Origin of the sequence: Pseudomonas sp. P116, from assembly GCF_020149425.1 — a bacterium.
GTDB classification, from domain to species: Bacteria; Pseudomonadota; Gammaproteobacteria; order Pseudomonadales; family Pseudomonadaceae; genus Aquipseudomonas; species Aquipseudomonas anatoliensis.
The window spans coordinates 115,343-173,013 of sequence record NZ_JACVHB010000007.1; the positions used below are offsets into that span (position 1 = coordinate 115,343).

39 protein-coding genes and 2 pseudogenes (2 of these 41 running past the window's edge) are annotated in these 57,671 nt (G+C 59.2%); 9 read left to right on the plus strand and 32 right to left on the minus strand.

The window, feature by feature from the left end; all coding sequences use genetic code 11:
- From ICA15_RS22470 to ICA15_RS22480, 3 genes are all read left to right on the plus strand, one after another.
- On the plus strand, window positions 1–657 hold the 3' end of the coding sequence (locus ICA15_RS22470; protein WP_210554672.1) for an efflux transporter outer membrane subunit. It extends 804 nt beyond the left edge of the window; the window shows 657 of its 1,461 coding nt (coding positions 805–1,461); its start codon lies off the left edge, out of view; it ends in the stop codon at window positions 655–657.
- A 637-nt stretch (window positions 658–1,294) separates the two neighbouring features.
- A complete protein-coding gene (locus ICA15_RS22475; RefSeq protein ID WP_150615758.1) occupies window positions 1,295–3,376 on the plus strand; it encodes a putative bifunctional diguanylate cyclase/phosphodiesterase in 2,082 nt (693 codons plus the stop codon).
- Between the two features lie 180 nt (window positions 3,377–3,556).
- Window positions 3,557–4,303 (plus strand): SDR family oxidoreductase, encoded by a 747-nt coding sequence (locus ICA15_RS22480; RefSeq protein WP_210554673.1) that lies wholly within the window; start codon window positions 3,557–3,559, stop codon window positions 4,301–4,303.
- 227 nt (window positions 4,304–4,530) lie between these two features.
- Here ICA15_RS22480 and mapR read toward each other — a convergent pair whose 3' ends face one another.
- The 3 genes from mapR to ICA15_RS22495 all read right to left on the minus strand — a co-directional run bounded on the left by mapR (window position 4,531) and on the right by ICA15_RS22495 (window position 8,024).
- Window positions 4,531–5,940, minus strand: a complete 1,410-nt coding sequence (gene mapR, locus ICA15_RS22485) for a GntR family transcriptional regulator MpaR (protein ID WP_210554674.1) — start codon at window positions 5,938–5,940, stop codon at window positions 4,531–4,533.
- Window positions 5,941–6,149: 209 nt separating this feature from the next.
- Window positions 6,150–7,580 (minus strand): cytochrome c oxidase accessory protein CcoG, encoded by a 1,431-nt coding sequence (gene ccoG, locus ICA15_RS22490; RefSeq protein ID WP_210554675.1) that lies wholly within the window; start codon window positions 7,578–7,580, stop codon window positions 6,150–6,152.
- 195 nt (window positions 7,581–7,775) lie between these two features.
- Window positions 7,776–8,024, minus strand: a complete 249-nt coding sequence (locus ICA15_RS22495; protein WP_150615756.1) for a DUF3203 family protein — start codon at window positions 8,022–8,024, stop codon at window positions 7,776–7,778.
- Between the two features lie 123 nt (window positions 8,025–8,147).
- On the opposite strand from ICA15_RS22495, the gene ICA15_RS22500 reads away from it, so the two are divergent.
- Window positions 8,148–8,681 (plus strand): MgtC/SapB family protein, encoded by a 534-nt coding sequence (locus tag ICA15_RS22500; RefSeq protein WP_150603166.1) that lies wholly within the window; start codon window positions 8,148–8,150, stop codon window positions 8,679–8,681.
- A 117-nt stretch (window positions 8,682–8,798) separates the two neighbouring features.
- On the opposite strand, the gene ICA15_RS22505 is transcribed toward ICA15_RS22500, so the two are convergent.
- The gene (locus ICA15_RS22505) at window positions 8,799–8,957 is read right to left on the minus strand and encodes a hypothetical protein (protein ID WP_191626437.1); all 159 of its coding nucleotides are present in this window, start codon (window positions 8,955–8,957) and stop codon (window positions 8,799–8,801) included.
- Window positions 8,958–9,175: 218 nt separating this feature from the next.
- Here ICA15_RS22505 and ICA15_RS22510 point away from each other — a divergent pair, with 218 nt between their 5' ends.
- The 3 genes from ICA15_RS22510 (at window position 9,176) to glgB (ending at window position 16,891) form a co-directional block, all read left to right on the plus strand.
- On the plus strand, window positions 9,176–11,173 hold the full coding sequence (locus ICA15_RS22510; RefSeq protein ID WP_210554676.1) for an alpha-1,4-glucan--maltose-1-phosphate maltosyltransferase: 1,998 nt from the start codon (window positions 9,176–9,178) through the stop codon (window positions 11,171–11,173).
- A 142-nt stretch (window positions 11,174–11,315) separates the two neighbouring features.
- Complete coding sequence (treS, locus tag ICA15_RS22515; protein ID WP_210554677.1) at window positions 11,316–14,657, plus strand: maltose alpha-D-glucosyltransferase; 3,342 nt, start codon at window positions 11,316–11,318, stop codon at window positions 14,655–14,657.
- A gap of 2 nt (window positions 14,658–14,659) precedes the next feature.
- Complete coding sequence (glgB, locus tag ICA15_RS22520; RefSeq protein WP_210554678.1) at window positions 14,660–16,891, plus strand: 1,4-alpha-glucan branching protein GlgB; 2,232 nt, start codon at window positions 14,660–14,662, stop codon at window positions 16,889–16,891.
- 130 nt (window positions 16,892–17,021) lie between these two features.
- On the opposite strand, the gene ICA15_RS22525 is transcribed toward glgB, so the two are convergent.
- The 12 genes and pseudogenes from ICA15_RS22525 to ICA15_RS22580 all read right to left on the minus strand — a co-directional run bounded on the left by ICA15_RS22525 (window position 17,022) and on the right by ICA15_RS22580 (window position 30,785).
- Window positions 17,022–18,092: an autotransporter domain-containing protein gene (locus tag ICA15_RS22525; RefSeq protein WP_210554679.1), complete on the minus strand. Its 1,071-nt coding sequence runs from the start codon at window positions 18,090–18,092 to the stop codon at window positions 17,022–17,024.
- Window positions 18,093–18,412: 320 nt separating this feature from the next.
- On the minus strand, window positions 18,413–21,025 hold the full coding sequence (locus ICA15_RS22530; protein WP_210554680.1) for an autotransporter outer membrane beta-barrel domain-containing protein: 2,613 nt from the start codon (window positions 21,023–21,025) through the stop codon (window positions 18,413–18,415).
- A gap of 199 nt (window positions 21,026–21,224) precedes the next feature.
- Window positions 21,225–22,007 (minus strand): endonuclease/exonuclease/phosphatase family protein, encoded by a 783-nt coding sequence (locus tag ICA15_RS22535; protein WP_210554681.1) that lies wholly within the window; start codon window positions 22,005–22,007, stop codon window positions 21,225–21,227.
- A gap of 264 nt (window positions 22,008–22,271) precedes the next feature.
- The gene (locus ICA15_RS22540; protein WP_210554682.1) at window positions 22,272–22,685 is read right to left on the minus strand and encodes a hypothetical protein; all 414 of its coding nucleotides are present in this window, start codon (window positions 22,683–22,685) and stop codon (window positions 22,272–22,274) included.
- Window positions 22,686–23,067: 382 nt separating this feature from the next.
- On the minus strand, window positions 23,068–23,550 hold the full coding sequence (locus ICA15_RS22545) for a YncE family protein (protein ID WP_210554683.1): 483 nt from the start codon (window positions 23,548–23,550) through the stop codon (window positions 23,068–23,070).
- Window positions 23,551–23,649: 99 nt separating this feature from the next.
- Window positions 23,650–26,829, minus strand: coding sequence for a YncE family protein (locus ICA15_RS22550; protein WP_210554684.1), 3,180 nt, complete (start codon window positions 26,827–26,829; stop codon window positions 23,650–23,652).
- A gap of 155 nt (window positions 26,830–26,984) precedes the next feature.
- Complete coding sequence (locus tag ICA15_RS22555; RefSeq protein ID WP_150615747.1) at window positions 26,985–27,743, minus strand: PIG-L deacetylase family protein; 759 nt, start codon at window positions 27,741–27,743, stop codon at window positions 26,985–26,987.
- 155 nt (window positions 27,744–27,898) lie between these two features.
- Entirely contained in the window at window positions 27,899–28,585 is a 687-nt protein-coding gene (locus tag ICA15_RS22560) for a glycosyltransferase (RefSeq protein WP_210554685.1), read from the minus strand.
- The gene (locus ICA15_RS22565; protein WP_210554686.1) at window positions 28,582–29,181 is read right to left on the minus strand and encodes an SAM-dependent methyltransferase; all 600 of its coding nucleotides are present in this window, start codon (window positions 29,179–29,181) and stop codon (window positions 28,582–28,584) included. Before ICA15_RS22565 ends, ICA15_RS22560 begins: the two co-directional genes overlap by 4 nt.
- Complete coding sequence (locus ICA15_RS22570; protein WP_210554687.1) at window positions 29,178–29,948, minus strand: PIG-L deacetylase family protein; 771 nt, start codon at window positions 29,946–29,948, stop codon at window positions 29,178–29,180. The genes ICA15_RS22565 and ICA15_RS22570 overlap by 4 nt, the downstream gene beginning before the upstream one ends.
- Window positions 29,949–29,968: 20 nt before the next feature.
- Window positions 29,969–30,112: pseudogene (locus ICA15_RS22575) on the minus strand (EEP domain-containing protein); the annotation flags it as partial.
- 298 nt (window positions 30,113–30,410) lie between these two features.
- Entirely contained in the window at window positions 30,411–30,785 is a 375-nt protein-coding gene (locus ICA15_RS22580; RefSeq protein WP_210554688.1) for a DUF6124 family protein, read from the minus strand.
- 383 nt (window positions 30,786–31,168) lie between these two features.
- Here ICA15_RS22580 and ICA15_RS22585 point away from each other — a divergent pair.
- Window positions 31,169–31,392: pseudogene (locus ICA15_RS22585) on the plus strand (transposase); the annotation flags it as partial.
- 129 nt (window positions 31,393–31,521) lie between these two features.
- Here the strand turns inward: ICA15_RS22585 and ICA15_RS22590 are convergent.
- The 13 genes from ICA15_RS22590 to ICA15_RS22650 all read right to left on the minus strand — a co-directional run bounded on the left by ICA15_RS22590 (window position 31,522) and on the right by ICA15_RS22650 (window position 53,512).
- A complete protein-coding gene (locus ICA15_RS22590; protein ID WP_210554689.1) occupies window positions 31,522–35,271 on the minus strand; it encodes a hypothetical protein in 3,750 nt (1,249 codons plus the stop codon).
- A gap of 187 nt (window positions 35,272–35,458) precedes the next feature.
- Window positions 35,459–36,457, minus strand: a complete 999-nt coding sequence (locus ICA15_RS22595) for an acyl-CoA dehydrogenase family protein (protein WP_210554690.1) — start codon at window positions 36,455–36,457, stop codon at window positions 35,459–35,461.
- Window position 36,458: 1 nt separating this feature from the next.
- Window positions 36,459–38,618 carry a glycogen debranching protein GlgX gene (glgX, locus tag ICA15_RS22600; protein ID WP_150615740.1) on the minus strand — a complete coding sequence of 720 codons (2,160 nt, stop codon included), beginning with the start codon at window positions 38,616–38,618 and terminating at the stop codon, window positions 36,459–36,461.
- A gap of 469 nt (window positions 38,619–39,087) precedes the next feature.
- Window positions 39,088–39,402, minus strand: coding sequence for a DUF2934 domain-containing protein (locus tag ICA15_RS22605; RefSeq protein WP_210554691.1), 315 nt, complete (start codon window positions 39,400–39,402; stop codon window positions 39,088–39,090).
- 27 nt (window positions 39,403–39,429) lie between these two features.
- Window positions 39,430–42,198, minus strand: coding sequence for a malto-oligosyltrehalose synthase (locus tag ICA15_RS22610; protein ID WP_210554692.1), 2,769 nt, complete (start codon window positions 42,196–42,198; stop codon window positions 39,430–39,432).
- Window positions 42,195–44,273 carry a 4-alpha-glucanotransferase gene (gene malQ / locus ICA15_RS22615; protein WP_150603150.1) on the minus strand — a complete coding sequence of 693 codons (2,079 nt, stop codon included), beginning with the start codon at window positions 44,271–44,273 and terminating at the stop codon, window positions 42,195–42,197. The genes ICA15_RS22610 and malQ overlap by 4 nt, the downstream gene beginning before the upstream one ends.
- Complete coding sequence (gene treZ, locus ICA15_RS22620; protein WP_210554693.1) at window positions 44,270–46,072, minus strand: malto-oligosyltrehalose trehalohydrolase; 1,803 nt, start codon at window positions 46,070–46,072, stop codon at window positions 44,270–44,272. Before treZ ends, malQ begins: the two co-directional genes overlap by 4 nt.
- Before the next feature lie 18 nt (window positions 46,073–46,090).
- Window positions 46,091–47,677, minus strand: a complete 1,587-nt coding sequence (gene glgA / locus ICA15_RS22625) for a glycogen synthase GlgA (RefSeq protein WP_042559011.1) — start codon at window positions 47,675–47,677, stop codon at window positions 46,091–46,093.
- A gap of 584 nt (window positions 47,678–48,261) precedes the next feature.
- Entirely contained in the window at window positions 48,262–49,215 is a 954-nt protein-coding gene (locus tag ICA15_RS22630; protein WP_210554694.1) for a D-2-hydroxyacid dehydrogenase family protein, read from the minus strand.
- Window positions 49,216–49,228: 13 nt separating this feature from the next.
- Window positions 49,229–50,281, minus strand: a complete 1,053-nt coding sequence (locus tag ICA15_RS22635; RefSeq protein WP_210554695.1) for an alpha/beta fold hydrolase — start codon at window positions 50,279–50,281, stop codon at window positions 49,229–49,231.
- 86 nt (window positions 50,282–50,367) lie between these two features.
- Entirely contained in the window at window positions 50,368–50,802 is a 435-nt protein-coding gene (locus tag ICA15_RS22640; RefSeq protein ID WP_210554696.1) for a YqaA family protein, read from the minus strand.
- A complete protein-coding gene (locus ICA15_RS22645; protein WP_210554697.1) occupies window positions 50,802–51,248 on the minus strand; it encodes a DUF411 domain-containing protein in 447 nt (148 codons plus the stop codon). The genes ICA15_RS22640 and ICA15_RS22645 overlap by 1 nt, the downstream gene beginning before the upstream one ends.
- A gap of 272 nt (window positions 51,249–51,520) precedes the next feature.
- The gene (locus tag ICA15_RS22650) at window positions 51,521–53,512 is read right to left on the minus strand and encodes a methyl-accepting chemotaxis protein (protein WP_210554698.1); all 1,992 of its coding nucleotides are present in this window, start codon (window positions 53,510–53,512) and stop codon (window positions 51,521–51,523) included.
- A 381-nt stretch (window positions 53,513–53,893) separates the two neighbouring features.
- Between ICA15_RS22650 and ICA15_RS22655 the strand changes: the two genes are divergently transcribed.
- The gene (locus tag ICA15_RS22655; protein WP_150615732.1) at window positions 53,894–54,421 is read left to right on the plus strand and encodes a hypothetical protein; all 528 of its coding nucleotides are present in this window, start codon (window positions 53,894–53,896) and stop codon (window positions 54,419–54,421) included.
- Window positions 54,422–54,483: 62 nt separating this feature from the next.
- Here ICA15_RS22655 and ICA15_RS22660 read toward each other — a convergent pair whose 3' ends face one another.
- The 3 genes in view from ICA15_RS22660 to ICA15_RS22670 are tightly spaced (at most 44 nt apart) and all read right to left on the minus strand, a layout consistent with a single transcriptional unit that may run on beyond the window.
- Window positions 54,484–55,419: a GNAT family N-acetyltransferase gene (locus tag ICA15_RS22660; protein WP_210554699.1), complete on the minus strand. Its 936-nt coding sequence runs from the start codon at window positions 55,417–55,419 to the stop codon at window positions 54,484–54,486.
- Window positions 55,397–56,707, minus strand: a complete 1,311-nt coding sequence (locus ICA15_RS22665) for a phenylacetate--CoA ligase family protein (RefSeq protein WP_210554700.1) — start codon at window positions 56,705–56,707, stop codon at window positions 55,397–55,399. Before ICA15_RS22665 ends, ICA15_RS22660 begins: the two co-directional genes overlap by 23 nt.
- A 44-nt stretch (window positions 56,708–56,751) precedes the next feature.
- A protein-coding gene (locus tag ICA15_RS22670) for an aldehyde dehydrogenase family protein (RefSeq protein WP_210554701.1) crosses the window boundary here: on the minus strand, window positions 56,752–57,671 show its final stretch. It continues 1,483 nt past the right edge of the window; only the last 920 of its 2,403 coding nucleotides appear in the window; the start codon falls outside the window, past its right edge; it ends in the stop codon at window positions 56,752–56,754.

The window sequence follows — 57,671 nt, forward strand, 5'->3', positions numbered from 1 at the left end:
GGGCAAGCGCCGGCAAACTTCAACATCGCCGAAACCCAGACCATTCCGAATCTGCCGCAAGTGCCGTTGAACCTGCCTTCGCAACTGCTTGAGCGCCGCCCGGACATCGCCTCGGCCGAGCGCTCGGTGATAGCCGCCAACGCCAACATTGGCGTAGCCAAAGCCGCGTATTACCCGGATCTGTCGCTGAGCCTGAGTGGTGGCTACAGCAGCAGTACGTCAAATGACCTGATCAGCCTGCCGAACCGTTTCTGGTCGGTGGGGCCGAAACTGAACCTGCCGCTGTTCGACGGCGGCATACGTTCGGCAGAGGTCGACCGTACTGAAGCGGCGTACGACCAGACGGTGGCCAAGTACCGGCAGACGGTGCTCGATGGTTTCCGCGAGGTGGAAAACTATCTGGTGCAACTCAAGGTGTATGAAGACGAAGCAGCGGTGCGTCAGGAAGCGCTGGATGCTGCCCGTGATTCCCTGCGCCTGACGGAAAACCAGTACAAGGCCGGGCTGATTGCCTATATCGACGTGGTGGTGGTGCAGGCCACGGCGCTGAGCAACGAGCGTAATGTGCTGAATATCCTGCAGAGCCGCTTGATTGCCAGCGTGCAATTGATTGCCGCGCTGGGCGGTGGTTGGGATGGGGAACTGCCCGCCCAATGACTGTGCAGGAGCTGCGGAATGCTGCGATCTTTTGATCCTGGTCTTTAGAAGCAAGATCAAAAGATCGTCCGATCGCGGCCCGAGCCTTCGGCAGCTCCTACAGTTAACGCAATGACTACAGATTAACGAATGACCTGTAGGAGCTGCGGCACGCTGCGATCTTTTGATCTTGTTTTTAGAATCAGGATCAAAAGATCGCAGCCTTCGGCAGCTCCTACAGTTAACGCAATGACTACAGGTTAACGAATGACCTGTAGGAGCTGCGGTACGCTGCGATCTTTTGATCTTGTTTTTAGAGTCAGGATCAAAAGATCGCAGCCTTCGGCAGCTCCTACAGTTAACGCAATGACTACAGATTAACGAATGACCTGTAGGAGCTGCGGCACGCTGCGATCTTTTGATCTTGTTTTTAGAATCAGGATCAAAAGATCGCAGCCTTCGGCCAGCTCCTACAAGGGTTTTTTGGGGGCTGTGATTACCGCGCCAGAGCCTTGTAGGACGATCAAACAAGCGTTTCATCGGGTTGATGGCAAAATGGTTACTTTGTCAGTGCGTTCTTCTGTGCAATCAGTACAATCGCCGCATTTTCCCGGCCGAGAATGGACGCAGTACGGTATGGGTCGCCACGAGAATCCGCATGCTCATCGGTAGTTATTCCTCCACTCTGGTTTTCATTTCGCTGTGTGTCGCGATTCTCGCCTCGTACACCGCGCTCGACCTCACCGGACGTATTGCCACGGCCAGAGGCCGTGCCGTGCATTTCTGGACTGCCGGTGGTGGTTTTGCCATGGGCATTGGCGTCTGGTCGATGCACTTCATCGGCATGCTCGCCTTCAAACTGCCGATCGAACTTGGTTACGATATCGCCCTCACGGCACTGTCGCTGCTGATCGCGGTGCTGTCCTGTGGTTTTGCCTTGTGGCTGGTGAGTCAGCCGAAACTGCCCATTCTGCAATTGGCGTTTGGCGCGCTGATCATGGGCGCCGGCATCAGTGCCATGCATTACACCGGCATGGCGGCGATGCGCATGACCCCGGGAATCGACTACGACCCGACGCTGTTCAGTGCGTCCTTGTTGATCGCAGTCGGCGCTTCTGCGGCGGCGCTGTGGATCGCTTTTCGCCTGCGCCAGCATTCGCCCTATGTCCGTTTGATCCGTGCGGGCGCTGCGGTGATCATGGGCATCGCCATTGTCGGCATGCATTACACCGGCATGGCCGCCGCGCAATTTCCGGACGGCAGTTTCTGCGGCGCGACGATCAATGGCCTGAAAGGCAATGGCCTCGACAGCCTGGTACTGATTACCACGCTGGCCGTGCTGTCGATTGCCTTGCTCACCTCGATACTCGATGCGCGCCTTGAAGCACGTACTGCCGATCTGGCGCACTCGTTGACCGTGGCCAACCGCGAGCTCACGCAACTGGCGCTGCACGACACCCTGACCGGCCTGCCTAATCGCATGCTGCTCGACGACCGCATCAATCAGGCGATGAAAAAGGTCAATGAGCAGGGTGGCTGTTTTGCGCTGATGTTTATTGATCTGGACGGCTTCAAACCGGTCAATGACGCATTCGGCCATCACATGGGCGATCAGCTGTTGCGCGAAGTCGGCGTGCGTCTGCGCGAAGACTTGCGCAGCCTCGACACGCTGGCGCGGATCGGCGGCGATGAATTCGTTTTGTTGGTGCGCCTGACCGAGCCTGACGATGCCTTGGGCCTTGCTGCACGCCAGGTCGGGCTGATCGCGCAACCATTTCACGTGGCTGAACATGATTTGCAGATTTCCGCCAGCGTCGGCATCGCCCTGTATCCGGGCAACGGCCAGAATGCGCAGGAATTGCTGATGAACGCCGACGCAGCGATGTACCACGCCAAGGGCGGCGGCAAAAACGGCTACAGCTTCTTCGACGTATCGATGAATACCAATGCGCGCAAACAGCTGCAATTGCTGCAGGATTTGCGCGCAGCGCTGGAGCATGGCCAGTTCAGCCTGTATTACCAGCCCAAATTCGACGCCGCCAACGGTCGACCGGTCGGCGCCGAAGCGCTGCTGCGCTGGCAGCACCCGATCCACGGCATGCTGATGCCAGACAAATTCATCGATCTGGCGGAGAAAACCGGGCTGATTATCCCGATCGGCGAATGGGTGCTCAACGAAGCCTGCCGACAGATGCGCGAGTGGTACGTGCTCGGCTATACCGACTGGCGCATCGCGGTGAACCTGTCGGCGTTGCAGTTCTGCCACGCGGGGCTGGTGCGCGGCGTTGCCAAGGCGCTCGCGACCCACCATTTGCCGGCCAACAGCCTGACCCTGGAAATCACCGAAACCACGGCGATGAGCGACGCTGACGCGAGCATGACGGTGTTGCAGGAGTTGTCGGACATGGGCGTCGATTTGTCCATTGATGACTTTGGCACCGGCTATTCGAGCCTGATGTACCTCAAACGCCTGCCGGCCAACGAGTTGAAGATCGACCGTGGATTTGTCCGCGACCTGGAGCATGACAGCGACGATGCGGCGATTGTATCGGCGATTGTCGCGTTGGGCCAGGCGCTGGGTTTGCGCATTGTTGCTGAAGGTGTTGAAACAGGGTCGCAGCAGGATTTCCTGACGCAACTGGGTTGCGATTCGTTGCAAGGGTATCTGCTGGGGCATCCGCTGCCGGCGGAGCAGTTCATGCGCGACATTGCCCGCGGCGAGAGCCTGGCGACAGTTTGATAGAGCGCGTCATCGTTCATCGCGAGCAGGCTCACTCCTACATTTGGAACGCATTCCCCCTGTAGGAGTGAGCCTGCTCGCGATGGCGTACTGCCAGACACCACACACACCATGCAAAACCCAACAATGGCGGTTATTCTTCCCCCGACGGTTACGTGTGCATTTGGGGGAAAGGCCAGCATGGATAAAGTCATTGTGATCACCGGTGGCGGGCGCGGGATTGGCGCCGCCACGGCATTGTTGGCTGCTGAACAGGGCTATCGGATCTGCATCAATTACCAGTCGGACGAACAGGCCGCGCACAGCGTGCTGGAGCAAGTCCGTGCGCTGGGCGCACACGCCATCGCGGTGCGCGCCGACGTCAGCATTGAAGACGAAGTGATCGGACTGTTTCAGCGGGTCGACACCGAACTGGGCCGAGTGACTGCGCTGGTGAACAATGCCGGCACCGTCGGACAAAAGTCGCGTGTCGATGAGATGTCCGAATTCCGCATCCTCAAAATCATGAAAACCAACGTCCTGGCGCCGATCCTCTGTGCCAAGCACGCCATTCTGCGCATGTCGCCCAAACACGGCGGGCAGGGCGGCAGCATCGTCAATGTGTCGTCGGTGGCGTCGCGTCTCGGTTCACCCAATGAATACGTTGACTACGCGGCCTCCAAAGGCGCGCTCGATACCTTCACCATTGGTTTGTCCAAGGAAGTGGCGGGCGAGGGGATTCGAGTGAACGCGGTGCGTCCGGGTTACATCTACACCGATTTCCACGCGCTGAGCGGCGATCCGGATCGGGTCAGCAAACTTGAATCGGCAATCCCGATGGCCCGTGGCGGGCGGCCGGATGAAGTGGCGGAGGCGATTATCTGGTTGCTGTCGGACAAGGCTTCGTATGCGACGGGGACGTTTGTTGATTTGGGTGGTGGGCGTTAAACAGCAAGATCAAAAGATCGCAGCCTGCGGCAGCTCCTACAGAGGAATTTGTGTTTCCCTGTAGGAGCTGCCGCAGGCTGCGATCTTTTGTTTTTTCAGGTCTGGCCTCATCGCTGGCAAGCCAGCTCCCACAGTGATTTGTGTTGAACACACAATTTGTGAACGACATCGAAACCTGTGGGAGCTGGCTTGCCAGCGATAAGGCCGGTGCCATCAACACCAAACTGTCAGAACGACCGCACAATCCGCCCCAGCGTCTCCATCGCCTTCTCCGAATCCTCGGTCCACGGGCTGCCGTAATTCAAGCGAATACAGTTCCTGAAGCGCTGCGTCGGCGAGAAAATCGGCCCCGGCGCGATGCTGATGCCTTGCGCCAGCGCCATCTGAAACAACTTCAACGAATCCATCTGCGGTGGCAATTCCAGCCATAGAAAGTAGCCGCCCGCCGGCTGACTGACCCGCGTCTGCGCCGGGAAGTACCGGGCAATCGCCGCGAGCATCGCGCTCTGCTGTTCTTCCAGCGCATAGCGCAATTTACGCAGATGCCGATCGTAGCCACCGTGTTGCAGGTAGTCGGCAATCGCCGCCTGCGCCGGCATCGAGGCGCACAGCGAGGTCATCAGTTTCAGCCGTTCGATCTTCTGCGCGTAGCGTCCGGCCGCGACCCAGCCGATGCGATAGCCGGGGGCCAGGCTCTTGGCGAACGATCCGCAATGCATCACCAGCCCTTCGGTGTCGAAGGCCTTGGCCGGTTTCGGCGCCTGTTGGCCGTAATAGAGTTCGGCGTAAACGTCATCTTCGATCAGCGGTACCTGATGAAGGCGCAGCAGTTCGACCAGTTCCTGTTTCTTGGCCTCGGGCATGGTCGCGCCCATCGGGTTCTGGAAACTGGTCATGCACCAGCAGGCCTTGATCGGATGGCGTTCCAGCGTCTGCGCGAGCACGCCGAGGTCGATACCGTCGCGCGGGTGCACGGGGATTTCCACGGCTTTGAGTTTCAGTCGTTCCAGCACTTGCAGGCTGGCGTAGAACGCCGGGGCTTCGATGGCCACCAGATCGCCCGGTTCGGTGACCGCTTGCAGGCACAGGTTCAGCGCTTCGAGGGCGCCGTTGGTGATCAGCAGTTCTTCCATCGGCAACATCAAGCCGCCGACCATGTAACGCAGGGCGATCTGTCGACGCAGTTGCGGGTTGCCCGGCGACATGTCGGTGACCACCATGCGCGGGTCCATCTCCCGCGCGGCACTGGCCAGTGACCGCGACAGCCGTTGCAACGGGAACAGTGTCGGGCTGGGGAATGCCGAGCCGAATGGCACGGTGCTTGGGTCCTTGATCGATTCCAGTACCGAGAACACCAGTTCGCTGACGTCGACTTCGGTGGAATCGTTGACGTGGCTGCTGATCACCGGCTCCGAGAACGGGCTCGGTGCATGGGTGTTGACGAAGTAACCGGAACGCGGACGGGCACGGATCAGGCCTCGACGTTCGAGGAGGTAATAGGCCTGGAACACCGTGGACGGGCTGACGCCGTAAGTCTGGCTGGCATAGCGCACCGATGGAACGCGCTGGCCGGGGCCCAGGACGCCGGAGCGGATCAGTTCTGCGATGTCTTCGGCGAATTTTTCGTAACGTTTCATCGGCTGCCCGGTTGGTGATTGATTCGAGTGTAGGAAATTGTGGCGAGGGGATTTATCCCCGCTGGGCTGCGGAGCAGTCCTGAAACCATCCAACGCGGTGTTTCAGGAATAATCGGGTTGCAGGGTTTGGGGCTGCTTCGCAGCCCAGCGGGGATAAATCCCCTCGCCACAGGGATCGCAGCGCTACTGAAAGGGCTGCATCTTAAGGCTCAGCGATTCATCGGCGCCACAAACCTGCTCTTCGCCACGCTGTGAATCTCAGGCTCATCGCTGTCGGCAATCTTGAAGCTCAAGGTCTGCGAGCTGCTACTCGGCCGCTCCGTGGTCATCGCCACCGACACCGGCACATCGACAATCTCACCCGGCGCCAGGCTCAGTTCGGTTTTGCCTTGCAGCTGGAAACCATCGCCGTCGACCAGGCTCAGGTGGTAATCCTGGCGCTGCTGGGTCTTGTTGATGACTTTGAGGCTGTAGATGTTTTCGATCTGGCCCTGACCGTTTTCGCGGAACAGTCCGCGATCCTTGGTCACGTCCAGTGACACCATCGGCCGCTCGACCAAGGCCAATGCCAGTGCGCCGATCATCACCAGCAGTACCGCCACGTAACCGATCAGCCGTGGCCGCAGCAGATGCGTTTTGCCTCCCTGCAATTCGCGCTCGGAACTGTAGCGGATCAAGCCGCGCGGGTAGTTCATTTTGTCCATGATCGAATCACAAGCGTCGATGCACGCCGCGCAACCGATGCACTCCATCTGCAAACCGTCGCGAATGTCGATACCGGTCGGGCACACCTGCACGCACAACTGGCAGTCGATGCAATCGCCCAGCCCTGCTTCCAGCGGTTTCACATCACGTTTGCGCGGGCCACGGTTTTCGCCGCGGGCCACGTCGTAGGAAATTGCCAGGGTGTCCTTGTCGAACATCACGCTCTGGAATCGCGCATACGGGCACATGTGCATGCACACGGCTTCGCGCAGCCAGCCGGCATTGATGTAAGTCGCGGCGGTGAAAAACAGCACCCAGAACAGGCTGACTCCGCCGATTTGCAGGGTCAGCAGTTCTTCGGCCAGCGGCCGGATCGGCGTGAAGTAACCAACGAAAGTCAGGCCGGTGAGCACGCTGATCGCCAGCCACAAGGTGTGCTTGGCCGCGCGGCGCGCCAGTTTGTTCAAGCCCCATGGCGCGGCTTGCAGTTTGATCCGTTGGTTGCGCTCGCCCTCGGTGATCTTCTCGCACCACATGAAGATCCACGTCCACGAACTCTGCGGGCAGGTGTAACCGCACCAGACCCGCCCGGCGAACACGGTGATGGCGAAGAGGCCAAACGCGGCGATGATCAGCAGGGCCGAGAGCAGAATGAAATCCTGTGGCCAGAAGGTCGCGCCGAAAATGTGAAATTTGCTTTCCGCCAGGTCCCACAACACAGCCTGACGACCACCCCAGTTCAACCACACCGTGCCAAAGAACAGCAAAAACAGAAACCCCGCGCCGCTCATGCGCAAGGTGCGGAACAGGCCGGTGAAACTGCGGGTGTGAATCTGGTTGTCGCTGGATTTGGCCGTCGCCTTCATTGGGCGTGCGGGCACACTCTTTATAGTGGGGGATGCTTCAACGGTTCGGACGGGGATTTGTTCGCTCATGGTCGTTCGCTCATCAGCCTCCATCAGGCCGATGAACTATGAGCGTCGATCTGTTTGCATAACAGACTCAGCTAACTCAATAAAAACCATATCAGATGGGTTTTTATGCGCAGCCTGCGACAACTTGAAGCAGCCCGCAGGCCAGGGCGCAAACGCCTGAACCAGACGTTCGCGCGGGGTGTTGACCAAGGTCAATCAAATCACCGAATCACTCGTATCGGCCTTCAAATGCTTACGCCCATCCTTGACGCCTGCAACGGTCAAGGCGTCGGCCTCTGCTTCGGTGATGTAGACGCGCCGCGCTTCGATTTCTACAAATGACATGGCTTTATCGCTATCTGTCTTGACCTCAAGGGTGTCGCAGATGCGAATTTCCTCACCATTTTCAACGGTGAAAAAACACACTTTTGACTCGGGATTGGTTTCATCGATTCGAACGGTCATGAGGCGGTCCTTTTTTTCACGGGTATCTGAAAGGTTAGGGCACAGGACTCGCAGATCGTTCTGCGCAACTGATTAATGGTCGCTGCTGTCCATCGTTTATCAAGCCATAACAAGGACTGCACGATGAACGCGTGGTGGGAAGAGGTGCTGGAAACGCTGCAAGCGGAATTCGCCGACATCGGCGATGCGTCGCAACTGACGCGCATTACCGTGCGCCTGCTGGTCGCGGCGATCCTTGGCGGGATTCTCGGTTTCGAGCGTGAGCAAAAGGGCAAGGCTGCCGGCGTGCGAACGCACATGCTGGTGGCGCTGGGGGCGGCGATGTTTGTGCTGGTGCCGCAGACCTCGGGCGCAGAGTCCGACGCGATGAGCCGGGTGTTGCAGGGGGTGATTGCCGGGATCGGCTTCCTGTGCGCCGGCACCATTTTGAAAAATCAGGAGGGCGATGAGGGGCACGTCAAAGGCCTGACCACCGCTGCGGGCTTGTGGATGACAGCAGCCATCGGCGTGGCGGCCGGGTTGGGCAAAGAGGCGACCGCGCTGCTCAGTACCCTGCTGACCCTGGGGATTTTCAGCCTGATGCCGAGGATCGTGCGCATTTTCGACAAGGACGATCAGCCTTTTGACAAGGATGAGCAAAAGAATGATCGCCTGTAACGACAACTCTCACCTGTAGGAGCTGCGGCACGCTGCGATCTGTTGATCTTGCTTCACAAAAAAGTCAAAAGATCGCAGCGTGCCGCAGCTCCTACAGGGGCGGTTGTGTTCAGGAGATTAGAGGATCACCGGCGGCATTGTCGTCGGGGGCTCTTCCTTGGGCGGTGGCGTGGTGCCTGGCGGTTCCTGCTCGGGGATCGGTTGCGGCTCGGTGTCGGGAATGGTCGGGTTGTCGATGTTCGGATCGGGCGTTTCCGCCGGGAACGGGTTGTTCATCAGGTAGACCTCCGTGTGGCACATGGCGTGAGAAGTGCTTAAGTGGATTGACCGCCTCGTGGCGAATTCGATCCACCGGGTTGAACAGACAAATCCCTGTGAACTTTTCCCGGCACCGGTCGCTCGGAACCTAAGTGAGTTCATTCCGGGGCAGGTGCTTTGTTGTGAAGACTGAACCGGCACAAGAGCGTCCTTGGGGCGTTAAGGAGAGATGCTCGATGACTGCTGAAAAACCCTCAGAGCTGAGCTACAACCCGCACATGCCGCTGTCGCAGGCATTGCTGCTGCCGCGCATTGTTATTGAAGACACCATGCCGACCCTCGATGGCGGGCAGTTTGCCGTGAAGTCGATTGCCGGGCGCGACGTGATCGTGACCAGCAAGGTGTTTGCCGACGGTCACGACAAGCTTGCGGTGCGCATCCGCTGGCGTCAGGAAGGTCAGGAAACCTGGCAAAGCGAAGTCATGTCCGAGCTGGGCAACAACGGCTGGCGTGGCACTTTCCGCCCGGAACACCAAGGGCGATTCCTGTATTGCGTCGAAGCGTGGATCGACCATTTCGCCAGTTTCCAGTACGAACTGGAGAAGAAGCACAACGCCGCCGTCCCGGTTTCACTGGAGCTGCAAGAAGGTCGAAGCATGGTGCAACACGCCGCCGAGCGCAGCGAAGGTCAGCTCAGCGAACAACTGGCCGCGCTGCACCATGAATTGTCCGGTCTGCTCGAAACCGAGCAGGTTGCGTTGTTTCTGCACTCGCGCAGTGCGCAACTGATGGCGCTGGCAGATCACCGCGCCTACCTGAGCGTCAGCGCGGAATTCCCGATGGATGTCGAGCGTGAACTGGCCGAGTTCGCCAGTTGGTATGAATTGTTTCCACGCTCGATCACCGACGATCCCAACCGCCACGGCACTTTCAATGACGTGCACTCGCGGTTGCCGATGATTCAGGACATGGGCTTCGACGTGCTGTACTTCACGCCGATCCACCCGATTGGCCGCGCCCACCGCAAGGGGCGCAACAATTCCCTGACCGCTGGGCCTGATGATCCGGGTAGCCCGTATGCCATCGGCAGCGAGGAGGGTGGCCACGAGGCGATTCACTCGCAGCTCGGCACGCGCGAGGATTTCCGTCGGCTGGTGGCTGCGGCTGCCGATCATGGTCTGGAAATCGCCCTCGATTTCGCCATCCAGTGTTCCCAGGATCACCCGTGGCTCAAACAGCATCCGGGCTGGTTCAACTGGCGGCCGGACGGCACGATCAAATATGCGGAAAACCCGCCGAAGAAATATCAGGACATCGTCAACGTCGACTTTTATGCCCCGGACGCGATCCCGAGCCTGTGGGTTGAGTTGCGTGACATCGTCATTGGCTGGGTCGAGGAGGGCGTGAAGATCTTTCGCGTCGACAATCCGCACACCAAGCCGCTGCCGTTCTGGCAATGGCTGATTGCCGATGTGCGGGCGCTGCACCCGGAAGTGATCTTCCTCGCCGAAGCCTTCACCACACCGGCGATGATGGCGCGCCTGGGCAAGGTCGGTTACACCCAGAGCTACACCTATTTCACCTGGCGCAACACCAAGGCCGAGTTGGCCGCGTACTTCACCGAGCTGAACGAGTCGCCGTGGCGCGAATGCTACCGACCGAACTTCTTCGTCAATACGCCTGACATCAACCCGGCGTTCCTGCATGAGTCCGGGCGCGCGGGTTTTCTCATTCGTGCGGCGCTGGCGACCATGGGGTCGGGTCTGTGGGGCATGTATTCGGGGTTTGAACTGTGTGAAGCGGCGCCAGTGCCGGGCAAGGAGGAGTACCTCGATTCCGAGAAATACGAAATCCGCGTCCGCGACTTCAATGCGCCGGGCAACATCATTGCCGAAATTGCCCAGCTCAACCGCATCCGCCGCCAAAACCCGGCGCTGCACACGCATCTGGGCTTGCAGGTCTACAACGCGTGGAACGACAACATTCTGTATTTCGGTAAACGCAGCGCCGATGGCAGCAATTTCATTCTGGTAGCGGTGAGCCTTGATCCGCATAACGCGCAAGAAGCGAATTTCGAGTTGCCGTTGTGGGAAATGGGCCTGCCGGACGATGCGACTACGCACGGCGAAGATTTGATGAGCGGGCACCGCTGGGACTGGCACGGCAAATACCAGTTCATGCGCCTTGATCCGGCGTATCAACCGTTCGGCATCTGGCGAATCACTGCCACATAAAGCATTGCACAACCCCCTGTAGGAGCTGCCGAAGGCTGCGATCTGTTGATCTTGCTTCAAAAAAGATCGCAGCCTTCGGCAGCTCCTACAGGTACTCGCACGATCAATTCATGTGCAGAAACGAATTTTTCAGGAGTTTCACATGGCGAAGAAACCCAAGGCAGCCACCTTTATCAAAGACCCGCTCTGGTACAAGGATGCGGTGATCTATCAAGTACACGTCAAATCGTTTTTCGACTCTAACAACGACGGGATCGGCGACTTTCCCGGCCTGATCGCCAAACTCGATTACATTGCCGAACTCGGCGTAAACACCATCTGGCTGCTGCCGTTCTATCCCTCGCCACGTCGTGACGACGGCTACGACATCGCCGAATATCGCGGCGTGCACAGCGATTACGGGACCATGGCCGATGCCAAGCGTTTCATCGCTGAGGCGCATAAGCGCGGTTTGCGAGTGATTACCGAGCTGGTCATCAACCACACCTCTGACCAGCATCCGTGGTTTCAGCGGGCGCGCAAGGCCAAGCCCGGTTCGGCGGCGCGAGACTTCTACGTGTGGTCGGACGACGACCAGAAATACGACGGCACGCGGATCATTTTCCTCGACACCGAAAAGTCCAACTGGACCTGGGATCCGGTTGCTGGCCAGTACTTCTGGCACCGTTTCTATTCGCACCAGCCGGACCTGAATTTCGACAACCCGCAAGTGATGAAAGCTGTGCTGTCGGTGATGCGCTACTGGCTGGACATGGGCATCGACGGTCTGCGTCTGGACGCGATTCCGTACCTGATCGAACGCGATGGCACCAACAACGAAAACCTCCCGGAAACCCACGACGTCCTCAAGCAGATTCGTGCTGAAATCGACGCCAATTACCCGGACCGCATGCTGCTGGCCGAGGCCAACCAATGGCCGGAAGACACTCAACTGTACTTCGGTGATACCGACGCCGAAGGCCTGAATGGCGATGAATGCCACATGGCTTTCCACTTTCCGCTGATGCCGCGCATGTACATGGCGCTGGCTCAGGAGGATCGCTTTCCAATCACCGACATTCTGCGCCAGACCCCGGAAATTCCCGCCAACTGTCAGTGGGCAATTTTCCTGCGTAACCACGATGAACTGACGTTGGAAATGGTGACCGACAAGGAACGCGATTACCTGTGGAATTACTATGCCGCTGACCGTCGCGCGCGGATCAACCTCGGTATTCGCCGGCGTCTGGCACCATTGATGGAGCGCGACCGCCGTCGCGTCGAGTTGCTCAACAGCCTGCTGCTGTCGATGCCGGGCACGCCGACCTTGTATTACGGCGATGAAATCGGCATGGGCGACAACATCTACCTCGGTGACCGCGACGGTGTGCGTACGCCGATGCAGTGGTCCATCGACCGCAACGGCGGCTTCTCCCGCGCCGATCCGGCCAGCCTGGTGCTGCCACCGATCATGGACCCGCAATACGGTTATCTGTCGGTCAACGTCGAGACCCAGGCCGGCGATCCGCACTCGCTGCTGAACTGGACGCGGCGCATGCTCGCGGTACGTAAACAGTCCAAGGCGTTCGGGCGCGGCACACTGAAAATGCTTTCGCCGAGCAACCGACGGATTCTGGCGTACACCCGCGAATTCACCGATGCCGATGGCAAGCACGAGATTATTCTTTGCGTGGCCAACGTGTCGCGCAGTGCTCAGGCAGCGGAGCTCGACCTGTCTGCCTATACCGGCATGGTGCCGGTGGAAATGTTGGGCGGTAATGCTTTCCCGCCGATTGGCCAGTTGAATTTCCTTCTGACCCTGGCGCCTTACGGCTTCTACTGGTTCGCCCTGGCGACCGAAAATCAGATGCCGAGTTGGCACGTCGAACCGGTGCAAAGCCTGCCGGACTTCACCACGTTAGTGCTGAAAAAGCGCATGGAAGAACTGCTCGAAGCGCCGTCCCGCACGACGCTGGAGCAGAGCATTCTGCCGAGCTGGCTGCAAAACCGTCGCTGGTTCGCCGGCAAGGATGCGGCCATCGAGAAGGTCAATCTGGCTTATGGCGTGCGCTTCGGCGATGCGCAGCAACCCGTGCTGCTCAGCGAAATCGAAGTCACCAGCGGTGGCCAGACCAGCCGCTATCAACTGCCGTTCGGCTTTATCGCCGAAGATTACGTCGGGCCACCGTTGCCGCAGCAATTGGCACTGGCCCGCGTGCGTCGGGTTCGTCAGGTCGGCTTGATCACTGATGCCTTCAGCCTTGAAGGGTTTGTTCGTGCGGTGTTGCAAGGCATGCAGAACAACACGGTGCTGGAATCTGCCGACGGCGAAATCCGTTTCGCACCGACGGCGCATCTGGAAAAGCTCAATCTGGGTGCCGACTCTGAAGTGCGTTATCTGTCGGCCGAGCAATCCAACAGTTCGGTTGTGATCGGCAACAGCCTGGTGCTCAAGCTGATTCGTAAAGTAGCGTCCGGCGTTCACCCGGAACTGGAGATGAGCGCTTACCTGACCGCTGCCGGATTTGCCAATATCTCACCGCTGCTAGGCTCGGTGATCCGCCGCGATGCCAAGGGCGAAGACAATCTGCTGATGATCGCCCAAGGCTATCTGAGCAATCAGGGCGATGCGTGGGAATGGACGCAGAACAACCTCGAACGGGCGTTGCGCGATGAGTTGGCCGATTCCATGTCCGAGCAGGATCAACACTACAACGCCTTGGGCGAGCTGAAGGATTTTGCCAGCATGCTGGGCCAGCGCCTCGGTGAGATGCACCAGATGCTGGCGGCGTCGACCGACAACGCCGATTTTGCACCTCAGGTGAGTTCGGCCAAGGACATGCAGGCGACCGGCAAGGATGTCGCTGCACAGGTCGAGCATGCGTTGAAACTGCTCAAGCAACATCAGGGCGAACTCAGCGCTGCCGATCAGAAACTGGTCGCACGGCTGCTCGACGAGAAGAAAACCATCCTTGCCCATGTGCAGGATCTGGCGAAAAAAGCCGTCGGTGGTTTGCGTATTCGTGTCCACGGTGACTTGCACCTGGGCCAGGTGCTGGTGATCAAGGGCGATGCCTATCTGATCGATTTCGAGGGCGAACCCGCGCGACCATTGAGCGAACGCCGTGGCAAACACAGTCCGTACAAGGATGTCAGCGGTGTGCTGCGATCTTTCGATTACGCCGCAGCGATGACCATCAACGTGCACAACGTTGATCACAGCGCTGAGTCCGAAGACGCCCGCCGTCGCGTGGCGCAACGCTATCTTGTTGAAGCGCGCTCAGCATTTGTCGAGGCATATCGCCAAGCGGCAGCTAGTCTTGATCATGCCTGGCAGGATCCTGAAGGTGCCGACGCCGCGCTCGCGCTGTTCGGTCTGGAGAAGGCGGCCTATGAAGTGGCCTATGAAGCCGAAAATCGCCCCACGTGGCTGCCCGTGCCGTTGCACGGTTTGTATGGGTTATTGACGGGGCTTAAACCCTTTTCCGATCTTGGTGGAGAGTAGTCATGAGTTTCTCGAACAAGGAACAGGGTCACGCTAAAGAAGCGTTACTGCCGTCGGCGAAAGACATCGACGCGCTGGTACGTGCGGAACACCCGGATCCGTTTTCCATTCTTGGCCCACACGGCGATGGCGCTGGCGGGCAGTTCATTCGAGCGTACTTGCCGGGCGCGTTAAGCGTGGTGGTGCTGGATAAAGATTCTGATGAAGAGCTCGGTGTCCTGGAGCAAACCGAGACGCCGGGGCTGTTTGTTGGCCACTTCAACGGGGAGCGGCGCTATCGCTTGCGCACCCGTTGGGCCGGTGGTGAGCAGGTTGCCGAGGATCCCTACAGCTTTGGTCAGTTGCTCGGTGAAATGGATCTGTATCTGTTCGCCGAAGGCAATCACCGCGACCTCAGTGCGTGCCTTGGCGCGCAACTGAAAACGGTTGATGGCGTCGACGGTGTGCGTTTCGCCGTGTGGGCGCCGAATGCCCGGCGGGTCTCGGTTGTCGGTGATTTCAACGTCTGGGACGGGCGCCGGCATCCGATGCGTCTGCGTCATCCCTCCGGGGTCTGGGAGTTGTTCATCCCGCGCCTGCAAGCGGGGGAGTTGTACAAATACGAAATTCTTGGCGCCCACGGGATTCTGCCGCTCAAGGCCGACCCGATGGCGCTGGCCACCAGCCTGCCGCCGGACACCGCATCGAAAGTCGCCGCGCCATTGCAGGTCAATTGGCAGGATCAGGACTGGATGAACAGCCGCCGCGAGCGGCAGAAACATTCGGCACCGCTGTCGATCTACGAGCTGCATGCCGGATCGTGGCAATGCGAGCTGGATGATCTCGGTGAAGTGGCGCGCCAGTACAGCTGGCCGGAGCTGGCCGAGCGCTTGATTCCGTATGTCAAGGAACTGGGTTTCACCCACATCGAGCTGATGCCGATCATGGAGCATCCTTTCGGTGGCTCCTGGGGTTATCAATTGCTTTCGCAATTCGCCCCGAGTGCGCGTTACGGCACGCCGGAACAGTTCGGCGAGTTTATCGATGCCTGCCACCGCGCCGAAATCGGCGTGATCCTCGATTGGGTGCCGGCGCATTTCCCTACCGATACCCACGGTCTGGCGCAGTTCGACGGCACGGCGCTGTACGAATACGCCAATCCGCTGGAGGGTTTCCATCAGGATTGGGACACGCTGATCTACAACCTCGGCCGCACCGAAGTACACGGCTACATGCTCGCGTCGGCGTTGCATTGGTTGAAGCATTTTCACATCGACGGTCTGCGCGTTGATGCGGTGGCCTCGATGCTGTATCGCGACTATTCGCGCAAGGCTGGCGAATGGGTGCCGAACCGCCATGGCGGGCGCGAGAATCTGGAAGCCATCGACTTCCTGCGTCACTTGAACGACGTGGTTGAGCTGGAAGCACCGGGTGCCTTGGTGATCGCCGAGGAATCCACGGCATGGCCGGGCGTCAGTCAGAGCACGCAGCAGGGTGGTCTGGGTTTTGCCTACAAGTGGAACATGGGCTGGATGCACGATTCGCTGCATTACATTCAGCAGGACCCGGTGTACCGCGCCCATCATCACAACGAACTGAGTTTTGGTCTGGTTTACGCGTGGTCCGAGCGCTTCATCCTGCCGATTTCCCATGATGAAGTGGTACATGGCAAGCATTCGCTGATCGACAAGATGCCCGGCGATCGCTGGCAGAAGTTTGCCAACCTGCGCGCCTACCTGAGTTTCATGTGGACTCACCCGGGCAAGAAGCTGCTGTTCATGGGTTGCGAGTTTGGCCAGTGGCGCGAGTGGAATCATGATCAGCAGCTCGACTGGTATCTGCTGCAGTATTCCGAGCACCAAGGCGTGCAGAAACTGGTCGGCGACCTCAATCGCTTGTATCGCGAAGTGCCGGCGCTGCACGATCAGGATGACGCGCCGCAGGGTTTCCAGTGGCTGATCGGTGACGATGCGATCAACAGCGTTTACGCCTGGTTGCGTTGGAGCAAGGACGGTGAGCCGGTGCTGGTGGTGGCTAACTTCACGCCGGTGCCGCGTCAGGCCTATCGGGTCGGCGTGCCGTTTGCCGGGCGCTGGACTGAACTGCTCAACAGCGACGCCGACACCTACGCCGGCTCCAACTATGGCAACGGCGGCGGGGCGTTTACCGAAGAAGTGCCGAGCCACGGCCAGGCGTTGTCGCTGGAACTGAATCTGCCACCGTTGGCGGTGTTGATATTGCGACCTGGGGGTTAGACCAGACACCGCATAACCTGTGGGAGCGGGCTTGCCCGCGATGAGGGCGGAACATTCAACATTACTGTTGCATGATCCACCGCCATCGCTGGCAAGCCAGCTCCCACAGGGATCTTCGGTGACCCGAAGATCACCACCGCATCCGCACACCCAAACTGCCAATTAGCCCGTTCAGATCATTGTCATCAACATCACTGCTGTAATCGGCGCTGACGTACAGGCTCACCACCGGTGTCACCCGCGCCACCAAACCCAATCCCAATTCTACAGTTGATGATTTGCGACTGCTGCTGATCTTGTCGACCTGATCCAGGGTCACTGTGCTGCCGGTATACACCGTGTGCCACAGGTTGGTCCGCACATAGGGTTCGACCGGTAAACCGTTCAAGTCATAACTGCCTTTCAACCGTGCGCCGACGCGGCCGCTCCATGAGTTCAGGTCGCTTGAAGACGCGTTGCCCGAACCCGCGTAAGGGGTGTCGAGGGTGATGCGCTGATTGATCAATTGTGCCTGCGGTTCGACCACCCAGTTTTCGCTCAAGCCAATCGGATAGCCGCCCTCGACCGAGAAGGTTATCGCGCTGCCTTCGGTAACTTGCCGCGCACCTTGTTGATTGCGACTGAAACCACTGACGCGGCCGCCGCTGGCCGACAGGTCGACGTGCCAGCCCTGGGCGCCCGTCAGGCTGTAATAGGCGCCGAGGCTTTGGCCTTGCAGATTCAGGGTCGCGGTGGACGGGTCGGCGAGGGCACGACTGGTGAGCGGGCCGTTGCCGTTGGCCTGAATCTGGTGCGCGCCGCCAATCAAACCGATGGTCTGGGTGGCGCCGTTACCGCTTTGCAGGGTCAGGACAGCAGGGCCTTTTGAATGGCCACCGCCGGGTATTGCGAAACCTGACGACAGCACGTCGGTTTGCGCTTGTCGGGAACTGGCGCCGTAAAACCGCTCCCAGGCGCCGGGCGCGAGGTCTTCGGTGATCAGGCGGGAGTCTTGCAAGTCAGGGCGTTGACTGAAGCGTTGCGGGCCGGGCGTGATCACCGTCGCAGGCAAGGTCATCACCGGGACGTTCTCTCGATACCAAGGGGAAGTTTCATCCGCCGCAGAACCGGCCTGCGCCTCCATGGATGAGCACAGCAAGATAGAACTCGACACTGTGCAAAAAGTGATTTTGATCTCGTGTGGGGTGATGGAAATTTTCATGGAGGTCTACCTTGCAGGCGCATGCGGCATCTCGATGTGGCGCCTCTCCTACCCCGAACGAGGGGCGACCGAATGGAGCGAGGCAAACCGTGGGCGCTCGATTTCGCGAGAGTCCGAAGGCTCGCCCCGGTTAGGATTCCGGGGGTAGTAAGGTAGAGATAAGAAGAGTCAGGGGCGCGCGTCAAGAAATTGAACGATGAGCGGTAGTGGCAAATTGTCCGGCGCAAGCGTTTGTTTTTCTGCACATAACTAAGTGGTTGTTTGCATAGAAAAACGCAACGAAAGCGCCGGTCCAGAGCTTTTTATTGCCGACGGAAGGTCTACCAGCTGATGCGGATCCCGATATTACCCGACACGCCGCGCAGGTCATTGCTGTCAATATTGCGGCTGTAATCGGTGCTGGCGTAGACACTCACTGCGCGGTCGAGGGTCAGCACCACACCGAGGCCGACATCCGCCGTGGAGGATTTTTGCTCGGTGCTGATCACATCACTGTCGTCGAAAGTCACCGAATCGGTGCCGGAAAACGTATGCCACAGGTTGGCACGCAGATACGGTTCCAGCGGCATGCCGCTGACCTGATAGCGACCCTTGAGTCGCGTGCCGAGGCGACTGGTCCAGGCGTCGTCGGAGTCGAACGACACCCGTGAAATGCCATCGTCCTGGCTGTCGAGGGAGATTTTCTGGTGGATGACTTGCACCTGCGGCTCGACGACCCAGGTGTCGTTGAGCGCAAAGGGATAACCCGCTTCTGCCGAGAGCGTCAGCGCATGCCCGCGATTGTCCAGCTCTACACCACGGTCGGAATGACTGTCGCCATCGAAACGGGTGCCCATCACAACCGTGTCGATGTACCAGCCGTACGGATCGGTCAGCGTCCAGTACAAGCCATAACTGTCGCCTTCGAGTTTGATCTTGCCGGCGCTGTTGTCCTGAAAGCCTTCGTTGAAGCCGTCGACATCACCTTGCAAACGACTATGGCCAACGAAGAAACCGAGACGCTGAGTCTGGCCACCCGAGGTAAGCGAACTGAACAGATCGTTGCCAACCTGAAAACCATTGAGTGAGCCGTCCAGGCGCGGAGTGACGGTGCCGGCCCAGGTCTGATCGATGTTTTTGCCATAGACCCGACCCCAACCTGCACCGAACGCGCCGGTCTCGCTGAGCAAGCGTTGCTCGCCCTGGCGATCATGGAAGGTGCCCAGTGCGTTGAGCGTCAACTGCGCCGCAGCGGGTGGCAGTACCGACCAGGTCGGGACTTCCGGACGATAGAGGGGAATCGGCTCGGCGCCCGCCACAGCCGCCGGCAGGACAGGCAATACAGCCAGTGCCGGCGGCGCCGGGCTAGGCGTAGGTTCTCCAGGTTCTCCAGGTTCTCCAGGTTCTCCAGGTTCGCCGGGTACGACAGGCGGGTTGGCAATGGGAGTGATAGCTGCCGCGACGGGGGTGGGCACGACCGGAACCAGAATCGGTGGCAACGCTGGATCGGGATTCGGCACGCTGATCACTTGGGGCGCAACCACGGCTGAGCGCAAGTACCAACTGTTCTCCGTACCGGCAGTCACGCCGCCCTTGAACAAGTAGTAATCGTAGGCGCCGGCAGACACCGGGCCGCTGAGGGTAAACGCGTTATCGGTACTGACCGTGCTGCCCTGCGCCTGCACCAGCTGGATGCCGTTTACCTGGGTCAGTGCGCCGAGTCCGCCGACGTTGCTGACGCTGATCACCGTTGCACCGCCGAGGCTGCCGTCGTTGACCACCAGTTTGTCACTCGGCGAATCATCGCCAGCCACCACACTTTGCAGCAGCAACTGGCCGCTGCCGCCAACCCCGCTGCCGCCAACATAGTTACCCTGCACGGTGAGCGTGTCATCGGTGCGGCTGTTGTTGCGGGTCAGGTCAATGATGCCAGCGTTATTGAAAGTCACCGCTTGCCCGGCCACTGCCGGTGAGACAGCCCCTTGCGTGGCGAGTACAACGCTGCTCGCATCGACATTCAGTACGCCACTACCGGTTCCGGCATCGCCCAGCACCAGGCTGCTTGAGCCCAGATCCAGCTGCGAACCGTTGCTCAGATTGACTGTTTCCCAGTTGATAAACCGCGCGGGCAGGGCAGTGGGCGTATTGTCGAAAGTCAGCACATCGGTGCCGACGCCGCCATTGATGCTGGGGGTCAGCGCAAGAATGTTGTCGTCAAGGTTGCGCAATGTGGCGCTGTCATTGCCGACGTCCATCAGGATTGCCGAGCGGATAATGCCATCGCCATCCCACAGCAAGGTGTCATTGCCGGTACTGGCGCGGATCTCGCCGCCGATTTCGCCACCGGTCACGGTGATGCTGTCGTTGCCGCCGCTGACACTGACGTTGCCGCCAACGCGCCCGCCGGAGACGATGATGGTGTCGGTGCCAAAACCGGTCACCAGGTTGCCGATAATCTGCCCGCCGGACAGATCGAAAATATTGTTGTCGAGCTTCATGTCGACCCGGCCGATGCTGCCGTCGGTCATGCGCGCGACATCGCCGTCCTCAAAAGCTCCGACGATGGTGCCGCCGGTCATCAGGAAGGTGTCGCGACTGTCGCCCTGTGCCAGGGAGCCTATCGAACCGCCAGACATGACGAAATCATCAATGCCATTGCCTTGGCTGACGGCGCCAGTGATGACGCCGGAGTTTATGTCGACACGGTCGGTACCATTGCCAAAGGTCACGCTGCCGTTGATCTGGCCCGTGCCATTGGCGGGAAGAGTCAGGCTGTTGTTGCCCGCAAGATCGGTCAGTGAGCCGCTGGTGCCGCTGTCACAGGTAAAGGCGTCGTTACCGGCGCCGGGCGTCAATACGCAGGCAGACCAGGCTGGCGGGCTGATGACCAGCAGCAGTGAAGCGGGCAGGAGCAATGTGTGTGGCAAAGCCTTCAAAGTATTTATAGATCGCATGTTGGCAGTTTCCATGGAGGAACCAGTGGGGTATTCATCCTTGAACGGGTGCCTGATCTAAAAACCTCTGAACTGCTGATGAACTACGTGAGATCTGAACCCTAACGTTATGAAGTGCTTGTCCTTAGCCTTTACAGGTCTAGAAGGTTTTCCCGGCACTGCACCGCATGTCTGACGAACGGTCATATGCGATGCGTTGCTAAAGATGCACTTCAACCGCCAGCGGCAAATGATCCGACAGGTGTGTCCAAGGCTTGTTGCCAAGGATTTGCGGGTTATGACTGCTGGCGTTGCGCAGGTAGATCCGGTCCAGACGCAACAAGGGAAACCGTGCCGGATAAGTCTTGGCCGGGCGACCGTGATGGCGTTCGAAGGCTTCGTGCAGATAATCACGACGGGCGAGGGCGGCGTTGCCCTGCAACTGCCAATCGTTGAAGTCGCCAGCAATAATCACCGGTGCATCGTCCGGAAGGGATTCGAGCAACTGACAGAGCAGTTGCAGCTGCAATTGGCGATGGCTTTCGAGCAGACTCAAGTGCACGCAGATCGCGTGTACTTCTGCATGCCCCGGCACATCCAGCACACAGTGCAAGAGGCCCCGGCGCTCGGGGCCGGTGATCGAGACATCGAGGTTGCGGTATTCGCGGATCGGGTATTTCGACAGCAACGCATTACCGTGATGGCCGTCGGGATACACCGCATTACGCCCGTAGGCAAAATCGCTCCACATGCTGTCGGCGAGAAATTCGTATTGCGAGGTTTGCGGCCATTCGTTGTAGCGGTTCGAATGCCGCTCGTGTTCACCCACCACTTCCTGCAAAAACACCAGATCGGCCGAAGTGCTGCGCACTGCTTCACGCAATTCCGGCAGGATGAAACGCCGGTTGAACGCGGTAAAACCCTTGTGGGTATTGACCGTCAGCACCCGCAAACGATGGATGGCGGGTGCGTCGACGAGGTGAGGCTGGGGATCGCTGGACACGGTTACTCCTCTGAATCCTGAGTGCCTGTTCATGCGACTGGTGGGTGGGGGCGGCAGTTCCTTCCAGATAGGCCACCAGGCCCAAAAACTTGAAGCCTGCGATCTTTTGATCTTCACAAAGCAAGATCAAGAGATCGCGGCCTGGTTTTACTCGACAAATCCTGCGTTATATCTATTTCGGAGTGTGGCGTAGGAGTAGGAGGTTAAAGTGAAGACGTTGTTTCTGTCAGCGTTCGCCGCTAGTTAAAAAATATGGTTCTTGCTTTATTCGCTCCAACCCACACGTGTTATCTGAATTTCCGCACCCGGTGTATCACAGTAGACCCTGAGATAGGTAACAGGTTTTGCTGATGTAAAAGACTTCGTATCTTCTTTCCAGATTTGATCGCCAACAAACTCGCCTGTCTCGTTGTGTAAAGTAATTGTTGTCGGAGCTCCAGGCATGCCCGCAATTTCGAACTGGGTAGATGAAGCGCTTAACTTTATGCTTACTTCGGAGTTCGGGCCCATGTTCAAAAGTTTATCGTCATATTCCTCTACAAGTCCCATATCACCACGTACCACGTGAAGGGTCAGGCCGTTTGTAGTTGTGTACCCGGTTTCAGGTATGCCCGCGGGCGTTTTTTCAGCTTCAAAGTCTTCGTAATATGTTTGTGAAATATTCTGTGAGTTGTTCATGGATGAAGCTCCTGTGTTTTGGGGATATGCAGGCGCTATCAGAACGTGAAACGATTAAATGCGCACCTGTCAGATCTGACAGGTGGCGACGAGTGGTCGTTTGTGCGAAGTGAACCGAGCCCTGTAAGAGTTGGCGAAGGCTGCGATCTTTTGATTTTTTTCTCCCTGTAGACCCGCACTTTTATCGGCCTTCCCGTTTTTCCACAGCGATCGTGCAGCAGTATCGCCGCCGTACAGGGGGACGGTGCGGGCGTCGAGTGACGGAATTCCGGATTGGGTGGCGAAGAGGGGGTGGTCGCAGGGCGGTTTATGTGTGTCGTAGCGGACGTAATCCGCTACGACAGCTCGCTCATTTAAATTTTCAGAATGGGTATTCAAATCCTTATAGCCAAGAAAAATCCCATAAGTTGTCGTCTTGAAAATTGCAGATGTATACGCGCTGGCCGTCCTTGCTAAAGGCTACTGCGGAAGGCTTGCGGCCAGCAGGGATGGGGCGAGCATTCAGTGTTTTGGTATCGAATATCGTGGCTTCGTTATTATTGTCAGGCCCGACACCACACAAATGTTTTCCATCCGGCGTGATTGCTAGCTTTGCTATTTTTAACTTGGTTGGTATGCGGCGTGTAATCTTATTTGTGCGGGTGCTGATTTCGATTAATTCGTTTGTATATGCCCTTGCAACATATAAGAATTCCCAGTCAGGGCTTGCGACCATGTCTGAAGGATTGTGTCCTGTGTCAATGACGTCAATAAGTCGCGTAGTGCTGGTGTCAATTACGCCAACTCCGCCTTGCGCAGTACCTATACTATTTCGGCTTACAACATAAAGTCGACTGCCTTCGGGATTTATAAGGTTTTTACCCAAGTTATACCCCAAGACGATTGTTCGAATAGTCTGGCCGCCGGCAATATCAATTACTTCCAGTTTTCCAGGGGGTGAAGATTGGGTGTCAGCGATTACGCATTAGAATCGGGTGTTGTCAGGGCTTAAAGCCAATGATACAGGGGTGTACTTGCGAGTGTAGGTCCGTTTGAGTGTCAAGTCAGTTGCATCGTACTCGATGATGTTGCCCGCACAAACGTAGATTCGCCTGCCGTCTGGAGAGAGTACTGCACTAGCGACATAGCCCGGGGCCACAGATTTCGTTATTGTCTGTTTCGCTAGATTGATCAGGTTCAGCGATATATTACCATTATAATATGGCTCTCCATAACAGCCTACATGGACGAATGCTCCATCGGGACTGACCGTCATGTACTGTGGATCTTGAATGTGTGTGATTTTCAATTTGTCTGCCACGGTGAACGTCCGAACTGCCGACTCTGCGCCCGAGCCGTACAAGGCCTTGGCTTTGAAACTGTGCGCGCCAACGCTAAGTTCGTTAACGGCCAGTTCCCAGAGGCCGGTTGTCGTGTGAGCGACGGGTCGGCCTTTGGGCGTTATGCCGTCAAACACCTCGATCTGCTGTCCCTTGGCTGCAGTGCCGGAGAGGATCACGGCGGTTTCCTCAGTTGTTCCGTTCGGCGGGATTTCCGCGCCGCTCGGGGAACCTTTGATTGAGTTGATTTCAGGTTTCAAATCCTCCACAGCCTTGACGGTATAAGTGCGAACCGGAAAAATCACCGCCGTACTTTCATCGCTGCTGCCGTCAAAGCTCACCTTGAACTCGATCCGTAATCTGGCCCCATCGGCCAATTCCTTGAGCTTGCCCACCGGGGTATTCGGGAACATCCCGCTTGGCACACCGGTAACCGGAATCTCGGTGCCTTCGTATTCTGTATGGATCGGCGTAGAGTCGCCTTCGACAAAATAGCGCAGCCATATGCGTTGTCTGAGCGCAATGAACGGCCAACCGGCAATGCGCGTCTTTGCTCCGGCCGGCAGTGTCGTCACATCTAGCTCGCTACCGGTGTTGTCATTAATGACCGGCGTCGACAATGGCAGATCGCTCTCGGTGATCTTCTGCACCGTCAGATACAGCGAGTCCGAAATTTTCGGCATGCCATTGCGGGTCACGATGTAGTTCACCGTCACCGTCAGCCCCAGGTTAAAAGCCACCACCGAATTGAGCAGCTCGATCTCTTTGGCCTCCACCACATCCACCACCACCGCAGCGGTGGTGTGACTGCCGTTACCTGGCGTGCCGGTCCATGTCACGCTGATCATGTCGGTGGCCAGCATGCCGGGGTACTGCGGGATGATCGCCGTCAGCGTGTCCTTGGCCGCGATGGGGTTCAGGCTGTCTCCAATAGCTTCCTTGATGTCGGGCGCTTCCAGCTCCAGCGCCACGCCGACATGAAACTCCAGCGCATTGGAATAACTCGTCCCTCCCGCCGCCCGTTTGATGGAGTAAGACGCCGACACCATCCCGCCTTCATTGCCCTTGATCCATTTCGCGTCGATGTTGAACGAAATCGGCCGGCCGGCGGTGAATGAGCTCAAAGTGACCGAGTCGCTGTGCTCGCCGGTTTTTGTACCGAACCAGTGGTAGGTCACTACGTCGCCTATGGCCGTGTCCGTGTATTCCACGGTGAGGGTGGTGCCGTTGGTGTCGGGGGGCAGGACGCCGTCGACGACGCCGTCCACTTTCGGCTCTGGCAACTCCAGGCGCGGCTCGCCGATTTGCAGGATATCGGCGTGGATCGATTCGCGGATGGCGTGGGTCTGGTTGACCCGGTTCATCGTGCCGAGCACCGAGTCGTCGATGAGCACCCGGTAGTACAACTCCAACTGGCCGCCGGTGATCGGGGGCAGGTGCTCCGAGCCACGGATGTTCATAAACAGCGGCTGTTTGGCCGTGACGTCGCCTTGGGTGATTGAGCGCAGCAACAGATCGGGCAGGTAGGGGGTCAGGTCCGGGCGGGTGCCGAGCCAGAACAGCTGGATCGCCTGACCTTCGGCGAAGGAGTCGTCGAACGGAATTTTGATGCGCACCGTTGCCAACTCCGGATCGAGCGCACCCGACACCGCATCCAGCGCAACTGGCGCCGCGAGCCGCTGCAACTCGCCGATGACGCTGATGAACCGGGTCTTGGATCGCAGGTCGGGGGAGCCATCGGCCTTTTTCACCCGGTAGGACATCGCGAGCAGGGACTGGGCCATTTGCCGCAGTAAAGGGTTTGGCACCGTCATTACGTGAACGCTTGGCAAGTTGAACAACGGCTCGCCCGTTATCTCGATATCGATCGGGGCGCCCTCCACCGGAGTGCACCTGAGTCGCAATATGATGATGTCGCCCTCTTTGAATTTGTCGAGGTCAAAGGCCACGATCTGCGCGGTGCCGTTTCTGTTTTCCAGCTTGTCGACGTCCAGCACGTTGTTCACGGTTTCCTCGAGCAACGGCGCCACCAATCGGGTGGCGTCGATGGTGACCACCACGCGTTGCGCAAAGCTCCAGTCCGAGGAGCGGTTGTCCACTAGGTCGTAGACCTCGAAGGCCACCGCCAGACCCGTCTGATCGGAGTCTTCGGCCTTAAGAATGATGTCCTTGCCGACGTGAACGGTGATCGGCTTTTTGCCCTCGGCCTGTTCACGGGTCAGCCGATCACTGAGCACAAAGACGCCACCCCAGGACACCTGGATCTGATCACCGGTTGCCGCGTTCGGATAAGGTGGCAAGCCGTCATCGTTGCCGATGGTGATCGGCACGCCGGCGGCGACGTTGTCCTTGTCAATGCCGCCTTGGATGATGTCCTTCGGGATGCTCATGATCAGCTCCGAATGGCCCGGCCCTTCGGTTTCGTCATGGCCGCCGGGGCGGGTGAGTTTGACCAGAACGTCCATCACCTCCGAAGGCTCGGCGCCTTGGTTGAGGCGGGTGACGGTGTAGGAAATGGTGTGCGTCCCTTCGGTGAGGCGTGCCGAAGGCACGAACATCTGCAGTTCTTTATCGACCTCGTCCTTGTCGATGGTGACTTGCCGGACCTGATCGCCGCCCATAATGATCGTCAGTTTGTCGCCAACCCCCATCAAACTCCACGGCCCGGCCCTACACAACATGCCCTGGCGGGGGAAGTTATCAAGCGCGGCTGCCCGGTTAATCCCCCATACCGTCGGCCTCAGGGACACCGGGCCGGTGCGGCCGGGGATGTCGAGTTCCTTGTGAACCAGGGTGCTGTTGTCGGGCATTTGAGGGGTGGACATGGGCGGGAACTCCGGTCGGGTAGGTGACGGAGTGATTGAACGCGGGTTGGATGAATCGCGCACCTGTCAGATCTGACAGGTGCCGACGAATGGTCATCCGTGCGAAAGTCAAAGATCAAAAGATCGCAGCCTTCGGCAGCTCCTACAGGGGGAGGTCAGACGAAAACAATCTCATACGGCAAACGCATCCGTTCAAGGATCACCGGCGGCAGCATTGGCGCAATACCCAGTGCCGGTTCGCCCTTGAGCTGGCTGGCGTACGCGTGAGTAGCGTGGCTCTTGCGCGCAACGGTCCAGGTGTCGAGGCGCAGTTTGCGGGCGCGCTCCCAGGGTATCAGTGACCGGTCTCGCTCTGGCCAGTGCCATGCCCACACAGGCACGTCGTGGAAAGTCACGCCGGCCAGTTCGGCGGCTTCGGCACTGGCGCGACCGACGGCTTCGTGGTCGTCGTTGCCGTCGCCGCGCCAAGTGCTGAACACCACGTCGCCGGGTCGCAGGTAGCGGCCGATGAATTCGGTCAACTGGCTGTGTTGATCGCTCAGGGCGTTGTCGGTGAAGCCGCCGCGCACCCATTTCAGGCTGTGCATCGGCAAGCCGAGGCGGCGTAGGGCTTCGACGCTTTCCTGCGGGCGAAATACGCTCAGGCGTTTTTCCGACCATTGTCGTGAACCGGGGTGGCTGGCGCTGCCATCGGTGATGGAGAGCAGTTGCAGCGGATGGCCCAGGCTTGAAAGTAATTGCAGCAGGCCGCCGCAGGTGACCACTTCGTCGCCGGGATGCGGCGCGATGATCACCGCGCGCGCGCCAGTGGGCACCAGGCTGCGGGTATTGATGACGGGGATGTTGTCGAGTTGCGCTGCGCTGTTCCAGATTTGCGCCGACGAAGGGCCTTCACTTAGCGATAACGGTTTCATGGGTATGACGTCCTTGTTTGTCTCGCCCTCGATCACGCTCGCCGTCATGAAATCCGACGGGGCCGACCCGTGAAGGCTGGTTGATTGCCTTGCAGCGCTCCGAACCCTGGATTGCCGCGCACAGGAGTATTGCCCATGAACTCACATTCGTCGCGTCACAGATCAATCTGATCCGGTTTTTTTGCTTCCAACTGTGCCAAATGACGCAAGTAGTCACCAAAACCGCCGCGGGCCCGACTGTCCAGGCGAGCGCTGGTGTGAACCTGCGGGCGATGGCTCCAGGCGATGTTGGCGCCGACCAGTTCCAGCTCGCGGACCAGTTGCACATCTTCGTCGCAGGCCAGCGGTTTAAAGCCTCCGGCCCACCGATAGGCGTCTGCGCTGATGCCCAGATTGGCGCCATGGATATGCCGATGACCCTCGCAGGCCCGATAGTTTCGGTGGTAGTGGATCTGCGCCGCTTCATCGAACGACTCATGCCAGCGCTCGACGGTGACCGTGCCGCACACCGCGTCCGCGCCAAGCCCGAGCTGAGCCACCAGCCAGTCATCGGCGACGCGGCTGTCAGCATCCGAGCAGGAGATCCAGCGCGCGCCGCGCTCCAGTAACAGCTGGGCACCGGCGGCACGGGCCTGGCCAACGTTGCGTGCCTCGATGTGCAAACTCAACACTGGATAATTGTTGACGATTTGCGCAGAGCGATCAGTGCAGCTGTCGAGCACCACCAGCACTTCGACTCGTTCACCGGCGAGCAAACCGTGCTGGCTGGCGCGCATGGCGGCACTCAGGCATTCGTCGAGCAGGTCTTCTTCGTTGTGCGCCGGGATCAGAATGCCAATCATCGCAAACCCTCCAACGCCGCCACTGAGCGCGGTTCGCGGCTCCACACCTCGAGAATAAAGTCCGCCTCCTGGTGCAGTGCCACACGCGGCAGCTGCAATTGTTCGTGAATCAGATCGTGAACCTGCCGTGCGTTCAGCGGGCAGCCCTCAATGGGCGGGCGCCAGTGACAGGCCAGTAATTGGCCGTCGGCCGTCAGGGAATCGTTGATTCGACGGATCACTTCTGTCAGATCCTTGCTGTCGAGGTAGTAGCCGATTTCGCTAAATACAATCAGGTCGAATTTTTCCTCCGGCCAGTCGCCGGGCAAGCGACTTTGGCGGACTTCGGCGTGATCAAACTGACCCAATCGGGTTCGCGCCAGTTTTACTGCCGCGCTCGCCGTGTCGCAGCACAACAGTCGGTCACAACGGCCGGCGAGTTCGGCGCTCAGTTCGCCATTGGCGCAGCCCGGTTCGAAAATCGCCCGATAGTGCGGGCGGGGCAACGCCGCGAGGGTAACTGCGCGTTTGCGCTGTTCGTACCAGCGCTGACGGAACGCCCACGGGTCGTCGTTGCCGGCGAACAGGCCTTCGAAATAACGATCCTCGACGCTCATAGAAACACCACTTCGAATGGTTGCAGCAGACGCTCGAGAATATGCGGCGCCAGCACCGGAGCGAGTCCGGCTGGGGGATCACCTTCAAGTTGACTGGCAAAAGCGTGCACCGCGTGGCGTTTGCGTGCGACTTGTTCGGGGGTCAGTAGAATCTTGCGGGCCCGATGCCACGGGACAACCGCGTCTTCGGGGGATGCCCAATGCCACGTCCACACCGGCAGTTCGTGGCAGGTTGCGCCGGCTCTTCGCGCAGCTGCAGCGCTGGCGCGGCCTACGGCTTCGTGATCGCAATGACCATCCTCGCGCCAAGTGGTTAAGACCACGTCGTTGGGGCGCAGATGGCGTTCGATAAATTCACTTAACGCAGATTCCTGAGCGGCCACTTGGGTGTCGGCGAAGCCACCGCGCAGCCACTTTAGTTGATGCATCGGCAGGCCGAGGCGGCGCAAGGCTTCGGCGGACTCCTGCGGACGGATCACGCTCAGTCGTTCGACCGGCCAGCGCTCCGAGCCGGGGTGACTGGCACAGCCGTCGGTGACCGAGATCAGTTGCAACGGCCGCTCGGCGGCGGCGAGCAATTGCAGCATGCCGCCACAGCCCAGCACTTCATCGTCCGGGTGCGGGGCAATGATCACCGCCCGGGCGCCCGCAGGCACAAGCTCGAGAATATTGATGGTGTCCAGTTCCGCCAGATGCCGCGAGTTCTGCCATTGCTGCAGAGACGTGCCATGGCCGACGATCGGGTTGTCTTTCTTCGCGGCGTTCATAGCGTCCAGGCCTCTGCGGATTCGTATTGCGAAGTTTGCTGCCATTCTTTGTAGCGGTTCGAATGCCGCTCGTGTTCACCCACCACTTTATGCAATTCCGGCAGGATGAAACGCCTGCTGAACGCAGTGAAACCCTTATAGATATTGACCGTCAGCCCTCGCATGCGGTGGATGGCGGGGAAGTCGACGAGGTGAGGCTGGGGATCGCTGAACACGGTTACTCCTCTGAATCCTGAGTGCCTGTTCATGCGACTGGTGGGTGGGTGTGGCAGTTCCGTCGGAATGCGCGCACCCACCCGATGGTGGAGCAACCCCATTTGTGGCGAGGGGATTTATCCCCGATGGCTGCGCAGCAGCCCCAAAACCTGCGCGTGAGATATTCCTGATGTATCGAAGTTTCAGGTTTGGGGGGCTGCTGCGCAGCCCATCGGGGATAAATCCCCTCGCCACAGGGGCGGAGTCTTATCGAGGACTGGCGTTCTCGGGCAACTCCAGATTATCCAGCACGCGATTCACCGCCAACTCGCCGAGCATGATCAATTGCGCGATACCTAGCAGCGTCCTGCGTTGCGACGCTGGCAAGAGGCGGGCGAAGTCAGTGGCGATGGTTTTGGCTGAGGCGAGTGTTTCGCAGGCGTCGACCAGCAGTTCCTCGTTTTTGAAGTCTGCGGTAACGGCGTACATCCTGCGGGTTTGGCGTGGCGGTGGGGTGGAGCCGGGTGGGCAGAGATAGTGATCGAGGGCGCGATCGGCGGCTTCGTTGAGTTTTTTGGAATCGAGGGATTCGTAGGGGGAGGTGGGGTCGGTTTCGGGTGGGTTGGGTGTTGGTTTAATCATTGATAAAGCTCCTAGAGTCAACGGAGCCGCCACATTTCGCTGCGATACGAAATAGGTGGCAGCTATACGCGGGTCGCAGACCGGGACTCTAGAACCGGCAGACCCTAAGGTCTCCCACGTACAGCCGCCATAGCAACGACGGGTGTTGTGCGTCCAGAGATCATCGGGCTGCGAGACCCGATCGCTGATGAATCAGCGACCAACCCACAATAGAACCCGCCTCCAAAGCGCACAAGCCGGCGGATTCTGGCGTAGCTGTAGGCAAATGCGCAAGGATTCGTAGCCTGGATCCCGTGTCTGCAAGTGTCTTTTAAACATCATCGTTTAAAAGCTAAAGATCGCAGCCTTCGGCAGCTCATTGAGAGCTCGGCATGGGAGTACACAGTGTTTTGTACAAGGCGATCCGCAAAATCGAAAAGGCCAAGGCCCAGGTGCGCGCCAGGGTTGAGCACACATTTGGGTTAATCAAACGTAAGTTTGGCTATAAAAAGTGCGCTTTCGGGGCCTGGCCAAGAACACCGCGCAGATGGTGACGTTGTTCGCCCTGTCAAACCTGTGGATGACCGGCCGATATTTGTTGGCGAACGCAGGAGAGGTGCGCGTGTAATGCAGGAAGTGGCCGCTGCAAAGGACTTTGCAGCGGCCGAAAGGGTAAAAAAGCGAAGATCATTGAACAAATTTCGACATGCGTCGTTTTTGAAAAGTGTTGACGACTCGAAAGCCGAAATACATCCGGCTATTTCAGAGTATCCAATGTCCATGTGAGTGCCCAGTTGTTAGACCGGGTACCTGTTATAGGATCGATTACGTACCATGAATGGGGGCCTGAGTTCACGGGCCCCCCACTGAATGGTCCATAATTCCCTGACCCTTTGGCATCAAAGGTTATCGATCTTGATGGTGTTTGGTTTGTGTTATACAAGCTCACTGTTCGGCCGGGGGCGCCTGTCATTACTACGCGGATGTAAAGTTTTGACCATGTACCACCACTAGGTATGAAAGTCTCTCCTGGTGCGCCGTAGTGACTTCCGTATATACCGACGATCTTTGGAGGAGTTGAATCGATTACGGTAACAACGCGTGCTGGCATGGATTGGAGATTGTTGGCTGATACATAGAATGCGTGGCTGGCGAACCTCAAGCCGGTGACGGTCGTGGTCCAGATGCCGGAGCTATTAATCGACACCTCACCAATCAAATTGCTGGCACCATTCCACAACTTCCCCTCTTGATTTGGGGTGGCGGTTCCTGTGAGTGTCAAGCGGGTGTCGTAGGTGCTGCCGTTGTTTGGGATATTGACGCCGTTGCTGCCGGCAACCTTGGTGATGACGGGTCTTTGCACTGCAATCACAGTAATGATGCGTGGATCGGAGACGAGGCCGGAGCCGTAGGTTGCCTTGGCGGTGAAGGTGTGGGTGACGGCCGCCAGGCCGGTGACGGCCTTGGTCCAGATGCCAGAGGTATTGACCGACACCTTACCGAGCGAAGTGGCGCCATCGAGGATATCCACCTCGAGATTTGGGGTGGCGCTCCCCGTCAACGTCACGCGGGTGTCGACGGTACTGCCGTTGTGTGGGATATCGGCGCCGTTGCTGCCGGTAACCTTGCTGATGACGGGTTTTTGCTCTGCAATCACGGTAATGGTGCGTGGATCGGAAGTGAGGCCACTACCATAAAGCGCTTTGGCGGTAAAACTGTGCGCAGCCACGCTTAATCCGGTAATGGTCAACTTCCAGATACCTGTTGTCCCATCGGCGATGGGTTGACCTTTGGACGTTGTACCGTCTAACACGTCGACTTTCTGGCCTTTGGCGGCGCTGCCGGTCAAGGTCACGGCTGTTTCCACAGTGGTCCCGCCCGACACGATCTCGATTCCGCTAGGCGAGCCTTTGACCGATGTAATTTGCGGTTTGATGTCCTGGACGGCGTTGACGGTGTAAGTGCGAACCGGAAAAACCACTGCCGTGCTTTCATCGCTGTTGCCCTCAAATCCGACCTTGAACTCGATCCGCAATGACGAGCCGTCCTTGAGCTTTCTCAATTCCGCCACTGGAGCTCGCGGCAGCACCCCTTCTGGTACGCCGTCCGCCGGAATTGTGGTCGCCACATAGGTCTCATGAGTAAAAGTCGAACCATCTTCTTCAGTGCCAAAATACCGCAGCCACAGCGTTTGGCCCTCGGCAATAAACGGCCAGCCCGGCACCCGGGTCCGGGCTTGCTCGTTCAGCGCGTTCACATCGAGCTCGTCACCCGCAGCGCCATCGATTGCCGGAGTTGGCAGTTGGCCGTCCTCGTCCTTGATCGTCTGCACCGCCAGCACCAGCGAGTCCGAAATTTTCGGCATGCCATTGCGGGTCACGGTGTAGGTCACCGTCACCGTCAGACCCAGGTTGAAGGCCAGCACCTTATTATTCAGGACGATTTCTTTCGGCCCCACCGTGCCCACCGCCACCGCAGCGGTGGTGTGACTGCCGTTACCAGGCGTGCCGGTCCAGGTCACGCTGATCATGTCGGTGGCCAACATGCCGGGGTACTGGGGGATGATCGCCGTCAGCGTGTCCTTGGCCGCGATGGGGTTCAGGCTGTCTCCAATAGCTTCCTTGATGTCGGGCGCTGTGAGCTCCAGCGCCACGCCGACATGAAACTCCAGCGCATTGGAATAACTGGTGCCACCTGCCTTGCGAATGATGGAGTAAGACGCCGACACCATCCCGCCTTCATTGCCCTTGATCCATTTCGCGTCGATGTTGAACGAAATCGGTCGGCCGGCGGTGAACGAGCTCAGCGTGACAGAGTCGCTGGCCTCTCCGGTTTTGGAGCCGAACCATTTATAGGTCACTACGTCGCCTTTGGCCGTGTCCCGGTATTCCACGGTGAGGGTGGTGCCGTTGGTATCGGGGGGCAGGACGCCGTCGACGACGCCGTCCACTTTCGGCTCTGGCAGTTCCAGGCGCGGCTCGCCGATTTGCAGGATCTCGGCGTGGACCGATTCGCGGATGGCGTGGGTCTGGTTGACCCGGTTCATCGTGCCGAGCACCGAGTCGTCGATGAGCACCCGGTAGTACAACTCCAGCTGGCCGCCGGTGATCGGGGGCAGGTGCTCCGAACCACGGATGTTCATAAACAGCGGCTGTTTGGCCGTGACGTCGCCTTGGGTGATTGAGCGCAGCAACAGATCGGGCAGGTAGGGGGTCAAGTCCGGACGGGTGCCGAGCCAGTACAGCTGGATCGCCTGACCTTCGGCGAAGGAGTCGTCGAACGGAATTTTGATGCGCACCGTTGCCAACTCCGGATCGAGCGCACCCGACACCGCATCCAGCGCAACTGGCGCCGCGAGCCGCTGCAACTCGCCGATGACGCTGATGAACCGGGTCTTGGATCGCAGGTCGGGGGAGCCATCGGCCTTTTTCACCCGGTAGGACATCGCGAGCAGGGACTGGGCCATTAGCCGTAGTAAAGCGTTTGGCACCGGCATCAGGTGAACGCTTGGCAAGTTGAACAACGGCTCGCCCGTTATCTCGATATCGATCGGGGCGCCCTCCACCGGAGTGCACCTGAGTCGCAATATGATGATGTCGCCCTCTTTGAATGTGTCGAGGTCAAAGGCCACGATCTGCGCATTGCTGTGGGTACCCTTCAGGTCCTTGACATCCAACACGTTGTTCACGGCTTTTTCGTGCAGCGGCGCCACCAATCGGGTTGCGTCGGTGGTGACCACCACGCGTTGCGCAAAGCTCCAGTCCGTGGAGCGGTTGTCCACCAGGTCGTAGACCTCGAAGGCCACCGCCAGACCCGTCTGATCGGAGTCTTCGGCCTTAAGGATGATGTCCTTGTCGATGTGAACGATGATCTCGTCTTTGCCCTCGGCCTGTTCATGGGTCAGCCGATCACTGAGCACAAAGACGCCACCCCAGGACACCTGGATCTGATCACCGGTCGCCGCGTTCGGATAAGGTGGCAAACCGTCATCGTTGCCGATGGTGATCGGCACGCCGGCGGCGACGTTGTCCTTGTCAATGCCGCCTTGGATGATGTCCTTCGGGATGCTCATGATCAGCTCCGAATGGCCCGGCCCTTCGAATTCGTCATGGCCGCCGGGGCGGGTGAGTTTGACCAGAACGTCCATTACCTCCGAAGGCTCGGCGCCTTGGTTGAGGCGGGTGACGGTGTAGGAAATGGTGTGCGTCCCTTCGGTGAGGCGTGCCGAAGGCACGAACATCTGCAGTTCTTTATCGACCTCGTCCTTGTCGATGGTGACTTGCCGGACCTGATCGCCGCCCATGATGATCGTCAGTTTGTCGCCAACCCCCATCAAGCTCCACGGCCCGGCCCGGCACAACAAGCCCTGGCGGGGAAAGTTATCAAGCGCAGCGGCCCGGTTGATCCCCCATACCATCGGCCTCAGGGACACCGGGCCGGTGCGGCCGGGGATGTCGAGTTCCTTGTGAACCAGGGTGCTGTTGTCGGGCTTTTGAGGGGTGGACATGGGCGGGAACTCCGGTCGGGTAGGTGACGGAGTGATTGAACGCGGGTTGGATGAATCGCGCACCTGTCAGATCTGACAGGTGCCGACGAATGGTCATCCGTGCGAAAGTCAAAGATCAAAAGATCAAAAGATCAAAAGATCGCAGCCTTCGGCAGCTCCTACAGGGGTAGGTCAGACGAAAACAATTTCATAGTGTCCAGGCCTCTGCTGATTGTGCGGCAACGATTTGGCCGAGGGCGGCGAGGTCGCGTTCGGCGTGGCTTTGCCGCAGGAAGACCGGCAGGTCGGCGATCAAACGGGCGAAATGCCGATCCTTGCAAAACGGCCCGGCACCCAATGCACGGCCAACCTCGCGCATCACCTGCTCAGCCGACTGTTCGACCACGGCGCGAGCGCGACGGGCGAGGAGTTCGGCGTCGTCTTCAGGGTGCGCGTCGATGTGCAAGGCGCTGAACCGCAGGACGTCGGCGGCGGCTTGCAACGTCGTGTCGACCGCGCCGAGGTGGGCGAGGGCGTGTGGCTCTTGCCGTTGCGCACATTGTTGGCGCAACGCCTCGGCAATCTGCCGTGCCGCGCCATACCAGCAGGCGGCGATGCCGATTCCGCCTTGCCAAAACCCCGGACGTTGCAGGTAATCGCCGGGAATGCCGATGGCCTGAGCTTGCGCGCCGTCGAACAACACTTCGACGCTGCCGGTGGCGCCCATCCCGACAGCATCCCAGCCTTGATCGGTGATGGTCACGCCCGGTTGATCGAGCGCGACCGCAACCAGTTGCTGTTGATCGTCGGCGTCCCACGCGGTGAGCAGCGCATGGCTAAGCACTGCGGCGCCGGAACACCAGGCCTTGCGTCCATGCAAGGTCACCAGGTGCCCGTCGGGCCGCACTTGCACTCGTGCTTGCGGCGGTTCTGCCGCCCACATGCCCCACGTGCTGCCGGGCGTTGGCGAACCGCCCAGTTGCTCGATGATTGCCAGCGCATCGGTGTGGCCTTCGTACAGTTTGCACAGGCCCAGGTCATGTCCGCCGACATCCGCCAGATGCTGCCACCGCTGCAACGTGTGACCGCTGCCCGGTAGCGGCAAGCGGTCTAGCCCGGCTTCGACCATCGCCCGCAGGCAACCACCAAGCGCTACGGTGTCGCTGTAGCCCGGGGGGCGGCGGGCGAGATAGGTTTGCAAGTCCATATCAATCTTCTTCATCACGTTGCAGTTCAAACAGCAGCAGCGAGCGCCCGGTGACCGAGTACTCGTGGCCGAAGTCGAATCGTTCCTGACCACGGATCGACGGCTGATTGGTGTCGATCATGCACGTCCAGAAACTGCCTTCAGGCACTTCCGGCAAGGTGAAATTGACGACGTCGTGATGGGCGTTGACCACCAGCAACAGGGTCGCATCGGCGCCCTTGCGGCGAATGCCGGTTTCCTGCGCGCGGCCATCGAGCAGCATGCCCAGACAACGGTTATTGGCGTCGTGCCAATGCTCGGTGGTCATCTCGGTGGCATCGGGTGCCAGCCAGGTCACGTCCTTGACGCCGATGTCTTCGTTGTATTCGCCGACCAGGAAACGGCCACGACGCAGAATCGGGTAAGCGAGGCGCAACTTGATCAGGCGTTTGACGAATTTCAGCAGGGCTTTGCCGTCCTCGCTCAGGTCCCAATTGACCCAGCCGATTTCGCTGTCCTGGCAATACGCGTTGTTGTTGCCGTCCTGAGTCCGCGCGAACTCGTCGCCGGCGACGATCATCGGTGTGCCTTGGGACAGCAGCAGAGTGGCGAAGAAGTTGCGCATCTGCCGATGACGCAGGGCATTGATCTCGGGATCGTCGGTCGGGCCTTCGACGCCATGGTTCCACGACAGGTTGTTGTTGCTGCCGTCCTGATTGTTCTCGTCGTTGGCCTCGTTGTGCTTGTCGTTGTACGACACCAGATCGTTGAGGGTGAAGCCGTCGTGGGCGGTGATGAAGTTCACCGACGAATATGGCCGCCGTCCACGCTGGTTGAACATCTCGCCGGATGCGGTCATGCGGGCGGCGAAGTCGGCCACCTGGCCGTCGTCACCTTTCCAGAACGCACGCACGGTATCGCGGAACTTGTCGTTCCACTCGACCCAGCCCGGCGGGAAGTTACCGACCTGGTAACCACCGGGGCCGCAGTCCCACGGTTCGGCAATCATTTTCACCTGACGCAGCACCGGGTCCTGACGGCAGGCGACAAGGAAGCTGTGACGCTCGTCGAAACCGTCGTGATAGCGACCGAGAATGGTCGCCAGGTCGAAGCGGAAACCGTCGACATGCATTTCACTGGCCCAGTAACGCAGCGAGTCGGTGACCATTTGCAGGACGCATGGGTGACTCAGATCCAGCGTGTTGCCGGTGCCGGAATCGTTGATGTAATAGCGTTTGTCATCAGGCATCAGGCGGTAGTACGACGCGTTGTCGATACCGCGCATCGACAGCGTCGGACCTTGCTCGTTGCCCTCGGCGGTGTGGTTGTAGACCACGTCGAGGATGACTTCGAGATTGGCTTCGTGCAGGTGCGCGACCATCTCCTTGAACTCGGCGATCTTGCCGCTGGCCAGATAACGCGGGTCCGGGGCGAAGAACGCGATGCTGTTGTAACCCCAGTAATTGGTCATGCCCTTGTGCAGCAGATGCTGGTCATTGACGAAAGCGTGGATCGGCAGCAGTTCCACCGACGAAACCCCGACGCTGCGAATGTGCTTGAGCACATCGTCATTCATCAGCCCGGCGAAGGTGCCACGCACGTTTTCCGGCACCGATGGATGCCGCATGCTGATGCCGCGCACATGGGTCTCATAGATGATGGTTTTGTCCCACGGCACGCTGACGCGCTGGTCGTTGCCCCAGGTGTGGGCAGGGTCGATGACCTTGCACTTGGGTACGAACGGGGCGCTGTCGCGTTCGTCGAAACTGAGGTCAGCGTCGGGGTGGCCGATGGTGTAGCCGAACAGTGCTTCCGACCATTTCAGTTCGCCGACCAGTTGTTTGGCGTAAGGGTCGATCAGCAGTTTGTTGTGGTTGAAGCGGTGGCCGTTGGCCGGATCGTACGCGCCATAAACGCGGTAGCCGTAGATCAGCCCCGGGTGCGCGTCGGGCAGGTAGCCGTGGTAGATCTCGTCGGTGTATTCGGGGAGTTCGATGCGTTCGAGTTCGACCTCGCCTGCGTCATCGAAGATGCACAGTTCGACCTTGGTGGCGTTGGCGGAGAACAGGGCAAAGTTCACCCCCAGGCCATCCCAGGTCGCGCCGAGCGGGAAGGGCAGGCCTTCACGGATTCTCGATGGCTCGGCGTGTGTGGCGGGCTCGGCTTTATTTGGACGGGTCATGATTGCTCCTGCAAAACGGTGAATTCTGGGGTGAAACAAAACCTTGTTGAGATACTTTGGCGGCTGCCTGTGGTGAAGAGTTCCGTCTGATTAAAGCGCCCTGCAGCTGCAACCCTGTGGCGAGGGGATTTATCCCCGTTGGGTTGCGCAGCAGCCCCAAATAGCAGCGTCGCGGTGTATCAGACCTACCGCGTGTACTGGTATTGCGACTGCAATCCCTGTGGCGAGGGGATTTATCCCCGTTGGGTTGCGAAGCAGCCCCAAATAGCGCAATCGCGATGTTTCAGACCTACCGCGTGTACTGGTATTGCGACTGCTGCGCAGCCGAACGGGGATAAATCCCCTCGCCACAAAAGTCCATTTCACAAAGTCCATTCCACAACGGTTATGGGGGTTCTTGAGGGCGAGCGCGCCCTCGGTGGCGAGTAAACCCGCCACACGGTCGATCAGTTCAATACTCGGGAGAGCTTCAGTTCGCCGGGGGCTTGCGTGCTGCTCGCGGTTTTTTCTCGGCGGCTTTTTCGCCCGGCGGGATCACCGACGCGGCGCTCGCCGGTTTGGCTTTGGCCGGGGCTTTTGGTTTGGCGGCTGGTGCTTTCGCTTCAGTAGTCTTGCCGGCAGCTTTGCTGCCCGCAGCCTTCGGCGACTTCTTCGGCGCCAGTGCTTCGGCCTCGGCCAGTTTGCGCGCCATCTCCCAATGGCGTTCTTCCTGGCCTTGCGGTTGACCTTCAGATTCCCAGATCTGATAGGCGAATTCGCGAATGCGTTTATCGTCGGTACTCATCGCAATACTCCTGAACTGAACTCACGCTTAGGTTAAGTGTTGGATATAGAGATTGACCGGGACATCCCCCAGCGCGTCGCTGACTTTCAACTCCCTGTTTTTTGTGACTGCGCGGGTTGCGAAAAGTCCCTTCAAGTTTGTTTCGGAGGCGGCGAACGGTAAAACCACTCGCGTATCGCCCCAGCGCAGCGCATCGACCTGCGGTACAGCACTGTTTTCCAGCAAGCTGGCGCTGCGAATCGGCACGATCACGATGGCGCGCTGCCCCTCATGTTCACGGGCAAACGCGAGCACGTTGTGCGCCTGGCTGCCCAGCACCTCCAGGGCCTGATACGAGCCGCGGCGGAACAATTCGGCATGCTCGACGCGCAGGTTCAGCACCTGAGCAATCAAGGCCTGCTTGATGCGCCCGTCACGCCAATCGTGCAGCAAATCCCCGACTGGCAACTGTGCGTCCAGTGCCTGCTCGCGAGCGGCGTAATCCACCGGCCGGCGGTTGTCCGGATCGACCAGGCTGAAGTCCCAAAACTCGTTGCCCTGATACAAATCCGGCACACCCGGCACAGTCATGCGCAGCAAAGTCTGCGCCAAGCCATTGAGCGCGCCAGCAGCAGCGATGCTGTTGACGGTCTTGTGCAGGGCCGCGCGCAGCAGTTCGCCTTCTTCGCCGGTGAGCAGTTTTTCGGTGAACGACTGCGCGGCGTTTTCATAGGCTTCGTTGGGAGCGCTCCAACTGCTTTGCAGCTTGGCTTCGCGCAGCGCTTTTTGCTGCCACTGCCAGATGCGTTTGGCGTAGTCGGCAAATCCGGCCTGATCGCCATCGTGCAGATCCAGCGGCCAACTGCCGAGCAGGGCTTGATAGAGAATCAGCTCATCGCCGGTCGACGGCATTTGATCGTCACTGCGCACCGGGCGGGCGAGGGCGCGCCACAGTTCGATCTGCTCGGCGTACCAGTGGCTGCGCTCGCTGAGAACAGCGAGGCGCGCGCGGGTGTCTTCGCCGCGTTTGTGATCGTGGGTGGCGGTGGCCAGCAGGTTGTCGGGGAACTGCTCCAGACGCTGCTGATTGATCTCGTGGAAATCGCTGACCGGTGCGCTGAACTGTTCGGTGTTGTAGCCGACGTCATTGCGCGACAACAGCACGGCCGAACGATACAGCGCCGTGTCTTCCACGGCTTTGGCGGCTGCCGGTGAAGTCAGTTGCTGGAAGCGTACGCAAGCGTGTTTGAGGATCTTGCGTGAACGCCCGCGCGGTTTCTGGCGCCACGGCGTGCCACCGAGCCAGGCTGCGACGCAATCGAGCACCGGCCAGTCGCCTTCGCCGAGAGCCTGCCGCGCACCGTCCATGGCCTGCTGGAAAAACACCTCATCCTGCGCCGAGCGGCCCATCGCGCTGATGTAGGTGCGATACACCGGGAAGTGCACGATCAACGCCTGCAAGACCCGGCGGATCGAGCCGAGGGTCAGGTCGCGGGTCATCAAGTCATCGCGGGCCACTTGCAGTAACGCCTGCGCGACACTTTCGCAATCGCTGGCCAGCGAGCCGTTGAGGATCTGCTGACGCGCCAGTTGCGCCTCTTCGATGAACGCGGCAGGACGTTCAGTGCGGCGTTGCCACAAGTCGCCGAGCACGTGTTCACCGTCGGGATCGTGTTGCAGCAGCGACAGTTGATTCATGAACTCGTAACCGGTGGTGCCATCCACCGACCAGTCGCGTCGCGGGGTTTCGCCGGCACCGAGGATCTTCTCGATGTAGATCGGCAAATGACGCCCCGGCGCGAGCAGATCGACACGGCGGCGCAGTTTGCGGCAATAACCACGTGGATCGGCGAGGCCGTCGATATGGTCGATACGCAGGCCATCCACCAAACCTTCGGCGATCAACTGGAAGATTTTGCCGTGAGTCGCTTCGAAGACTGCCGGACGTTCGACGCGCAAACCGCCCAGTTCGTTGATGTCGAAAAAGCGCCGCCAGTTGATGTCATCCGCCGCCGTGCGCCAACTGGCCAGGCGATAACTCTGGCGTTCGAGCAACTGATGCAGCTTTTGGAAACCCTCTTCGGTGGTGGAGTCGTAATGCGCCAGATTGCTGTGGATGGCTTCGAGAATTTGCGGCTCGCTCGCCAGTTGCTGCAGCTCTTCTTTCAGAGGAATGGCCAGCGAATGGGCATCGGTCTGATAGCTCAACGCACTAAAACGATCGGCCAGGGATTTCAGCGCTTCTTCGGATTTGAGCAGCTCGCCGTAATCGTTTGGGCAGATCGGGAAGTGGTGATCATAGTGCTCGACATAAAAGCCGCCGGTTTGCGCATTGAACTGCAGCTTGAGCGTGCCTTCCTGCAACGCGGCGCCGTAATCGCTGCCCAGAAACGGCAGCAGCAACTGGCCTTCCATCAACGGATCCGGCGAGTGCCACTGAATGTCGAAGAACTCACCGTAAGGGCTCAGACGCCCCCACTCCAGCAGGTCCAGCCACCACGGATTGTCGTTGCCGCCGACCGCCATGTGGTTGGACACGATGTCGAGGATCAGCCCCATGCCGTGTTCACGCAGGGTACTGACCAAATGCCTGAGCGCAGGCTCGCCACCCAGCTCCGGATTGACCTGCGTCGGGTCGACTACGTCATAGCCGTGCATCGAACCGGCCCGCGCCTTGAGCAGAGGCGATGCGTAGATGTGACTGATGCCGAGGCGGGCGAAATACGGCACCAGCGGTACCGCTTGTTCCAGGGTAAAACCTTTGTGAAATTGCAGTCGCAGGGTGGCGCGCAGCGGTTGGATAAGCGATTGATTCATTGGTCACGCTCGGCAGCCTGAAGGCGTGCGCACGCCAAGAGTTCCAGACGCCGCGCGGCATCCACACCATCAAGCAGTGCTTCGCTGTTGCCGGGCAGTCGCCGCGACCAGTTCGGGTGCGTGTCAGTCGTGCCCGGCAGGTTTGCTTGCTCGTCGATGCCCAACGCATCTTCCAGCGGCAGCAACACCAACGGTGCGCGGGTATGGCCGAGGTAACGCACAGCGGCGTCGACGATTTGATCGGCTTCGTGGGACTCTTCGCGAAAATTCTGCGGGTCCTGACTCAAGGCACTGCGCAAGCCTTCGCGCTCACGCTGGCGGTAGCGGCGCCATTCGATTTCGCCGTTGCCGTCGACAAAACCGAGTCGGGAGTTCCAGTCGATATCGCGGCCATGCCACCAGCCGTTGAGCGTCGGCAGGTCGTGAGTGCTGGTGGTCGCCAGTGCGTTGTCCGGCCAGTCGAGAATCGGTTTGAAATGGGTGTTGTTCTGTTCGAACAACAGTACGCGCATGCCGAGTATGGAGCGGGCGATGAGTTTTTCCTGCAGGCCGTCGGGCACGGTGCCGAGGTCTTCACCGAGGACGATCGCTTGATGGCGATGGGACTCAAGGGTGAGCAAACGCAGCAAATCATCCACCGGGTAATACAGGTACGCACCGTCGGCCGGCGCCGATCCATTGGGAATCACCCACAACCGCTGGAGGCCCATCACATGGTCGATGCGCAGGCCGCCGGCATGGGCGAAGTTGGCACGGAGCATTTCGATGAATGCACGAAAGCCATTGCGAATCAGGCCTTCGGGAGAAAATGCAGAAATCCCCCAGCCCTGACCGGAACGATTGAGGATGTCCGGTGGTGCGCCAACGGTCAGCGAGGCGAGCAGTTCATCCTGAAAACTCCAGGCCTGACTGCCACCGCCATCGGCACCGACTGCCAGGTCGGCGATCAGGCCAATGCCCATGCCCGCACTGCGTGCAGCGGTTTGCGCGCGTTCCAGGCAGCGGTGGATCAGCCATTGGCAAAAGGCGAAGTAGCCGATGCGCTCGGCGTACTCCTCGGCGAATGCACCGAGGGCGGCGCCACGGGGATCGCGCCAGTGCTCGGGCCATTCGCGCCAGTCGAGGCTTTCGCCACGTGCGGCGCGCATTTCCTGAATGGCTTCGAAGCGGCAGTGGTTTTCCAGCGCTGCGCCACCTGCGTGGCGAAAACTGGCGAAGTCGGGGTGCAACGGATGGTCGCCAGCGATAAAGCCTTGATACAAGGCTTGCAGGAGTTTTTGTTTGGCGTCGGCGGCGGTCGGCCAATCGACCAGTTTCAGGTCTTCCAGTTGCGCGAACTGTTGCGCCAAACCTGCGCTGTCGATGGCATCACGCAAGGCGCGTTCGCCGAGAATCGCGCCGGGTGCGGCATACAACGAGTTGAGAAACAAACGACTGGACGGCGAATAAGGGCTGTAGCGCCCGGTGTCGGCGCTGAACATCGCGTGCAGCGGGCTGATCGCCAGCGCATCGGCGCCACGCTCGCCAGCGACCCGGGCCAGTTCTTCCAGCGCCTGAGTGTCGCCGAAACCGCCATCACCCGGCCGGCGCAAGCCATACAACTGCACGCTCAGGCCCCACGCGCGAGGTATCGGATTGTCGACCGCATCGCCGACGCTGAAGCAGCGTTCCGGGGCCACGGCCAGGGTGAAAAATTGATCGTCGATGTGCACTTGCTGATAGCCGACTGGAATGACGCCTGGCAGCATGGCCTCGGAATCGAGTTTCAGGTTCATGCGCGAACCGTCTTCGAGGTGGATCTCGCACGGCGTTTCGGGTTTGAAATAGCGCGCCAGATCAACGCTGACGCCCACGTCACTGGTTAGCAGCGGCGGGAGGTGGCGGTCTTGCTGGACTTTTTGCAATTCAAGCAGGCTGGCGTCGATTTCCAGCGCCGTGCTGGCGGGGTGGCCGAGGCCGATCAGAACATTGCGCAGCACCGCCGGGGCGACTTTTTGTGGCCGCCCGTTGGCGTCAATCCAGTCGACGGCAAGGCCGGCTCGGCTGGCAAGAATTTCCAGTTGCGCATCGCTCATAGGCGCTCTCCATTCAGAGGTTGCAAGGGGTTTGCGGCCGTGAGGCTGACGAGCGCGCAATACGGGGGCAGCAGGCCTTCATTCGACGGTTCGACGGCGGGCGGCTTTTGAAACAGCCACACCGCGCCGGTCCGTGGAGGGTTGACCACTGGTGTATCGCTGAGGTTCAGGTCGATTCGCAGCTCACTGCCATCGCCCAGCCGCCAGCGCGCACTGACTGCCGCATAACCGAGCATTTGCGCGCCGAGGGCTTGAGTGCCGCTGAGGTGCGGGATGATGTGTTGATGGCGCAACTGCAACAGCTGACGATAGAGCTCGTGCATTTCCTGTTGCTCGGGCGTGCCTTGACCCTCCAGCCGCGGCTGCGAGGCGCGGAAGGTTTCTGCGGCATTAGGGTCGGGAATCTGCTCGCGTTTATGCGGATCGGCGAAGGCGCTGAACGCGGCGAATTCATTGCGACGACCTTCGCGTACCAGCTCGGCCAGTTCGCCATGATGGCTGGTGAAAAACAGGAACGGCTGTTCGGCGGCGAACTCGTCGCCCATGAACATCAGCGGAATCATCGGCGATAGCAGCAGCAACACGGTAGCGGCCTGCAAGGCTCGTGGATCGGCCAGTTGATGCAGGCGTTCGCCAAAGGCGCGGTTGCCGATCTGGTCATGGTTCTGCAAGAACAGCACGAAAGCGGTGGACGGCAGATGTTCACTCGGTTCGCCCCGAGGTTCGCCATGGCGGGTGATGTGGCCCTGAAACACGAAGCCCTGGCTCAGGCAGCGCACCAGTTGCTCGGTCGGTTGCAGCGCGTAATCGGCGTAATACGCATCGGTTTCGCCGGTCAGCAGCACGTGCAGAGCGTTGTGCCCGTCATCGTTCCACTGCGCGTCGTACTCCTCTTCGAGCAGGCTCGACTGGTTGAGCTCGTTTTCCACGGTCAGCCAGACATGCCGGGGCGCGTCGATCTGCTGGCGGATGCGTCGCGCCAGTTCGCGCAAAAATTGCGGATCTTCAATGGCGTGCACCGCGTCCAGGCGTAAACCGTCGAAGCGGTATTCGAGCAGCCACATCAAAGCGTTTTCAATGAAAAAATCGCGGATTTCCAGGCGACGAAAATCGATCCCGGCGCCCCACGGCGTGTGCTTGTCCTCGCGGAAAAAGCCTTTGGCGTAGCGGTGCAGATAATTGCCATCGGGGCCGAAGTGGTTGTAGACCACGTCGAGAATCACCGCCAGACCATGGCTGTGGGCGGTATCGATCAGGTGCTTGAGTTGTTCGGGCGTGCCATAGGACGCTTGCGGTGCGTAGTGCAAGACGCCGTCGTAGCCCCAATTACGGTCGCCGGGAAACTGCGCAATCGGCATCAGTTCGATGGCGGTGATACCCAGTTCGGCAAGTCGCGCCAGGTGCGTTTCAACCGCAGCAAAGCCGCCGAGCGCGCCGACGTGCAGTTCGTAAATCACTGCCTCGTTCCACGGGCGACCTTGCCAGGTAGTGTTTTGCCACTGATAGGCGAGTGGGTCGACCACCACGCTGTGGCGGTTTATGTCGCCATCCTGGGCTCGGGAGGCCGGGTCGGGCACCTCCAGCTCTCCATCGATGTTGTAGCGGTAGCGAGTGCCCGCGGGACAGCGGGTCTTGATCACGAACCAGCCGTCTGCCTGAGGCAACATCGGCAGCGACTCTCCATTGTCCAGTTCAACGCTGACGTAAAACGCGTCAGGTGCCCACAGCGCAAATTGTGTGTGTTCGGCGTCCAGCTTGATCGCGCCGTGGGGCCAGTTCTCTTGGGTCCGTAACGGCATCGTTAAAAAACTCCCTGCTTATTTGTGGTGAGCTTTACCCAGCGCCTTGGCGACCAGTTTTTCGTAAAGTTCAGCGTACGGTTCGACCGCTTTGCACCAGTTGAACGGCGCAGCCATGGCGCGGCAACGCATGGCGTTGAGCAGTTCGGGGAAAGCGAAAACCTTGAACGCGCGGCTCAACGCTTCGCGATAGCTTTCAGGCGTGGATTCGTCGAAAAGAAACCCGGTCATACCGTTCTCGATAGTGTCGGCCAGACCCCCGGTATTGCGTGCCACGGGCAGTGAACCGAAGCGCTGCGCGTACATCTGGCTCAGGCCGCAAGGCTCATAACGCGAAGGCATCAAGAGGAAATCGCTGCCGGCAAACATGCGGCGCGCGTCAGTTTCGTTGAAGCCGATGCGCACACCGATCTGGCCCGGGAAGCGCAACGCGAGTTCACGCATGGCCTGTTCTTCTTCCGGTTCGCCACGCCCGATGATCGCGATCTGCCCACCGTTCTGCACGATGTACTCGGAGACGGCTTCGGTCAGGTCCAGGCCTTTCTGATAAACAAGGCGCGATACCACGGCGAACAGCGGGCCGGTGGAGTCTTTCAGGCCAAACAATTGGCGAACGTGCGCGGCATTGACCGCTTTGCCTTCCCAGTCGCCGATGGCGAACGGCGCGAACAGGTGCGGGTCGGTTGCAGCGTCCCAGCTTTCATCGATGCCGTTGGGGATGCCACTGAGCAAGCCTTGCTGGGTCTTGGCGGCGAGAAAACCGTCTAGACCGCAGCCGAAATCCGGGGTGGTGATTTCCTGCGCGTAGGTGGCGCTGACCGTGGTGATGTGGCTCGAATAGGCCATGCCGGCCTTGAGGAACGACATCTTGCCGTAGAACTCCATGCCTTCCTGTTGCAGGGCATGGTTGGGAATGCCGAGTTCCGGGCAGGAGCCGAGGCTGGTCACGCCTTGATAAGCCAGGTTGTGGATGGTGAACAGGGTTGGCGTACGCTGACCGCGCCAGTGCATGTAAGCAGGCGCCAGGCCAGCCGGCCAGTCGTGGGCGTGCACCAGGTCCGGGCACCAGTGAATTTGTGCGAGGTTGGCGGCGATATCGGCAGCGGCCAGGCCCAGACGTGCGAAGCGAATGTGGTTGTCCGGCCAGTCGCGGCCGTTGTTGGCGCCGTAGGGCGAGCCTTCACGCTCGTAGAGTTCAGGGCAGATCAACACGTAGATCACCAGCCCGTCGGGCATGTCCATGCGCCCGATCTTGCACGGCGGCAGTGCTGCATGGCCGCCGAGTTCGCCGATGATGTGGATCGGATTCTCGCTGTGCATCACCTGCGGGTAACCGGGGATTAACACCCGTACATCGTGCAGATGCGCCATGGCGCGGGGCAGGGCGGCGGACACGTCACCCAGACCGCCGGTTTTCACCAGATCGGCGATTTCCGAGGTCACGAACAAAACTTTTTTCTTGTTGGGGTTCTGACTAGCTACCGGTGTCAGCGTTTTGCTGCTCGGGACGTTGATCGACCGGCTGCCGGGAATGCTGACGGTGCTCGCTTCGCCTATCGACTGCTGAGCACGTTCTCCCTGAATGTCCAATGCCGCACTGATCATATGAATCTCCCGTGTTGTTGATCTGATTCTTGTCTCAAACAAACGATGTCCATGGCCAAATCCTGTGGCCGGGCGCAAACGCACCGCGCAGGGGGGAGCAAACGCTACCCAACACGCGCAAAGCAGAATGGGTGGAGAGGCCATTGCAAGGATTGCACCACTCGCTTAAGCCCTACCTTTGAGATGACCCGCCGGGATCAGCAAAAGTTTCGACTAATTTTCGAGTTTGCGACCGGGCGGTTTTACCCCGCGAAAATGAGTCTAGGCCAGATCCTAGAGCGGGCCAGAGCAAATGGGTAAATTGTTCGACAATCGGTTACACAGTGTTGCGAGTGGAGGTGTGCAGGGGGAAACGCACCGACGAAGGGCAGGTTTTTTTGCTTGGAGGGATCAAAACGGTGACCGGGCGGTCACGTTTTCGTGCTAGCCAGGAAGGTGGATGCACTGTTGTGGTGCGGGCGGTTTGTTGATAAGCCGATTACCGTGCCCCTATGTAGGAGCTGCCGAAGGCTGCGATCTTTTGATCCTTGTTTCCAGGTTAAAAATCAAAAGATCGCAGCCTGCGGCAGCTCCTACAGGGGATCTCAGTTGAGCAGACGTATCGAGTCGCCCGCCGACCAAGCCTGTATATCCTCGATCATTTGCGAAAAGAATTGCTGATAGTTCTGCCGGCTCACATACCCCACATGCGGGGTTGCCAGCACATTGTCGAGTGTGCGAAACGGGTGCAGTGCTGGCAGCGGTTCCTGATCGAACACATCCAGTGCCGCACCGCCGAGCTGTTGTTTCTGCAAGGCCTTGATCAGCGCTGCTTCATCGACAATCGGGCCGCGGGCGGTGTTCACCAACAGTGCGGTCGGCTTCATCCAGGCCAATGCCTGCGCATCGACCAGCCCACGACTGCGATCGCTGAGCACCAGGTGCACGGACAGCACGTCCGCCTGTTCAAACAGTTGCTGCTTGCTGACATAGGTCACGCCGGCTTGTTGCGCGCGCTCGGCCGTGAGGTTTTCGCTCCAGGCGATAACGCGCATGCCAAATACCTGCCCGAACTGCGCCACCCGTTGGCCGATACTGCCCAAGCCGAGGATGCCCAGCGTCTTGCCATGCAAATCGCCGCCAAGGCCTTGTTGCCACGCACCTGCGCGCAATGCATTGGCTTCATTGAGCAGGTTGCGCGTGGCGGCCATGATCAGCGCCCAGGTCAGTTCCGGCGCGGCATGCTTGTAGCTGTCGGTGCCGCAGATCTTGATGCCCAGCGCCGCTGCGGCTTGCATGTCCAGCGCGGCGTTGCGCATACCGCCGGTGACCAACAACTTGAGATTGGGCAAACGCTTGAGCAGGTCTTCGTCGAAACGCGTGCGTTCGCGCATCACGCAGATCACCTGATACTTGCCCAGTCGTTGGGCCAGCGTGGCATTGTCCGCCGGGTAATCATGCTCGAACGTCACTTCACCGAGGCTGTCGAGGACCGACCAGTCGACCACATCGCGCGCCACGTCCTGCCAGTCATCGATCACCGCAATCTGCACCGCCATCAGCCTTACCTCATCAATCAACGGGATTGGTTTTGTTCAGCCAGCCGAGCAGGGCCTGATGAAACTTCGCCGGCTCTTCCATCTGCGGCGCGTGGCCCATGCCGGGGAATTCAACCAGAGTCGACTGCGGGATCAGTTTGGCGACCTGTTTACCCAGCACCTCATAGTGACCGATTTTCGCTTTCACCTCAGGTGGCGCGAGATCCTTGCCGATGGCCGTGGTGTCGGAGGTGCCGATCACCAACAGTGTCGGCATCTTCAAGTCCTTGAACTCGTAGTACACCGGCTGGGTGAAAATCATGTCGTAGATCAGCGCCGAGTTCCACGCTACCTGGGTCTTGCCCGGGCCTTTGCTCAGGCCCGCGAGCATGTCGACCCAACGGTCGAACTCAGGTTTCCAGCGGCCATCGTAGTAAGTGGTGCGCTCGTAGTCGCGAATGCCTTGAGCGGTAACTTTCAATTCGCGTTGATACCACTGATCCACCGTGCGGTACGGCACGCCGAGGGCTTTCCAGTCTTCCAGGCCAATCGGGTTGACCATTGCCAATTGGTCGACCTGATCCGGGAAAAGCAGCGCATAACGCGTGGCAAGCATGCCGCCGGTGGAATGGCCGAGCAGGGTGGCTTTCTGAATACCCAGCGCTTTGAGCAACTGCTGGGTGTTGGTCGCTAGTTGCTGGAAGCTGTACTGATAATTGTCCGGCTTGCTGGAGGTACAGAAGCCGATCTGATCCGGCGCGATCACCCGGTAACCGGCCTCGCTCAGGGCATGGATCGAACTGTCCCAGGTGGCTGCGCAAAAATTCTTGCCGTGCATCAGCACCACGGTGCGACCGTTGGCCTTGCCGAGGGCGGCGACATCCATGTAACCCATCTGCAAGGATTTGCCCTGGGACTGGAATTCGAAGTGTTTAAGCGTGTAGGGGTAATCGAAACCTTGCAGCTCTGGCCCATACGCCGGACCTTCGGCGGGCGGCGTTGCGGTTTGCGTGGCGCCATGGGCAAACAGCGGCAGGGCGGCAGTCAGGAATAGACCGGGCAGCCAGCGAGATAACGTGACAGTCATAAGGGCAAACTCCATTGAAATCGGCCGATGCTCGAACGGCAGGATTACGGCGACGTTAAACACAGGCAATGTGCAGGCCTGATGGTTCAACCGATCCAGCCCAGCGTCAGCATGGCCAGCACGCCATACCGCGCGCCTTTGGCGAGGCTGACGATCAACAGGAACCGCCCGAGCGGCTCGCGCATCACCCCGGCAACCAACGTCAGCGGATCGCCAATAATCGGCAACCAACTGAACAGCAGTGTCCAATGGCCGTATCGTTCGTAGTGCTTGCGCGCCTTGTCCATGTGCCTGGCGCTGACCGGAAACCAGCGCCGATCCTGAAATCGCTCAAGCCTGCAACCCAGCCACCAGTTGACCAGCGAGCCAAGCACATTGCCCACGGTCGCCACCGCCAACAATCCCCACAGCCAGTAACGGTCGCTGACGATCAACCCGACCAGCAAGGCTTCAGATTGCAGCGGCAGCAACGTCGCGGCGCCGAATGCGGCAAAGAAGAGGCCTGTGTAAGCAGCGCCCATCAATGGGCCGGGTAGTCCGCCACTACGACGTCAGCGCCGTCCTTTTTCAGACCAATCACTTGATAAGCGTCGCTCATGCCGTCCATTTCCATGCCCGGCGAGCCCATCGGCATGCCCGGAGCAGCAACACCCAGCAGATCGTCACGCTTGCTCAGGGCCAGCACTTGCTCCGCCGGGACATGGCCTTCGACAAATTTGCCATTGATGATTGCGGTGTGGCAGGAAGCAAGCCGTGGCGGTACGCCGTGTTGTTGCTTGAAGCTGCTCATGTCGGATTCGACGTGGTCTTCGACTTTAAAGCCGTTGGCTTCGAGGTGGCTGATCCATTTCTTGCAGCAGCCGCAATTGGCGTCGCGATGGACTTCGATGGGGATCAGGTCGGCGGCCTGGACCAGGGAGGAGATGAACAGGGCGCTCAGGGCGACCAGGCGCAGGTGGGTTCGCATGATGGACTCTCGACTCGGGTGGCGGTCAAAAAGAACGTATTTTGACCGGTTTTTCCTGCCAGGCATCAACTCAGTGTTTCAAGTTGCTACAAGACAGGCTGGCAGAATAATCGTAGATCAACCCTGACAGCCCGATGAGCGAGAGATGACAAATCCGTAAGGTTGCACGCGATCCCGTGTAGGAGCTGCCGCAGGCTGCGATCTTTTGATCTTTTAAAAGCAACATCAAAAGATCGCAGCCTGCGGCAGCTCCTACATGAGATTGAGGTGGATCAACGCACCTTGAACCGCCCCATGATCGCGCTCACCCGGCTGTTGGCTTCCAGCAACTGGCGGGTGTTGAGTTCGCTGGCGTTGCCGCTTTGTACCAGTTCATCGACCATGTGGCGGATCTGCACCATGCTGCGATTGATCTCTTCGGTCACCGCGCTTTGCTGCTCGGCGGCGGTGGCAATTTGCGTGCTGAGGCTGTTGATATGGCTGACGGAACCGGCCATTTCATCCAGCCCCGCGTTGACCCGTGCCGTGGCGTCGGCTGCCGACTGGCAACTGGCCTGGGTGTTTTCCATGGCGCTGACCGACGAACTCACCCCTTGGGTCAGACGCTTCAACATCTCGTTGATTTCCGAAGTGCTGGCCTGGGTGCGGGCGGCGAGGGCGCGCACCTCATCGGCTACCACGGCGAAGCCGCGACCCTGTTCACCGGCGCGGGCCGCTTCGATGGCGGCGTTGAGCGCCAACAGGTTGGTCTGGCCGGCAATCGCGCCAATCACCCCGAGAATCTCGGTGATGCGTTGGGCGTCCTGTTGCATGTTTTCGACTTTATGGGTGGCGCTGGCCACTTCATCGATCAGCGCGACCACGCTGTTGGTCGCCTCGCCTACCACCACCCGAGAACGGTCGGCGTTTTCGTTGGCGCGCTGGGTGAAGGCAGCGGTTTCAGCAGCGTTCTGCGCCACGCTGTCGGCGGTCGAGCTCATCTCGGTGATGGCGGTGACGGTCTGATCGGTTTCAGACGCGTGACGCAGCAGGATCTGGCTGGTATGCGCCGACGTGCGTTGCAGGTTGTCGAGGCTCGACGCCATGGCGCCGGTGGCTTGGGTGACTTCGCCGATCATGTTTTGCAAATACGCAATAAAGGTGTTGACCGAATGACCGATGGCGCCGAGTTCATCTTCGGCGCGGATGGTGATGCGTCGAGTCAGGTCGGCATCGCCGCTGGACAGCAGGTCGATGTTGGCTTTCAGCGCTTTCATGCGCGAAACCAGCTGGCGGATCGCGTAGACCTGCAACAGCACCAACAGAATCACCAGCGGAATCTGCAACAGGCTCAGGGTGCTGAGCACGTCGTCACGCTGGGCGGTCAGCATTTTGGTCGGCAAGGCAGTGGCGAGGAACCACGGTGTGCCCTCGATCGGGCGCATGAAGAAGGTGCTGGCTTCACCGTTGTTGTCGAATTCGACGCGTTGCGCCTGATCGCGGCTTTGCAGACCCGCCTTGACCTGGCTGGCGAAGGTCGAGCCGGCAGCCAGTTCGCTGATGTTCTTCAGCACGATCGGGCCGCTGATGCGCGAACTGTTGCTGATGATTTTGCCATCGGCCTCGACAATGAGCATTTCAGCGTTGAGGTCTTTTTCCTTGCGGGCCACCAGGTCGTTGAAGAAACCCAGGGTGACGTCGATGGTCGACACGCCCCAGGCGTTGCCGTTTTTCTGGATGGCCATGGCGCAGTTGGTGCGCGGCTCGGCGCTGGCGTCGTCCTTATAGGCCGCCGCCCAGGCGCACTGACCGCGCGGGGTGGCCATGCCGCCCTTGTACCAGGTCTGGTCGTAGTAATTGGGTGCCGCGTCACTGTTCCAGAACGTGTTTACCGCCAGTTTGCCCGAGGCGTCGCGGTGCCAGAAGGTGCTGAACTTGTTTCGTCCGGCTTCACGCTGGCCGGGTAGCGGCCAGATACCACCGCCAAACACTTTCAGTTCGCCGTATTGATCCACCAGGCCCGGCAATACCGTGTCGATGGCAGCGCTGTCGAGCAGCGGGATGGTCTGGGTGATGCTGCGTTGTTGCGCCTGAACCTTGTTCAACTCGCCCTGAATCTGCTCCGCGACTTCAGCAATGCGGTTGAGCACCACCTGTTCTTCGGTTTGACGCAGTTTGGGTGCGACCAATTGGCTGATACCGACCACGGTCAGCACTGACAACAGCAGCATGAACAGAACCAGAAACAGCGTGTAGCGAGCCTGAATAGTGCGGAATGCGGGCATGGAGACCGGTCCTTGAGCTGCGATTCTTATTAGGGGCGGGAGGCGTAAACATCGCGGGTATCACTAGGTATCGTCGATGCAGTCAGAAGCTTTAGGTACCGGAGTGCTGAAAAGCTGAAGGCCGATGACCGGTCGGTATTGAATCTGATACACAGGAATCAATCAGCCAGGCCATCGGCGTGGATTTTATGCAGGTCGCGATGTAATGAGAGTCTTGAAAGCCAGCATCCACGGAGGTCTGCTGATTTGTATCGAGAATGTACGAGAATTGTAAGTGAGTGCACAAAAAGGGTTGGTGCCATCAGTTGGCCGGTGGATACTCCCCGGCATTCGAGTGGTTCAACAAGGATATTTCATGTTCATTTCACAGGGAGTTTTCTCATGACGATTGGCATTGTCGGCGGCTGGGAAAGCAAGGCTGGCGTCATGGTGCGCAACACGGGCGGCAAAAAGCAGGTGTCCCAAAGCGTCAAGGTGCAGCAAATGCTCACCAAGGTCGGTAACGATCCTAACGCTTTGAACACTGCCGAGATGGACAAGCAAGGCCTGCGCAAAAACATCAAGGGCTTTGACCCTGCGAACGTCTCGGTAAAACAGATGGGTAACCTGGCGGCGATGCTGCGTAGCCGAGGGCTGATCTCGGAAATCACGTCCTTCACCCTGATGAATGCCGGCGACAAGTTCGACCGTTTCGGCGTGACCAAAGACATTGATGTCAAATTCAATGCGCTGGAGTATTTCGCGACTCAGCTTGATGCGATCCAGAACAATGGTCTCAATGGCAACGCGTACGGCAAAAATCTGATCCCCGAATTCAAGAAAGCCATTTACGTCCTGCAAAACCTGAAAACCTATGGGGAAGGCAACGCGCCGCTTCCCAATAAAGACGGCATCAAAGCCAAGGCTTGAGCCGCCAGACAATGACCCGCTCAAGGTGAACGGGTCATTAGCAAGATCTCGGTACGCTCAAGTCACAGCGCTATTTTGCTCAGGCGAGGTACGACTTGCTGTTGCGCCTGATCGTGTAAGTGCTGCATCCGCGAGCAGTGCAGCTCAAGTTTGCCCAGCCGGTAACCCCGGTGAAACAATGCCAGCCATCCTCCCTCCTTACCCTCGACGGGTGCCAGCCCGGTAAAGACAAAGCCGATTGCGGTCAGCCTGTTCAGATCGCAGGTAAATTGCTGCGACAATCCGAGCCGGATCGACACCATCCATTGCTGCGGCAATCCCCTTAGCTGCTCGAGCAGATCGGGCCGCAGGTTCTTGAGCCGGATGTCGTAACGATTGGTGTGTCGTTCCAGCTGAATAGCTGGACCACGCCAGCAAAACCTTTGCTCGTGCGTGCCGAATACATCAGATAAATGTTCCATGAAACTGCGGTAACCAGACGGCCAGGTCTGTCTCGGCAGCGGGCGTTTATACCCGTCGATGATGCGGCATCCCATAACAATGGATTCCGGCGTTGAGCTACCAAACGGCGAGGGCACGTAGTCCGGCAACAGCCCGGTGTTATGAAAACCGAGGTTGGCGGCCATGCGTTGCGTGTACGGATGGTGAGTGACCTGTTTGATGGATACGCTGTGGCAGCCCAGTGCTTGCGCGTGGCTCAGCAGTTGCTGGCTCAGACGCGTGGCAATGTTTTGTCCCCGGGCATCGGGATGGACGGCGCTCAATGCCAGTTCGGCGGTGCGGGCGCCTGTGTCGCGAAACAGGGTGGCGTGCCCGCGTATCTGCCCGTCCAGCTCGGCGACCAGCGAGTGCCAGCGCTGGTCGGCGTGGTTCTGGTTGATCATCTGCGGCAGATAAACATGCGGTTGCACGTAAAGATCGCCGTACACCTCGCGGAACAACTGGCTGACCGCCGTGGCATCGCTGGCGCGATAGTTACGCAGAATCAGCGGTTGCATCCGGACCCTCCTGATCCTTGTGTTCATAGCGACGCAGGTCCAGCACGCGCAGGCATTTGCCCGAGCGGGGATGTCGTGGCAGATCCTCATGCGTGCAGCACTGGACGTGCAGTTCCAGCAGATGATCCGTCCGTAATTGCGTGATCAACGGATAAAGCTCAAGCATTGCGTTTTCCAGTTGCTGATTGACGTCGGCGCGGTCGGGAGACTGTGCAGCCGGCACCCATTTGAGCGTCAGTACATCCTTGAACGTGGCCTGTTCAATCACCATTTGCCAGTCGTCACTGGCGGCATCGCGGCGTATCAGCTCGGCGATCTCTTGAGGGACCAGCGACAAAATTCCCACCCGGACTCGTTGGCTACTGGCGCTTCGGCCCTTTAGCGCGAACTTGCGCTGCGCAGTGCCGTGCGGTTCTCGCCAACAGGCGCGGTCGCCTACCGGGTAACGAATCAGCGGCATCAAGCGTCGGTGAAGATTGGTCAGGACGAGCAAACCCACTTCATCGCAAGACTCGATCACCTCTCCCGAGTATTCGTCGACGATTTCCAGGAAGGCGTGATTTTCATGCATTCGATGCTCACCCTCGGCGCAATCGCGTTGACTGCTGCCGATAAAACCGGCGTCGACGCTGGCGTAGCCGATTGAGGCGATGCGCGCGTTGGGAAACGCCAGGTTGAGAAGCTGGCGCTGTGAATCAAACAGACTTTCGCCGCCATAGAGCAGCGTGTCGACAACCGGCAACGTTTGCTCGCGCCGTTCAAGCCATGCGGCAAAGGTCAACAGATGTGCCGGCAAGCCTGCAAGTACGTTGATCCGATGCTGCTGGATGGATTGCGCCAATACCTGCGAATCGATGTCGCCGGTGAACGGAAACTCGGTGATGTCCACACAGACATGCGCCAATGAATCGTGGATGAACAGGAAGCTGGCATACAGGTCGCCAGCAAAAAACAGATTCGCCACCCGGTCGCCCGGGTTGAATTGGGCGCTGAGGGCGTTGCCGAAATCGCCGACCAGGCGCCGCCATTCTTCCCGGGTGTAGACAGAAAGTTTGCCGGCGCTGGTGGAACCGCCGGTTCTGAATACCAGTGCCCCCTGCGCCGAGTTGGTCAATACCGGCCACAGATCGAGAGTTTCGCTGTTACGCCAGAATTCGTCGGGATCAACTGTCGGTAGCTCGGTGAGCAACGCTACTTGTCCAGGGACTTCGGCGAAATGTTGGCGGTAATAGCGCGAGTGTTGACGAGCGAAGTTGATCAATTCGCCCACGGAGTCAGTGATGTTCACAAGGTTGACCTTTTTATAGTTTCTGGCTTAGCTCACGGGAAGTATCAGTTGCGCGAATCGATCAATAACGGCGTCTTGCCGCTGTGCTTGTTCCGGGTGAAGTCTTTGATGGCACAGACTTCAACTTCGACATTCAGCAATCGGCTTTGAATAATCGTTGCCAGGGTCGGGTAATTCGCCAGTCGGGCCTGCACGTCGACAGTTTCAAGTTCGCTGCGCAAACGCATGCGCTCGACACCGTCGCAGGTGTGATCCAGTAGCAGTTGAAATGGCACTTGCAGATGCACCGCCAGTTCGCTCAAAGAAATGAAGTCGGTGCCAATGCGGATCAATTTGCCGTGGCGCTGCAGCAATTCGAAGCGTGGTGAGGCCAGTCCGCAAGCGCAGGCGCCAGGCACCCAGCGGCCGGTGTCGCCGACGTCATAGCGCTGAACGATTTGCGCCTCCCGCGCGATTGAGGTGAACAACAAGCGGCCGACTTGATTGCCGACCACAGGCTCATCGGCATCCAACGCGACAATTTCCAGATGCTGGGTGTCGTTCATCAGATGAAAAATGCCATCCCCCGTAGCCTGACAGGCATGGCCTAGAGGGCCGGCGTCGACACTCCCGTAAATCGCCGAGCGGATGCTGGTCACACCGCAACTGAGCAGAAGCGCACGACTCGGTTCACTGAGATGTTCGCCAGCGAGAAACACCTTGGTGATGCCGCCGTAGGTTTGCAGCCGCTCCCGCTCATTGAGGAACAGTCGGTGCAGAGTACTTGGCATGCCCATCAGCACTGTCACGCGCTGGCTGATGATCAAATCGGCGATTTCGCGGTAATCGTCATCGGCCGGCGCGCCCATTGGCAGGTGGGTGATGTCGAGCAGCTCAAGCACTTTGGCGAAGCTGAGGAAGCCGCCATACAACCCGCCGCAGAAGAACAGGTTCATCACCCGATCCCGCGCCGGATCCAGCCCGG

What these genes read in the sequence shown, in the direction of transcription:
- ICA15_RS22475 (WP_150615758.1), top strand. Translation starts at nt 1,295, where the DNA reads ATGCTCATCGGTAGTTATTCCTCCACTCTGGTTTTCATTTCGCTGTGT.
- ICA15_RS22480 (WP_210554673.1), top strand. Translation starts at nt 3,557, where the DNA reads ATGGATAAAGTCATTGTGATCACCGGTGGCGGGCGCGGGATTGGCGCC.
- mapR (WP_210554674.1), bottom strand. Translation starts at nt 5,940, where the DNA reads ATGAAACGTTACGAAAAATTCGCCGAAGACATCGCAGAACTGATCCGC.
- ccoG (WP_210554675.1), bottom strand. Translation starts at nt 7,580, where the DNA reads ATGAGCGAACAAATCCCCGTCCGAACCGTTGAAGCATCCCCCACTATA.
- ICA15_RS22495 (WP_150615756.1), bottom strand. Translation starts at nt 8,024, where the DNA reads ATGACCGTTCGAATCGATGAAACCAATCCCGAGTCAAAAGTGTGTTTT.
- ICA15_RS22500 (WP_150603166.1), top strand. Translation starts at nt 8,148, where the DNA reads ATGAACGCGTGGTGGGAAGAGGTGCTGGAAACGCTGCAAGCGGAATTC.
- ICA15_RS22505 (WP_191626437.1), bottom strand. Translation starts at nt 8,957, where the DNA reads ATGAACAACCCGTTCCCGGCGGAAACGCCCGATCCGAACATCGACAAC.
- ICA15_RS22510 (WP_210554676.1), top strand. Translation starts at nt 9,176, where the DNA reads ATGACTGCTGAAAAACCCTCAGAGCTGAGCTACAACCCGCACATGCCG.
- treS (WP_210554677.1), top strand. Translation starts at nt 11,316, where the DNA reads ATGGCGAAGAAACCCAAGGCAGCCACCTTTATCAAAGACCCGCTCTGG.
- glgB (WP_210554678.1), top strand. Translation starts at nt 14,660, where the DNA reads ATGAGTTTCTCGAACAAGGAACAGGGTCACGCTAAAGAAGCGTTACTG.
- ICA15_RS22525 (WP_210554679.1), bottom strand. Translation starts at nt 18,092, where the DNA reads ATGAAAATTTCCATCACCCCACACGAGATCAAAATCACTTTTTGCACA.
- ICA15_RS22530 (WP_210554680.1), bottom strand. Translation starts at nt 21,025, where the DNA reads ATGCGATCTATAAATACTTTGAAGGCTTTGCCACACACATTGCTCCTG.
- ICA15_RS22540 (WP_210554682.1), bottom strand. Translation starts at nt 22,685, where the DNA reads ATGAACAACTCACAGAATATTTCACAAACATATTACGAAGACTTTGAA.
- ICA15_RS22550 (WP_210554684.1), bottom strand. Translation starts at nt 26,829, where the DNA reads ATGTCCACCCCTCAAATGCCCGACAACAGCACCCTGGTTCACAAGGAA.
- ICA15_RS22555 (WP_150615747.1), bottom strand. Translation starts at nt 27,743, where the DNA reads ATGAAACCGTTATCGCTAAGTGAAGGCCCTTCGTCGGCGCAAATCTGG.
- ICA15_RS22560 (WP_210554685.1), bottom strand. Translation starts at nt 28,585, where the DNA reads ATGATTGGCATTCTGATCCCGGCGCACAACGAAGAAGACCTGCTCGAC.
- ICA15_RS22565 (WP_210554686.1), bottom strand. Translation starts at nt 29,181, where the DNA reads ATGAGCGTCGAGGATCGTTATTTCGAAGGCCTGTTCGCCGGCAACGAC.
- ICA15_RS22570 (WP_210554687.1), bottom strand. Translation starts at nt 29,948, where the DNA reads ATGAACGCCGCGAAGAAAGACAACCCGATCGTCGGCCATGGCACGTCT.
- ICA15_RS22580 (WP_210554688.1), bottom strand. Translation starts at nt 30,785, where the DNA reads ATGATTAAACCAACACCCAACCCACCCGAAACCGACCCCACCTCCCCC.
- ICA15_RS22590 (WP_210554689.1), bottom strand. Translation starts at nt 35,271, where the DNA reads ATGTCCACCCCTCAAAAGCCCGACAACAGCACCCTGGTTCACAAGGAA.
- ICA15_RS22595 (WP_210554690.1), bottom strand. Translation starts at nt 36,457, where the DNA reads ATGGACTTGCAAACCTATCTCGCCCGCCGCCCCCCGGGCTACAGCGAC.
- glgX (WP_150615740.1), bottom strand. Translation starts at nt 38,618, where the DNA reads ATGACCCGTCCAAATAAAGCCGAGCCCGCCACACACGCCGAGCCATCG.
- ICA15_RS22605 (WP_210554691.1), bottom strand. Translation starts at nt 39,402, where the DNA reads ATGAGTACCGACGATAAACGCATTCGCGAATTCGCCTATCAGATCTGG.
- ICA15_RS22610 (WP_210554692.1), bottom strand. Translation starts at nt 42,198, where the DNA reads ATGAATCAATCGCTTATCCAACCGCTGCGCGCCACCCTGCGACTGCAA.
- malQ (WP_150603150.1), bottom strand. Translation starts at nt 44,273, where the DNA reads ATGAGCGATGCGCAACTGGAAATTCTTGCCAGCCGAGCCGGCCTTGCC.
- treZ (WP_210554693.1), bottom strand. Translation starts at nt 46,072, where the DNA reads ATGCCGTTACGGACCCAAGAGAACTGGCCCCACGGCGCGATCAAGCTG.
- glgA (WP_042559011.1), bottom strand. Translation starts at nt 47,677, where the DNA reads ATGATCAGTGCGGCATTGGACATTCAGGGAGAACGTGCTCAGCAGTCG.
- ICA15_RS22630 (WP_210554694.1), bottom strand. Translation starts at nt 49,215, where the DNA reads ATGGCGGTGCAGATTGCGGTGATCGATGACTGGCAGGACGTGGCGCGC.
- ICA15_RS22635 (WP_210554695.1), bottom strand. Translation starts at nt 50,281, where the DNA reads ATGACTGTCACGTTATCTCGCTGGCTGCCCGGTCTATTCCTGACTGCC.
- ICA15_RS22640 (WP_210554696.1), bottom strand. Translation starts at nt 50,802, where the DNA reads ATGGGCGCTGCTTACACAGGCCTCTTCTTTGCCGCATTCGGCGCCGCG.
- ICA15_RS22645 (WP_210554697.1), bottom strand. Translation starts at nt 51,248, where the DNA reads ATGCGAACCCACCTGCGCCTGGTCGCCCTGAGCGCCCTGTTCATCTCC.
- ICA15_RS22650 (WP_210554698.1), bottom strand. Translation starts at nt 53,512, where the DNA reads ATGCCCGCATTCCGCACTATTCAGGCTCGCTACACGCTGTTTCTGGTT.
- ICA15_RS22655 (WP_150615732.1), top strand. Translation starts at nt 53,894, where the DNA reads ATGACGATTGGCATTGTCGGCGGCTGGGAAAGCAAGGCTGGCGTCATG.
- ICA15_RS22660 (WP_210554699.1), bottom strand. Translation starts at nt 55,419, where the DNA reads ATGCAACCGCTGATTCTGCGTAACTATCGCGCCAGCGATGCCACGGCG.